This is a genomic window from Nocardia sp. NPDC051052 (assembly GCF_044456045.1).
In the GTDB taxonomy this organism is placed as follows: Bacteria; Actinomycetota; Actinomycetes; order Mycobacteriales; family Mycobacteriaceae; genus Nocardia.
This window is the reverse complement of sequence record NZ_JBITFL010000013.1, coordinates 170,306-226,434: the sequence shown is the minus strand read 5'-3', so window position 1 is coordinate 226,434 and position 56,129 is coordinate 170,306. Positions and strand designations below refer to the sequence as shown.

Annotated in this window: 57 protein-coding genes and 1 pseudogene (2 of these 58 running past the window's edge); 31 read left to right on the top strand and 27 right to left on the bottom strand. The window is 66.2% G+C overall.

Features of this window, described 5'->3' with window-relative positions; all coding sequences use genetic code 11:
• A protein-coding gene (locus ACIBCN_RS35935; protein ID WP_396996318.1) for a PucR family transcriptional regulator crosses the window boundary here: on the bottom strand, positions 1-258 show its start. Its footprint begins 948 nt before the window's first position; 258 of the gene's 1,206 nt are visible here — the first part of the coding sequence; the start codon lies at positions 256-258; its stop codon lies off the left edge, out of view.
• A gap of 120 nt (positions 259-378) precedes the next feature.
• Entirely contained in the window at positions 379-531 is a 153-nt protein-coding gene (locus ACIBCN_RS35930; RefSeq protein WP_396996316.1) for a hypothetical protein, read from the bottom strand.
• A gap of 577 nt (positions 532-1,108) precedes the next feature.
• On the opposite strand from ACIBCN_RS35930, the gene ACIBCN_RS35925 reads away from it, so the two are divergent.
• Together ACIBCN_RS35925 and ACIBCN_RS35920 are read left to right on the top strand one after the other, a co-directional pair.
• Entirely contained in the window at positions 1,109-2,152 is a 1,044-nt protein-coding gene (locus tag ACIBCN_RS35925; RefSeq protein WP_396996314.1) for an LGFP repeat-containing protein, read from the top strand.
• Between the two features lie 31 nt (positions 2,153-2,183).
• Positions 2,184-2,465, top strand: coding sequence for a hypothetical protein (locus ACIBCN_RS35920; protein WP_396996312.1), 282 nt, complete (start codon positions 2,184-2,186; stop codon positions 2,463-2,465).
• A gap of 68 nt (positions 2,466-2,533) precedes the next feature.
• Here ACIBCN_RS35920 and ACIBCN_RS35915 read toward each other — a convergent pair whose 3' ends face one another.
• Both ACIBCN_RS35915 and ACIBCN_RS35910 read right to left on the bottom strand, forming a co-directional pair.
• Positions 2,534-3,685 carry a hypothetical protein gene (locus ACIBCN_RS35915; RefSeq protein ID WP_396996310.1) on the bottom strand — a complete coding sequence of 384 codons (1,152 nt, stop codon included), beginning with the start codon at positions 3,683-3,685 and terminating at the stop codon, positions 2,534-2,536.
• Positions 3,686-3,758: 73 nt separating this feature from the next.
• A complete protein-coding gene (locus ACIBCN_RS35910; protein WP_396996308.1) occupies positions 3,759-5,282 on the bottom strand; it encodes a family 20 glycosylhydrolase in 1,524 nt (507 codons plus the stop codon).
• Positions 5,283-5,873: 591 nt separating this feature from the next.
• On the opposite strand from ACIBCN_RS35910, the gene ACIBCN_RS35905 reads away from it, so the two are divergent.
• Positions 5,874-7,553 (top strand): lytic transglycosylase domain-containing protein, encoded by a 1,680-nt coding sequence (locus ACIBCN_RS35905; RefSeq protein ID WP_396996306.1) that lies wholly within the window; start codon positions 5,874-5,876, stop codon positions 7,551-7,553.
• Between the two features lie 322 nt (positions 7,554-7,875).
• On the opposite strand, the gene ACIBCN_RS35900 is transcribed toward ACIBCN_RS35905, so the two are convergent.
• The 5 genes from ACIBCN_RS35900 to ACIBCN_RS35880 form a co-directional block, all read right to left on the bottom strand.
• Positions 7,876-8,712: an SMP-30/gluconolactonase/LRE family protein gene (locus ACIBCN_RS35900; RefSeq protein ID WP_396996304.1), complete on the bottom strand. Its 837-nt coding sequence runs from the start codon at positions 8,710-8,712 to the stop codon at positions 7,876-7,878.
• Positions 8,713-8,778: 66 nt separating this feature from the next.
• Positions 8,779-9,525 (bottom strand): DUF1460 domain-containing protein, encoded by a 747-nt coding sequence (locus ACIBCN_RS35895; RefSeq protein WP_396996359.1) that lies wholly within the window; start codon positions 9,523-9,525, stop codon positions 8,779-8,781.
• A 414-nt stretch (positions 9,526-9,939) separates the two neighbouring features.
• Entirely contained in the window at positions 9,940-10,209 is a 270-nt protein-coding gene (locus tag ACIBCN_RS35890) for a hypothetical protein (RefSeq protein WP_396996302.1), read from the bottom strand.
• Positions 10,206-11,762, bottom strand: coding sequence for a M1 family metallopeptidase (locus tag ACIBCN_RS35885; protein ID WP_396996300.1), 1,557 nt, complete (start codon positions 11,760-11,762; stop codon positions 10,206-10,208). The genes ACIBCN_RS35890 and ACIBCN_RS35885 overlap by 4 nt, the downstream gene beginning before the upstream one ends.
• A gap of 196 nt (positions 11,763-11,958) precedes the next feature.
• Positions 11,959-12,555, bottom strand: a complete 597-nt coding sequence (locus tag ACIBCN_RS35880; RefSeq protein ID WP_396996298.1) for a hypothetical protein — start codon at positions 12,553-12,555, stop codon at positions 11,959-11,961.
• On the opposite strand from ACIBCN_RS35880, the gene ACIBCN_RS35875 reads away from it, so the two are divergent.
• Positions 12,554-12,952, top strand: a complete 399-nt coding sequence (locus ACIBCN_RS35875; RefSeq protein ID WP_396996296.1) for a hypothetical protein — start codon at positions 12,554-12,556, stop codon at positions 12,950-12,952. The genes ACIBCN_RS35880 and ACIBCN_RS35875 overlap by 2 nt on opposite strands.
• Before the next feature lie 425 nt (positions 12,953-13,377).
• On the opposite strand, the gene ACIBCN_RS35870 is transcribed toward ACIBCN_RS35875, so the two are convergent.
• Complete coding sequence (locus tag ACIBCN_RS35870; RefSeq protein WP_396996294.1) at positions 13,378-14,229, bottom strand: ParB/RepB/Spo0J family partition protein; 852 nt, start codon at positions 14,227-14,229, stop codon at positions 13,378-13,380.
• Between the two features lie 1,053 nt (positions 14,230-15,282).
• On the opposite strand from ACIBCN_RS35870, the gene ACIBCN_RS35865 reads away from it, so the two are divergent.
• Positions 15,283-15,867: a hypothetical protein gene (locus ACIBCN_RS35865; protein WP_396996292.1), complete on the top strand. Its 585-nt coding sequence runs from the start codon at positions 15,283-15,285 to the stop codon at positions 15,865-15,867.
• Here ACIBCN_RS35865 and ACIBCN_RS35860 read toward each other — a convergent pair.
• A complete protein-coding gene (locus ACIBCN_RS35860) occupies positions 15,861-16,007 on the bottom strand; it encodes a DUF1059 domain-containing protein (protein ID WP_396996290.1) in 147 nt (48 codons plus the stop codon). The two genes, ACIBCN_RS35865 and ACIBCN_RS35860, sit on opposite strands and share 7 nt — an antisense overlap.
• Positions 16,008-16,206: 199 nt before the next feature.
• Between ACIBCN_RS35860 and ACIBCN_RS35855 the strand changes: the two genes are divergently transcribed.
• From ACIBCN_RS35855 to ACIBCN_RS35845, 3 genes are all read left to right on the top strand, one after another.
• Complete coding sequence (locus ACIBCN_RS35855) at positions 16,207-17,457, top strand: alpha/beta hydrolase family protein (RefSeq protein WP_396996288.1); 1,251 nt, start codon at positions 16,207-16,209, stop codon at positions 17,455-17,457.
• 63 nt (positions 17,458-17,520) lie between these two features.
• Positions 17,521-18,063: a YaeQ family protein gene (locus tag ACIBCN_RS35850; RefSeq protein WP_396996286.1), complete on the top strand. Its 543-nt coding sequence runs from the start codon at positions 17,521-17,523 to the stop codon at positions 18,061-18,063.
• Positions 18,064-18,079: 16 nt separating this feature from the next.
• Positions 18,080-18,322, top strand: a complete 243-nt coding sequence (locus tag ACIBCN_RS35845; RefSeq protein WP_396996284.1) for a hypothetical protein — start codon at positions 18,080-18,082, stop codon at positions 18,320-18,322.
• 49 nt (positions 18,323-18,371) lie between these two features.
• On the opposite strand, the pseudogene ACIBCN_RS35840 reads toward ACIBCN_RS35845, so the two are convergent.
• A pseudogene (locus tag ACIBCN_RS35840) lies at positions 18,372-19,753 on the bottom strand (FAD-binding protein).
• 49 nt (positions 19,754-19,802) lie between these two features.
• Positions 19,803-21,305 carry a hypothetical protein gene (locus ACIBCN_RS35835; protein WP_396996282.1) on the bottom strand — a complete coding sequence of 501 codons (1,503 nt, stop codon included), beginning with the start codon at positions 21,303-21,305 and terminating at the stop codon, positions 19,803-19,805.
• A 393-nt stretch (positions 21,306-21,698) separates the two neighbouring features.
• Between ACIBCN_RS35835 and ACIBCN_RS35830 the strand changes: the two genes are divergently transcribed.
• Positions 21,699-22,634 (top strand): hypothetical protein, encoded by a 936-nt coding sequence (locus ACIBCN_RS35830; protein ID WP_396996280.1) that lies wholly within the window; start codon positions 21,699-21,701, stop codon positions 22,632-22,634.
• 46 nt (positions 22,635-22,680) lie between these two features.
• On the opposite strand, the gene ACIBCN_RS35825 is transcribed toward ACIBCN_RS35830, so the two are convergent.
• Positions 22,681-23,235 (bottom strand): hypothetical protein, encoded by a 555-nt coding sequence (locus tag ACIBCN_RS35825; RefSeq protein WP_396996278.1) that lies wholly within the window; start codon positions 23,233-23,235, stop codon positions 22,681-22,683.
• 231 nt (positions 23,236-23,466) lie between these two features.
• On the opposite strand from ACIBCN_RS35825, the gene ACIBCN_RS35820 reads away from it, so the two are divergent.
• The 3 genes from ACIBCN_RS35820 to ACIBCN_RS35810 are packed head-to-tail and all read left to right on the top strand — an operon-like array spanning position 23,467 to position 24,822.
• Complete coding sequence (locus ACIBCN_RS35820) at positions 23,467-23,865, top strand: DUF4440 domain-containing protein (RefSeq protein WP_396996276.1); 399 nt, start codon at positions 23,467-23,469, stop codon at positions 23,863-23,865.
• Positions 23,866-23,881: 16 nt separating this feature from the next.
• Positions 23,882-24,241 carry a hypothetical protein gene (locus tag ACIBCN_RS35815; RefSeq protein ID WP_396996274.1) on the top strand — a complete coding sequence of 120 codons (360 nt, stop codon included), beginning with the start codon at positions 23,882-23,884 and terminating at the stop codon, positions 24,239-24,241.
• Positions 24,241-24,822 (top strand): carboxymuconolactone decarboxylase family protein, encoded by a 582-nt coding sequence (locus ACIBCN_RS35810; protein WP_396996272.1) that lies wholly within the window; start codon positions 24,241-24,243, stop codon positions 24,820-24,822. The genes ACIBCN_RS35815 and ACIBCN_RS35810 overlap by 1 nt, the downstream gene beginning before the upstream one ends.
• Before the next feature lie 8 nt (positions 24,823-24,830).
• On the opposite strand, the gene ACIBCN_RS35805 is transcribed toward ACIBCN_RS35810, so the two are convergent.
• The gene (locus ACIBCN_RS35805) at positions 24,831-25,505 is read right to left on the bottom strand and encodes a pyridoxamine 5'-phosphate oxidase family protein (RefSeq protein WP_396996270.1); all 675 of its coding nucleotides are present in this window, start codon (positions 25,503-25,505) and stop codon (positions 24,831-24,833) included.
• Positions 25,498-26,580: an NAD(P)H-dependent flavin oxidoreductase gene (locus ACIBCN_RS35800; RefSeq protein ID WP_396996268.1), complete on the bottom strand. Its 1,083-nt coding sequence runs from the start codon at positions 26,578-26,580 to the stop codon at positions 25,498-25,500. The genes ACIBCN_RS35805 and ACIBCN_RS35800 overlap by 8 nt, the downstream gene beginning before the upstream one ends.
• 103 nt (positions 26,581-26,683) lie before the next feature.
• Between ACIBCN_RS35800 and ACIBCN_RS35795 the strand changes: the two genes are divergently transcribed.
• Positions 26,684-27,535, top strand: a complete 852-nt coding sequence (locus ACIBCN_RS35795; RefSeq protein WP_396996266.1) for a LysR family transcriptional regulator — start codon at positions 26,684-26,686, stop codon at positions 27,533-27,535.
• A gap of 6 nt (positions 27,536-27,541) precedes the next feature.
• On the opposite strand, the gene ACIBCN_RS35790 is transcribed toward ACIBCN_RS35795, so the two are convergent.
• Positions 27,542-28,237 (bottom strand): TetR/AcrR family transcriptional regulator, encoded by a 696-nt coding sequence (locus ACIBCN_RS35790; protein ID WP_396996264.1) that lies wholly within the window; start codon positions 28,235-28,237, stop codon positions 27,542-27,544.
• Between the two features lie 118 nt (positions 28,238-28,355).
• On the opposite strand from ACIBCN_RS35790, the gene ACIBCN_RS35785 reads away from it, so the two are divergent.
• From ACIBCN_RS35785 to ACIBCN_RS35760, 6 genes are all read left to right on the top strand, one after another.
• The gene (locus tag ACIBCN_RS35785; protein WP_396996262.1) at positions 28,356-28,793 is read left to right on the top strand and encodes a hypothetical protein; all 438 of its coding nucleotides are present in this window, start codon (positions 28,356-28,358) and stop codon (positions 28,791-28,793) included.
• Positions 28,794-28,908: 115 nt separating this feature from the next.
• A complete protein-coding gene (locus ACIBCN_RS35780) occupies positions 28,909-29,802 on the top strand; it encodes an NADP-dependent oxidoreductase (protein ID WP_396996260.1) in 894 nt (297 codons plus the stop codon).
• A 145-nt stretch (positions 29,803-29,947) separates the two neighbouring features.
• The gene (locus tag ACIBCN_RS35775; protein ID WP_396996258.1) at positions 29,948-30,631 is read left to right on the top strand and encodes a hypothetical protein; all 684 of its coding nucleotides are present in this window, start codon (positions 29,948-29,950) and stop codon (positions 30,629-30,631) included.
• A 149-nt stretch (positions 30,632-30,780) separates the two neighbouring features.
• Positions 30,781-31,263: a hypothetical protein gene (locus tag ACIBCN_RS35770; protein WP_396996256.1), complete on the top strand. Its 483-nt coding sequence runs from the start codon at positions 30,781-30,783 to the stop codon at positions 31,261-31,263.
• A gap of 217 nt (positions 31,264-31,480) precedes the next feature.
• Positions 31,481-32,707: a hypothetical protein gene (locus tag ACIBCN_RS35765; RefSeq protein WP_396996254.1), complete on the top strand. Its 1,227-nt coding sequence runs from the start codon at positions 31,481-31,483 to the stop codon at positions 32,705-32,707.
• A 308-nt stretch (positions 32,708-33,015) separates the two neighbouring features.
• On the top strand, positions 33,016-34,638 hold the full coding sequence (locus ACIBCN_RS35760; RefSeq protein ID WP_396996252.1) for a flavin monoamine oxidase family protein: 1,623 nt from the start codon (positions 33,016-33,018) through the stop codon (positions 34,636-34,638).
• Between the two features lie 8 nt (positions 34,639-34,646).
• Here the strand turns inward: ACIBCN_RS35760 and ACIBCN_RS35755 are convergent, their stop codons facing one another.
• A complete protein-coding gene (locus ACIBCN_RS35755) occupies positions 34,647-35,891 on the bottom strand; it encodes an FAD-dependent monooxygenase (protein WP_396996250.1) in 1,245 nt (414 codons plus the stop codon).
• A gap of 63 nt (positions 35,892-35,954) precedes the next feature.
• Positions 35,955-36,566 carry a GNAT family N-acetyltransferase gene (locus ACIBCN_RS35750; RefSeq protein WP_396996248.1) on the bottom strand — a complete coding sequence of 204 codons (612 nt, stop codon included), beginning with the start codon at positions 36,564-36,566 and terminating at the stop codon, positions 35,955-35,957.
• A gap of 209 nt (positions 36,567-36,775) precedes the next feature.
• Between ACIBCN_RS35750 and ACIBCN_RS35745 the strand changes: the two genes are divergently transcribed.
• Entirely contained in the window at positions 36,776-37,240 is a 465-nt protein-coding gene (locus ACIBCN_RS35745) for a DoxX family protein (protein WP_396996246.1), read from the top strand.
• A 4-nt stretch (positions 37,241-37,244) separates the two neighbouring features.
• On the opposite strand, the gene ACIBCN_RS35740 is transcribed toward ACIBCN_RS35745, so the two are convergent.
• Positions 37,245-38,306, bottom strand: coding sequence for a threonine aldolase family protein (locus tag ACIBCN_RS35740; RefSeq protein ID WP_396996358.1), 1,062 nt, complete (start codon positions 38,304-38,306; stop codon positions 37,245-37,247).
• Between the two features lie 134 nt (positions 38,307-38,440).
• Between ACIBCN_RS35740 and ACIBCN_RS35735 the strand changes: the two genes are divergently transcribed.
• The gene (locus ACIBCN_RS35735) at positions 38,441-38,776 is read left to right on the top strand and encodes an Lsr2 family protein (protein WP_396996244.1); all 336 of its coding nucleotides are present in this window, start codon (positions 38,441-38,443) and stop codon (positions 38,774-38,776) included.
• Between the two features lie 69 nt (positions 38,777-38,845).
• On the opposite strand, the gene ACIBCN_RS35730 is transcribed toward ACIBCN_RS35735, so the two are convergent.
• Both ACIBCN_RS35730 and ACIBCN_RS35725 read right to left on the bottom strand, forming a co-directional pair.
• Complete coding sequence (locus tag ACIBCN_RS35730) at positions 38,846-39,178, bottom strand: hypothetical protein (RefSeq protein ID WP_396996242.1); 333 nt, start codon at positions 39,176-39,178, stop codon at positions 38,846-38,848.
• Between the two features lie 147 nt (positions 39,179-39,325).
• A complete protein-coding gene (locus tag ACIBCN_RS35725; RefSeq protein WP_396996240.1) occupies positions 39,326-40,033 on the bottom strand; it encodes a LuxR C-terminal-related transcriptional regulator in 708 nt (235 codons plus the stop codon).
• 241 nt (positions 40,034-40,274) lie between these two features.
• Between ACIBCN_RS35725 and ACIBCN_RS35720 the strand changes: the two genes are divergently transcribed.
• The 6 genes from ACIBCN_RS35720 to ACIBCN_RS35695 all read left to right on the top strand — a co-directional run bounded on the left by ACIBCN_RS35720 (position 40,275) and on the right by ACIBCN_RS35695 (position 46,989).
• Positions 40,275-40,415, top strand: coding sequence for a hypothetical protein (locus ACIBCN_RS35720; protein WP_396996238.1), 141 nt, complete (start codon positions 40,275-40,277; stop codon positions 40,413-40,415).
• Positions 40,408-41,247 (top strand): DUF692 family multinuclear iron-containing protein, encoded by an 840-nt coding sequence (locus ACIBCN_RS35715; protein WP_396996236.1) that lies wholly within the window; start codon positions 40,408-40,410, stop codon positions 41,245-41,247. The genes ACIBCN_RS35720 and ACIBCN_RS35715 overlap by 8 nt, the downstream gene beginning before the upstream one ends.
• Positions 41,244-41,996 (top strand): hypothetical protein, encoded by a 753-nt coding sequence (locus tag ACIBCN_RS35710; RefSeq protein WP_396996234.1) that lies wholly within the window; start codon positions 41,244-41,246, stop codon positions 41,994-41,996. The genes ACIBCN_RS35715 and ACIBCN_RS35710 overlap by 4 nt, the downstream gene beginning before the upstream one ends.
• Entirely contained in the window at positions 41,996-43,852 is a 1,857-nt protein-coding gene (locus ACIBCN_RS35705) for a glycosyltransferase (protein WP_396996232.1), read from the top strand. Before ACIBCN_RS35710 ends, ACIBCN_RS35705 begins: the two co-directional genes overlap by 1 nt.
• Before the next feature lie 95 nt (positions 43,853-43,947).
• Complete coding sequence (locus ACIBCN_RS35700) at positions 43,948-44,778, top strand: LLM class F420-dependent oxidoreductase (RefSeq protein ID WP_396996230.1); 831 nt, start codon at positions 43,948-43,950, stop codon at positions 44,776-44,778.
• A 159-nt stretch (positions 44,779-44,937) separates the two neighbouring features.
• Positions 44,938-46,989, top strand: coding sequence for a phosphocholine-specific phospholipase C (locus tag ACIBCN_RS35695; RefSeq protein ID WP_396996228.1), 2,052 nt, complete (start codon positions 44,938-44,940; stop codon positions 46,987-46,989).
• Here the strand turns inward: ACIBCN_RS35695 and ACIBCN_RS35690 are convergent.
• Entirely contained in the window at positions 46,979-48,382 is a 1,404-nt protein-coding gene (locus tag ACIBCN_RS35690) for an amidase (protein WP_396996226.1), read from the bottom strand. The genes ACIBCN_RS35695 and ACIBCN_RS35690 overlap by 11 nt on opposite strands.
• Positions 48,383-48,499: 117 nt before the next feature.
• Positions 48,500-48,694, bottom strand: coding sequence for a hypothetical protein (locus tag ACIBCN_RS35685; protein WP_396996224.1), 195 nt, complete (start codon positions 48,692-48,694; stop codon positions 48,500-48,502).
• Between the two features lie 174 nt (positions 48,695-48,868).
• On the opposite strand from ACIBCN_RS35685, the gene ACIBCN_RS35680 reads away from it, so the two are divergent.
• On the top strand, positions 48,869-49,687 hold the full coding sequence (locus ACIBCN_RS35680) for an SDR family oxidoreductase (RefSeq protein ID WP_396996222.1): 819 nt from the start codon (positions 48,869-48,871) through the stop codon (positions 49,685-49,687).
• Between the two features lie 68 nt (positions 49,688-49,755).
• Here the strand turns inward: ACIBCN_RS35680 and ACIBCN_RS35675 are convergent, their stop codons facing one another.
• Complete coding sequence (locus ACIBCN_RS35675; RefSeq protein WP_107655522.1) at positions 49,756-49,959, bottom strand: cold-shock protein; 204 nt, start codon at positions 49,957-49,959, stop codon at positions 49,756-49,758.
• Positions 49,960-50,242: 283 nt separating this feature from the next.
• Between ACIBCN_RS35675 and murJ the strand changes: the two genes are divergently transcribed.
• Positions 50,243-51,937, top strand: coding sequence for a murein biosynthesis integral membrane protein MurJ (murJ, locus tag ACIBCN_RS35670; protein ID WP_396996220.1), 1,695 nt, complete (start codon positions 50,243-50,245; stop codon positions 51,935-51,937).
• A 407-nt stretch (positions 51,938-52,344) separates the two neighbouring features.
• Positions 52,345-53,574, top strand: a complete 1,230-nt coding sequence (locus tag ACIBCN_RS35665) for a DCC1-like thiol-disulfide oxidoreductase family protein (RefSeq protein ID WP_396996218.1) — start codon at positions 52,345-52,347, stop codon at positions 53,572-53,574.
• Positions 53,575-53,829: 255 nt separating this feature from the next.
• Here the strand turns inward: ACIBCN_RS35665 and ACIBCN_RS35660 are convergent, their stop codons facing one another.
• Positions 53,830-54,714, bottom strand: coding sequence for an SDR family NAD(P)-dependent oxidoreductase (locus tag ACIBCN_RS35660; RefSeq protein ID WP_396996216.1), 885 nt, complete (start codon positions 54,712-54,714; stop codon positions 53,830-53,832).
• A 105-nt stretch (positions 54,715-54,819) separates the two neighbouring features.
• The gene (locus ACIBCN_RS35655) at positions 54,820-56,019 is read right to left on the bottom strand and encodes an MFS transporter (RefSeq protein WP_396996214.1); all 1,200 of its coding nucleotides are present in this window, start codon (positions 56,017-56,019) and stop codon (positions 54,820-54,822) included.
• Positions 56,020-56,092: 73 nt separating this feature from the next.
• Here ACIBCN_RS35655 and ACIBCN_RS35650 point away from each other — a divergent pair, with 73 nt between their 5' ends.
• A protein-coding gene (locus ACIBCN_RS35650; protein WP_396996212.1) for a DeoR/GlpR family DNA-binding transcription regulator crosses the window boundary here: on the top strand, positions 56,093-56,129 show its 5' end (the start). The gene runs 722 nt beyond the window's last position; the window shows 37 of its 759 coding nt (coding positions 1-37); its start codon is at positions 56,093-56,095; its stop codon lies beyond the right edge, outside the window.

Here is a 56,129-nt window from a genome sequence, read left to right as displayed (position 1 = left end):
CGCGCGCTCGACCAGCGGACGGGTAGCTTCCTCGGTCGGCTCGCTGCTGTCGAGCCAGAACTGGAAGAACAACCGCACATTCAGCTCCGCGGCCGGCACGAAGTCCGCGTCGACCAGTGAGCTGGGCACCCCGTCGTAGACCGGAGATTGCGTCGAGAAGCCATCGACCAACGCGAGAGCGTCCGACAGCAATCGCTCGATCGTGGCGGCCCGACGAGTCGTGTGATCGAACGCGGCAACGGTGCCTGCTGTGGTCACGGCAACTCCCGACGACGATGTTTGGTACCGCCCGTCGATGCCCGATTCCATGAACCTGGTACCGAAGGTAACGCGAATCTAGCAGACCGTCTCAGCCACCGATAGGATCCACCGATACCGCTATCGGTCGCCGCGGTCGTCGTCGCCGCGACACCCGCGCAGGGTGGGGTCCGGGCCGTTCTGCCTGAAGGAGTCCTCGCTCCAGAAGCTGACGGCGCCCCAGACCGCGATCGCGCCGATCGCCAGCGCGACGAGGGTAACCAGTACATCCATCGAAAGTCACACTCCCCGTACCGGAATCGAGCGCCGCACGGGTGATAGCTCGAAACAATTGTGGAAATTCGCGTCATTGCGTGGTCTAGCCATGCAGCCATGCTCGCCGCCGGCGGGCGGCAGGGGTATCCGCCGAACATCCGACAGCGCCCGGTCGGTGATCGATCGCCCGGTCGCAACCCTGCAGTAGCTGGCCCACCCGGGTTCGATCCGAGATTTCCGGCGCAGCTGCCCACCCACTGCCGATTTCCAGCGAAAAGCCACGTTTGATCGCCGCAGATCCGGGGAATTGCCCGCCTGTAGCTGATCGACCGTGCCTGTTCGCGGCGGTGATCGACTGCGAAACAGGAGCGCAACGCTGATATCGCCAACAGACAGTCCGAGTTCGACCAGGACGAGATGACAGCCAGACTCAGCCATTACCCGGGGCAGCCACGCCGGGAGTTTCAGGCAAGCGCGACCCCTTTCACCGATCACGTCCAGGCCGAAGGCAGCAAGGACCGAATCGCCGCGCCGTAAGCGGTGAACTGGCCGCGCTATGTCGGCTCGCGCATCGCACTGACGAATCGAGGAGACCATGCCTGAAATGTTGGATACCCATCGAGGAAAGACCCGGCGTCGCACGTCACTCACCGTCGGCGCGGTGGCTCTGCTCGCTTCCGGGCTGCTGGCCACAGCGCCGTCCGCGGTGGCCGATCCGTCGGCCGAGGCGACCAATGCGATCGACGCGCACTATGCCGACTTCGGCGGGTCGGGGTCGTTCCTCGGCGCGCCGCTCGGACCGGCCACCGACGTCGCCGGTGGCGCCGAACGCGCCTACCAGGGCGGCGTTATCTATTTCTCGCCCAATACCGGCGCCAAAGCCGTGTACGGCGAGATCCTGGTGAAGTACAAGTCCCTCGGCGGACCGAGCGGACCGCTGAGCTTTCCCACCAACGATGAGACCGGCGCGGGCGATTCCGTCGGCCGCTTCAACGATTTCGCCGAGCCCGGCGGGGCCGCGATCTATTGGAAGCCGGAAACGGGTGCGTGGACGATCAAGGGCAAGGTACTCGACGCTTGGCGTGAAAGTGGCGGTATCACCGGGCCTTTCGGCTACCCGCGCTCGGATATGACCGTCGACAACGGTGTCGCGACGGCCAACTTCGAGGGCCCCGGCGGCACCGAGATCAAGTGGTCCGACAGCGACGGCCTAGCGACGCAACCGCCTGAGCTAGCCGCGACCCTACCGGGATTCCGTGCGAACTCCCCCGATGTCGCGGCGCCGAATCCGGTGCCGAACCCCGGCGTCGACGCGACCAATGACTCCGGCAACTCCGGAATCAACAGGTGGTGGGGCATCCCCATCGGTTTGGCCATCACGGCCGTCGTCGGTGGGCTGCTCGGCATGCTCGGTCGTCGACGGTCGGATCCGACCCCGACGACAACGCGTACGACCCGGGCGCCGGTCGCCCCCAGCGCACGCACCACGACGGCGACCACGACGGGCGATCGACAAGGGTTCGTGCCGCCGCGCACTGACGCCACCGCTGCGGCCGGTGCCGGTGCTGCCCAGCGTGGCGCGGGGAATGTCGCCGGTGCACACGAGATGCACCGCGACGCACCGCGCACTCGCGGCTGACCAGCACAATCGACCACGGAAAGGAACGACAATGGAATGGCTGTTGGGCGTACTAGGTGGGCTGGTCGGCGGGAACATGGCCGGCGCGGGTAAGGGTTTCGGTCTGGCCGGAAATAGTGCGGCGGGCGCGGTCGGTGGCGGCGTCACCGGCGCGATCATTCAGGCGGCAACCGGCTCGGGCCTCGATCTCGGGCAGGTCATCGGTCAGGTCGCGGGCGGTGGTGTGGTCGGCGCGGTGCTGACCGCGGTGCTGGCGATGTTCGCGAAGAATCGCGGGACGGCCGACCGGCGCGAGACCGTCGATCACCGCTGACCCCTTGTAACACAAACATTCCCGGCGGTGCGTCCGTTTCCTAGGACGCACCGCCGGGACGTGTTGCGCTAGTTGTCGCGCAGACTCGACTGCAGCCGGTCGAACTCCTGCTTCGTCATTTCCTCCGGCGACCGCTCCGGCAGCTGCCGCGATTCGACGCCGACCGGGCCGACGTTCCCACCGTCGAATACCACTGAGGCCCAATTGTTCTGGGCTTGCAGCGAGGTGTAGTTGCGGTCGTTGTTCACGCTGGTCCGAACGGCACCGGACTGGATCGAGCCGTTGCAGTTCCAGTCGATCGGCTGGTCCGCCGAGCCCGCGGTCTTCCTGCGGGTGTTATCCGGGCAGAAGTACACGGTCTTCCACCCCGCTGCCACCGCCCCGAGTCCCTGGCGCTCCTGCAGCGAATTCTCGTTCAACGCGGGAGGATTCACGTTCGAGTAACCGAAGTTCGCACTGCCGTCGGTCTTCGGTACACCCGAGAACTGGAAGCTGTAGTTCATCACGCTGAGGTAGTTCGGCTTGTAGTTGACGTGGTCGGTGCCACCGTGCTTCAGGCCGAGGTTGTGCCCCAGCTCGTGGATGAACGTGCCGACATTGCCGTCGTCGCCGGGATTCCAGTTGCACTGGGGTCCGAGTGCGACGACGAAGGTGTCCGCCGGGATGCCCAGCGAAATGCCGCTGCTGCACCCGTTGTCGTAGGAGTCCGCCCAGATCATGTAGTGGAAGATATGGGAGCGGGCGGAGGCGAAGTTGGTTCGCTTGATCGCCGCGACCTGATCGTCCACCGGGGACAAATTGCTGTCATAGGGCACCTGATTGCCGCCGCCGAGATCATATTTGGTGCCTCTGGCGTTGCCCGCGTCCAGATGAATATTGATCCCGTTGCGGCCGTCCGGATTGGTCACCGGGGCGGCGGCGAATACCCCGGTGACCCGATCGAGCGCAGCGGTGGTCGGCAGGCGCCCGTTCATGTAGTCCATCTCGACGAACAGGTCCTTGTGCTTCGGGTCCGCGCCCATCTTGGGTAGATCCACGTCGATCTTCCCGTCGCCGTCGGCGTCGTACCCGTTGGTCTCCCATACGTCGGCCAATCCGTCACCGTCGCTGTCGACCAGGGCGGCCTCCGGTTGAGCTACGGCGGTCACCGGGGTCAGGAAAGCCCCCAGCCCGGTTAGTAGCGCGAAGGTGGCGATAAGAGTTTTTCGGTAAGGCGACACCTCGGACTCCTTCCGGATCGTATAGGGGACGATCCTGCTATTTCGAATGAACTTTGCGATGGCACAGCGCCGACTATTTCCAGTCGACCTGCGGGGAGCGATAGAAATTGATGCCCTGCGCGGCCCAGATCGGGCCCTGCTTGGCCAGGCGCACCCGATACTTGTCCCAGTTGTGCGTCGCGGCCGGTGACCAGCCGATTTCGGCGATCCCCGCCAGCCGGGGGAAGGCCATGTACTCGATATCGGCGCTGGTCCGCAGGGTCTCCGACCACAGCGGGGCCTCGACACCGGCGAGCTGGTTCTCCGAGACACCCTGCAGGAAGGTGGCCGGGTCCCAGTTGTAGGAATCCTGCACCTCGACATAGCCCGCCCAGTGCAGGCCGAGCGGTGAATCCTTGTTGTACTGCATATCCAGGTACGCCTTGTTGGCCGGCGACATCAGGATCTTGTTGCCGCGCTTGGCCGCGGCCGCGACATCGGCATTCGTGTTGGCGGTATCCCAGTACTGCGGGATGGCCGACGTGGGCGGGTTGGTGACGACGATGTTGTGCCAGCCGGTGGCCTTCTTGTCGTAGGTGGCCAGCATCGGCGTCACCTTGTCGTAGAAGGTCTTGTAGTCGGCAGCCGAGGTGGAATGTGCCTCGTCACCGCCGATGTCGATGTACTTGCCCGGGGTGATCGCCGACAGCTCGCGGATGACGTCCTCGACGAACTTGTAGGTGGTCGGGCTCGCGATGCACAGCGAGCTGTAGCCCACCTCGATGTCGGTGCGCGGCGGCACCGGCTTGCCGTCACAGTTCAACTCGCCGTAGGACGCCTGCGCGGCGTTGGTGTGGCCGGGCATGTCGACCTCGGGAATCACCGTGATGTGCCGGGAGGCAGCGTATTTCACGATGTCGGTGTACTGCGCCTGGGTGTAGTAGCCACCTGGGTCACCGCCCACCGCGGTCTGCCCGCCGATCTCGGCCAGCTTCGGCCAGCTCTTGATCTCGATGCGCCAGCCCTGATCGTCGGTCAGGTGCAGGTGCAGGGTGTTGACCTTGTACTGGGCGATCTGGTCGATGTAGCGCTTGACCTGATCGGGCTTGAAGAAGTGGCGGGCCACGTCGAGCATCGCGCCGCGCTGACGGAAGCGCGGGTAGTCGACCACCTTGCCGCCGGACACCAGCCAATCCTGGTGCTGCACCGTCGTTTTGTTGATCGCCGCGGGGAACAGCTGGCGCAGCGACTGCACGCCGCCGAACAATCCGTCGGTGGTGTTCGCCTTCAGGGTGATTCCGGACTTGGCGACGGTGAGCTGGTAGCCCTGGTCGCCGACGCGGTTGCCCGCGTCGCCGAGTTCCAGCGTGATGCCGGGCTTGGCCAGGTCATAGCGCTCCACCACCGGCAGCGGAAAGCCCGTGGCGGGCCGGAGCAGCCCACCCAGGTACTCTCCGACGTCCTTGGCCTGGTGCTCGGCGCGGATCACGCTGGCGGCGGTCAACTTGAAGTTCGCCCCGGCGTCGGACTTGGCCTCGACGGGGATGGGCACGATATCGGTGACCGCGCGCTCGGTGGATTGTTGGTTGTCGGCTGCGTTACCGGTCAAACCGGGCATGACAAGCGTGGTGAGAGCCACGGCTGCGCCGAATGCAAAGGGGTATAGAAGCTTTCGCATAGCGTACCTCCGGTACAACTTTAGGGGGCATCCAGAAGTATGGATCAGCGTGCGAGATATGAGTGGGGACCTTCTCAACTGGGGATATGCACGAATTACCGATCACCGATCCGTGGCGGAACAAGAACACTCCGAATTCCCCACTTCTACTGGGGATCTCCGCGCGGCTCGTTCATGCCATGCTTGCGCCGGTTGCTCGGGACACGGCGGTCAGCAGGCTGCCCGTTGACTGAGACATCCGCTTGTCCAACAGGTCTCATGAGATATCCACTTGCACAACAGCTCTCATGCCCGCTGAGGTACGTCGTACCGCAGCGAGCAACGGGAAATAGATGTCGCGTGGACGATTCGTGGGCCCGGTATGGATTTTCTCGCCCGACGGAGACTTCCGTCGGTGAGGGGTATCGAAAATGGTGGCGGTACCGCGCAAGTGGCCGTCGACGTCGACGAATGATTGGTAAGCCGATGCGAATATCCGGTCCGATTACCGCATCCGCGCTCGTATTTGCCGGGCTGCTGATTTCCGGTTCCGTGGCAAGCAAAGTGCCCGAGGGTGTGCTGGCCTCCGCGATGTCACCCACCGGCCGGGTGAATTCGACGGCCGATCTATCGGTGAGCGTGCTGCCGACATCGACCGGATCGCTTCGGCTGCAAGCAGATCCGCCGCAGGATCCCGGGCCGGATGCCACGGTCCCGATCCACGACGTCGCCCTGCCCAACGTGCCGACCCGCGGCATTCCGGAGATCGCGCTCGCCGCCTACCGCAACGCCGAACTGTCGCTGCAGGCCTCGACACCCAACTGCGGCATGCCGTGGCACCTGCTGGCCGGCATCGGCAAGATCGAATCCAACCACGCGGGCAACGGGCGCACCGAACCCGACGGCACCACCCGCGGCATCATCTACGGCCCGGCGCTGGACGGCACGCTGCCCGGCAACGAGGTCATCAAGGCCGCCGAAGGCGGCTACGTGCGCGCCGTCGGACCCATGCAGTTCCTCCCCGGCACCTGGACCCTCTACGCCGCGGATGGCAACGGCGACAACAAATCCGACCCCAACAACATCTTCGACGCCGTCCTCGGCGCGGGCAAATACCTCTGCTCCGGCAACCTGGACATGCGCGATCCGAAGCAGGAGACCCGCGCGGTCCTGCGATACAACAATTCGCTCGACTACGCGTCGAAGGTACTCAGCTGGTCCAACGCCTACAAAACCGGCGGCGCGCCACCCCAGGGCGAACTGGCCCCCATCCCCGACACCCTTCCTGGCGGCGGCATGCCGGACGGTGCAGGCTCGAGCATGAGCGCAGGCGAAACAGCGGTTATCGCGGATCCCGCCACTGCGCCGGACACCCCCGCCCCGGACACGACAACAGATCCAAACCCCACCCCTACGACGGACGCGCTCCCGTCCGACCCCCAAAACCCCACGGGCACTCTGGTACTCAAAATCCAGGTGATGATCAACATCCCCGGCCGCGCACCGATCCCCTGCGGCGTCTTCTGCCCGTCACCGCTGCCGAACACGCCCACCCTCCCACAAACCACACCACTCCCCACCCCTACCACGACAACGACAACGACAACGACGCCTACACCAACCCCGACAACCACACCCACCCCGGCAACCACCACCGTCGCGCCGACAACCACCACGTCGCCGACAACCGCTCAGATCACGCCCACCCCATCGACACCACCGCAGGCCAACAACCAACAGCCCGCCGCACCGGCCCCCACCACCACCGAACAGAAGCCATCCCAAACCCCCACCGCAACACCAGCACCCAAGCCAGCAACACCAACCACAACCACTCCACCGAAGCCCCCCGCCCTGACCCCGCAAGCCCAACCCACCAGCCAGCAGCCAGCAGCACCCCCCGCCACCCCCGCGCCCAAACAACCGGCCATGCCAACACCAACCACCCCGGCATCCAACCAACAACCACCCGCACCTGCACCTGCACCCAAGCAACAACCCGCCCCCGCCCCAGCTCCGGCTCCGGCTCCAGCTCCGGCTCCCAAGCAACAACCGACCACAACAGTTCCTGCAACCCCCGCACCAAAGCAGCAACCCGCGACACAGGCCCCAGCTCCGGCCCCCAAGCCGCAACCAGCCACCCCAGCTCCTAACCCGAAGCCGCCCGCACCAGCACCAGCAAAACCAACCGCAACCACCCAACCCCCCGTACCACCCGCTCTACACCCGTGAGCAGCACCGCCCCCCACCCGTGGCCGCGCCCGCCCCTGACCCCACCGCATCAAAATCCGCACTGTCTCTAGGGATCCGCACCCACTACGGGCCCCTATACCCAGTGCGGATCCCGAGAAAGAGTGCGGCAGTTCCACACTCCGTCCCCGAAGCCGCAACCCGCGACACACAGGCCCCGGCTCCGGCCTCCAAGCCGCAACCAGCCACCCCTGCCCCCAACCAAAGCGCCCACACCATCACGATCCCAACAAACTGAGCCGTACAGCCGATCGGCGATCACCCAGCCGAAGTGGCAGGCGCACTGGGTATTTCGGGTGTCAGGTCAAGGCCTGCCGGCACCCGGCGCGGGTGCCGGGAAAGCCACTATCTGGCCGGTGGGGTCCGAGGGCTCGGGAACGCCCCAATTCTGGGCGACGACATAGAGTTTCGGGTCTTCGCCGCGGCTGAGGATGCAGGCGAATGCGCCGCGGTCGAGTTCTACTGTGGCCAATATTTTTCCGCCTTCGGCGACTCGCACGCAATGGCGGTTGCCCACGTCGGCGTACCAGACCGCGCCTTCGGTGTCGACGCAGATCCCGTCCGGATGATCGCCGGGTGTCTGTGCCCACACGCGGCGGTTGGCGAGCCCTCCGTCGGATTCGATGTCGTATGCGGTGAGCTGGTTGGCGTAGGACTCGGCGACGATCAGGGTCGCGCCGTCCGCGGTGATCGCCATCCCGTTCGGGAAGGCGAGACCGTCGGCGACCTGCCGGACGCTGCCGTCCGGCGTGACGAGCGCGATCGGGCCCGGCGTGAATTCGCCACCGGGAAAGTCGAAGCCGATGCTGTTGATGTAGGCGTTGCCGCGATTGTCGACGACGATGTCGTTCCACGGCTTGTCCGACACGGCGGATAGGTCGCCGTGCGTAACGAGCGACCCGTCGGCCTCGCGCCGCAGCAGCCTGCGTTGCGCGGAATCCACGACCAGCAGTCGCCCGTCCGGCAGAAAGTCGATGCACATCGGGAACGACGAGATCTTGACGATCACCTCGGGCCGGTGGTCCGCGCCGAGCGCGATCACCTGGTTGGCTCCCCAATCGGAGAACCAGAGTCGGCCGTCGTGCCAGCGCGGGGACTCACCGAACACGATTCCTTCCAGCAGAATTTCGGGCTTGGTCACGTCGCGATGTCCTTCTGTAGTCGGTACAGAATCTGACGTGGCGAGCCGCGAAAACTCATCGGCCGGTTATTGCGAGCGGTACACCACGATGCCCGGCACCGACCGGACATAGTCGGCGAAGGGCGAGTCGACCACCTTGTTGTTCTCCGCCAGGGAGGACGCATTGCGGAAAACAGGACCGCTCGGCGTCATCACGAAGATTCCGACGTGTGTCACGTCCAACCCCGCTTGACCGGTGTATGCACCGATGTAATCGCCCGTCCGGAGTCCGCCGATGACACCGTTACCCACGGCATCGCTGGGAATGAAGGTGATATTGCGATCCACCACCGGCAGCCCCGGAAGGTACGTTCCGCCATCCGCCTTGGCGTTGAGATGCCTGGCAACGGTTACCGCGGCAGTACTCAGCGCGCCGGTGACATCGGTCGCCGCGATTCGCGGCGTATTCACCCAGTCGCTGAAGAAGTGCTTGCGCTGCGAGAAATCGACGCGCCCACCGGCATACCGCGTGTCGATCAGGTTCGCGTCGAATTGACCGCGATCGGCGGACCGGCTCAGCGCTTCGACATAGTCGAGATAGGTGAAACAATCCACCCGGCGAAAGTCGATGACGAGTTGTTCCCGCTGCGTCGCGGACCCGACGAGCATGTCGGCACCATACGGCGTGCCGAGAAACTGCCGCGACAACAGCTCGATCAATTCGCCCTTGCTCTGCCCCGCGGGCGCACCGGCCCGCAACGCCAGCAACGCGTCGATCTTGCCCGCGGTGACGCCATCGACGTCCACCGGCTCGGCGAGCGCCGCAGGCACCATCGACGCCGTGCCACCGGCGAGCACCAGCAGGACGAGCAGTAGTCGGGCCAAGATGCGCAAGGAGCCTCCAACACGGTGCACGGTCACTCGAAGAACAACCCCCACGGTAGCCCGGCGGTCAACCCCGACGTGCCTGGCGAAAATAGCGGACCGATCCTGTCCGCTAGGGGTGTGCAGGTGGACGCGACCGGATCAGAAGGCAGCAGATTTGTCCAAGCCGCATGCCGCCGACTCCGGTGATGATGGCAACGCACCGGTTGACCAGCGAACGCGTGCAACGACGCACTGTTTCCGGTCTGAGCTGGGGTGAGAAGCGCCGCGGGTGGAGGGGATCAGCGGCGCTTCTCGGCGGCGACAACCCCGCACACGACAATGGGCCGCTGCGCGAAACACGCAGCGGCCCATCGAATATCGTCACGCCATTAGATACGATGGCTTCTTCTTGAAGACACCTTTGATGCCGACCGGAGTCACCATCTCGGCCCCTTGCCCACTCTGCGGCGCATAGTTGATCGGGCCGCACACCTCTCCCCGCGCACACTGGGCCGTATCACCGGCAGGCGAGGAGACCTGATCATCCGGAACCGCGTGCAGCGCGGCCACTATGAACGGCGCGATGGTGGCCGCCGTGACGAAGGTCCGTATCGACCGCGGCAGTGCCTGTATCGAAGGGACGGGCGTCATTTCCGGTCTCCGCGGCCGAACGGCCACGCGTCGGTGTTCGGCGCCTCAGGCGCTTCCTGCATGCCCTGACTGCTGAGGCTGCCCGGGTACAGGTATTCGCTGGCGGGCCGCCTCTTGCCGTTCAGCCACGCGTCGAAGAAGCCGTCCAGCTTCTTGGTGGTGCGGGACTGCACGAACTGACGGAACTCGGGGATCGACGCGTTGCCGTGCTTGTGTCCCTGCGCGAAATCTTTGACGGCGGTGAAGAATACGTCGTCACCGATGTAGCGGCGCAGTGCGTGCAGGAACAGCGGGCCACGGGTGTAGACGGTGGTGAATTCGTTGCCCTTGCCGGGGTTGTAGAGCGGTGTCGCCCAGACGTTCTGCTGATCGGCACTGGCGAGGGCCCGGCGATAGATCGCGTCGGCGTTCTGGTGATTGACCCGTTCCGGGTACAGGATGTCGGCGGTGTAGCTGGCGAAGCACTCGTTCAAGCAGACATCGCGCCAATCCTTGACCGACACCGAATCACCCCACCACTGATGGGCGTTCTCGTGGATCAGCGTGTTCAGATCCGTCCACGGCGCGTAGATCGGCCGGGTCTGGGTCTCCAGCGAGAACTGCAGGTCGGTATCCACGTAGATGCCGCCGCCTGCTTCGTGCGGATACGGGCCGTACAGCTGCTCTTCGAAGGCGAGCACGCTGGGCAGCTTCTTTTCCAGATCCTTCTTCTGCTGGGCATTACCCGGCGCGAAGAAACTCTCCAGCGGCGTATTGCCGACCTTCTGATTCAGCCGGGTGAACTTGTCGATCGCGATCGTCGACAGGTATCCGATGATCGGATCCTTGGCCTCCCAGGTGACGGTGTGCTTGCCCGTCCCGGCGGCCACGTCCGAGGTGCGGATTCCGTTCGACGCCACATCCCAGCCGGTGGGCACGGTGGCTTTCACGGTCAAGGTGACCTTGTCCAGCGGAGTGTCGTTGAGCGGGTACCACGTTGTCGCCGAATGCGGTTCGCCCGCCGCGAAGGCGCCACCGGACGGCGAATAGGTCCAGCCGTTGCCGTTGGTGTCGGGAACCGTGCCCGCGTAGTCGACGATGACCGTAAACGGTTGTCCCAGCGGCAATGCCGCCTTCGGGGTCACCACGAGTTCGTGCTCCCCGGTCCTCTTGAACTGCGCGGGCTGACCGTTGACGGCGACGGAACCGACTGCGGGACCGGCATAGTCGAGGTTGAACGCCGACAGGTTCTGGGTGGCGTTGGCCGTGATGGTGGCCTTGCCCTTGAGGTTGTGCGACGACGGGGTGTAGTCGACGGCGACGTCGTAGTGGATCGCGTCGTAACCGCCGTTGCCGTCCTTCGGGTAGTACGGGTCACCGAGACCGTCCGAGCCCGGCGTCGGATCGGCAGCGCTCGCGGCCGCACCGTTCGGCGAATCCGGCGGCGGCGCGGCCACCGCGGCAACGCCGGCCGACAGACTCAACGCGAGAGCCAACGCGGACACCGCGACCGGCCGCGCCCTCAGCGCGGCGGGGATCGGCGTGCCTTTGTCTGACCACTTGTGAATTCGCATGGTGCACAACCTCTTTAGTAGGCGATCCGGTGAGCGAGCGGTCGCGCGAACGTGTCGTTGCTCGATCGGATCTGTCATCGACTGCAGCAAATGCCACCGCGGCAATCTGCAGGTTCTGCCGGGTTGGGGCCTGGCCGCTCACTCGGAGCAACCAGGCCTATCCCCCGTAAAGCGAGGTGCCGCTGGGCGGCAACGTTCAGCGACCGCTCCAGCCGCCGAGCACGCGTCCGGTGTTGTTGGCGTCGATGAACACGACCCACTGCACGGGTTGCTTGCCTTGCGTGGCAGCGCCTTTGACCGCGACCTGATATGCGGGGACCGCCACGCTGGGCGCCTTCGAGTTCTTGGCGGCCAGCTTCGGGTCGTACCACGTGGCGGTCGTCGCGGAGACGGCGAACTTGTCGCGCGGCTGCTTGGTCAGCTCGGCGAGCGCACGCAATGCGGTGGCCGCCACCCCGGCGGGCGGTGTCTTGGCCCCGGCCGGGTACTTACCTTTCGCCTGCTGTGACAAGGCGCCGCTGGCCGAGATGAGCGAGCCGTCGGCGGCCAGTTTCTGCGCCACCGTCGCGCCGAAGACCGGCACCGAGTCGATCTCCTGGCGCAGCCGGACCGTGGCGCCCTGGTCGGCCGGTGCCTTCTGGTCGGCCGGGGCCACCGAGTCGACGACGAGGTTGCCGACCGACCCCGCACCGAAGACCTGCTGGACGGTCTGCGCCTGAGCCTGGGCGATGGCCGGAGCCTCAGCCTGCGTGCCCGGCGGGATCGGCAGCGGGTTCTTGAAGATCACCTGCATGACGATTCCGTCGGGATCGGTGAAGACATTCCTCGGCAAGGTGGGGAGCTCGAAAATGCCCGGCTTGGTGGTCGTCGGCGGGGTGGTGATCGTCGGTACCGACGTGGTGGTCGGCGACGGTGCGGTGGTGGGCGACAACGTCGTCGGATCGGTCGACGGTGCCGGCGTGGTCGTCGGTGCCGAGGTCGTCGGGTCGGTCGTCGTCGGCAAGAACGTCGTGGCTTCGGTCGACGTCGTGGCGTCGGTCGTCGGCGTTGATTCGGTCGTCGGCGCCGAGGTCGTCGGCGCGGACGTCGAAGGGGTGGTCGGCGTGGGGGTTGACGAGGGCTGGGCGAGCGCACCGGAGCTGGTCGTGAAAACCGTTGCCGCTAAAACGAACACCACGGTAGCGGTGTAGCGCGCCGCCCTTCGATGTGGGTAATTCATATCCAAGTAGAACCACACCACGGGCGTTATTTTCGACTGGGGACGTACTGGGGAGTTTGTATTACGACTTAATTAACTTTCCCCGCAGGGTAATTCGGCGAAGTGTCCCTTATTTGCGGTCCGGTGGCAGCACTTTCGGCGCAAGTGCGACGAAATATCAAGCCACCTAGCCGGTCCGGCAGCCCGATGGCGCCGCGGCACGGCGGTGTCCTCCGACGGACCTTCGGTGCCGCGATCGACTCTGCACCGCGGCGCAACGTCGGCTCCGTGCCGAATAGCGCAGGCGCCACAGGCGGGTACGCGGTGGGTCGCGGCACCGAAGGCTCGCCGACGCGCAACCTGCGGACAAATTTCGATTCGCAAGTCACGCACCGTATCGCGAGGTAAAATGCACGGTCATTTACTGTGTAGTCGATCGCCGATTCGGGTGGCGAAGTCCTGCCAGTTGGCCGCGTTCTGCCTGGCCATATCGAGCACGAGATTCAAACAATGTTCCGGGATGCGATCGGCCAGATCGAGTGACTGCGTCGGCGTACGCGGGCTGGCGTCGAGCCAGCGCAATACCGTGCGCCCGGTTTCGGTGAGACGCAGCGACGGGTCGCGGCGCAGGCTCTGCAATACCGAGGAGGGGCAAACCCGCTCCGGCGGTGCCGGATCGGGCGCGAGCGGCGTGCCATCGGTGCCGTCGCAGGGCTTCTTCCGGCGTTGGTGTTCGACGTCCGGGCGGCGCACTCGGCGCATCCGGCCGTCGCGCCCTAATCGGTGCCTCGTCTGGGGAACCTCCCCAGACGACTGCCTGCGCACCGCACCGACCGTCTTGTGGTCCAGCCCAGCGACTTCGGCCACCTTGCGGTCCGACCACAGCGGGTACATCCGCATGATGCGCAGCGAGGCGGCTTTGCGATCGAGAATCGACAGTGGCAGGCCGTGCGCGATGTTGGCCTGTACTGCGAGAACGAAGGCCTCTTCCTCGGTGCCGTCGAAGAATTGCGCCCGGATGACGTTGTCCCCCTTCAATTTCGCGGCCTTCAGACGGTGTACACCGTCGATCAGCCGCATGGTTTCTCGATGCACCAGGATCGGCGGCAGTTCCGCCTCCGTCGTCGCTAGCACCTGCGTATGCGCCGAGTCCTCAGCGCGCACGCGCAGTGCGCCACTGATGTCTATCGACTCGATAGGAATCTCGATGACTACGTCGGCAACTCCGACTCTCGCATCGTCGTCCACGTTCAACCTGTGTTCACTCACGGCGGTACTCCTGCGTCGAAGCCGAGATCATTCCGTAGCACACTTCGCCCCGCGTCCAGTACCGATCCGAACCACCACAACAAGCGGGACGAATCGATGCGGTAGGCACGGCGCTGTGCCGGGTCAGCGGTGACTAACTAGCGCGGACAGCAATATTTCACATTGGCAGAGTTCCGGCAACGATACGGTGTCGAAACGACCCTGCATTCGCAATCTGCGGATCGCCAGCGTGATTCGCCGGCGTTATTTGTGAATGGTGTTAACCCGAAGATCCCCACTCCACCTTTCGGAAACATTTCGGAAACTACCAGTTCCAGCCCGAAACCGCAGTCAGCGTGGATACGCTTAAGAGTTGGACTTGTCCGTCGGCCGCGACGGCGTTGACGGACATGGTTGTACGCCACAATATATGGCGGTACAAAGCTCCCGAGCGCGCGGCGATCACCCTGAGCACCGCGACAACAATAATCCCGAACCATTCGGCTCGAGACACAACAAAACGACGGTATTCCGACCGAATGGAATAACCGCTCGACCTACACCACGTGCCGCAGGCACACCCATTGCGTGTTCGTGTTCAAGTCCCCTCTCGCACACGAAGAACAAGGCGGGTTGCGCCCTGTTCCAAACGATTTCATCCGAGGAATTTTTCTGCCCGAACATCCCTCAGTTCCGACCCATCCTATCATCGGACCTCCCGCTGAGCAGCGCGAAGAACGAAAAACCCCGGCTCCGTTCGCCTTCCGAGAGTCCATACAGGAGAACATGTTTCGATGTTATCCGTAGGCGACACCGAAGAACTTATCGAGTGTCCAGTCGACGACATCTCGGTGGTTTCAAACGGGCACTGCCGGGGAGCACGGAATCGGCGTCCTTGTGACACCCGGCTTCGCTGGCCTGATCGGACAGGCGGCGGGGGCGTGATCTTACGTAGTACCCCACCCTGAGTTCGGCGCCCTCGCGATGCGGAATCACCCCTAGCACTGCGGTATTGGCGGCAAATAGCCCTGCGGCGTGATGCTCGGCCCGGTCGCCGGTTCCTATGGTCGGGACATGCTCAACGTCGAACCCGATGCAGTTGCTCACGACGCACCTCGCGGCGTCACCAGGCCGTGGCGGCGCGGCGCACTCGCCCTCACCGTGGCGGCGGTCGCCACCGCAGGCCTCCTCGGCGCGGCGACCGGCAGCGCGGGCGCCGCACCTGCCGGAGGCTGCCTGTGGGCGGGCACAAGTTATGCGCAAGGCACGGCCGTCGTCGCCGGTGGCCGCGCTTTCACCTGTGCGACAGACCAACTCGGCGCACCTCGTTGGCAGCGGGGCGACGACGTCCGCACACCGAGCACCGTCGTCAATCCCGGCGCCACCACCGCGCCCGCGGGCATCTTCAGTGCCGGAGCGCAGCAGCCGGGCACCGAGTACAACGACTACTGCGTGGGCACCCAACTCGTCGACGGCAGCGAGTCGGTGTACGAGGTGGTCTCCGACGCGAACGGCGCCCTGCGCTGGAAGGCGGCCGGACCGATCTCCCAGTGGAACTTCACCCCCGGCACCGGCCCGGTACCGACCACCCGCTCGGCCAGCCTGTGCCTGCCCGACCAGGTGATCTGGCCGGAACCGGCCCGATCGCCGAATCAGTAAGCGATGAACAAGATCTCGTCGCGCGAGTACTCGTGACCCGGATGATTCTCGGCCAGGTGGGCCGTTGTCTTCTCGACAAGATCGTCCTCGTCGATGCCGACGATGGCTTCTCCGCAGGGGCAGTTCAGGTTTCGCTTCATCAGGTGTCCTTCCCTCTCGTTCGACAGTCTAAGCGGACGGGCAACTGGACCCTGAGCATCCCGGTCCATCCGGACTGGCCCCCTGGGGGTAGTCCCCTACGCATCCCGGGGTACCCGGAGTAGTCCGCCTGGCTGACGCGCTCGCCATGGAACCTTTGCCATCATGACGTCGAGCCGAACGTCGAGGAGGACCACCGAAGTGATCACATTGCGCAGCTGCGCGCTGACGCTGACCGCTGCCATGGCCGCGACCGTCCTGCTCACCGCGTGCGGGCAGGACGCGCCCGAGCCGACCAGCACGACGCCGGCAAGGATCACCCTGCCGCCGCTGAGCGGGCGCTACCCGGTCGGCACGACCGACCTGCATCTGGTCGACACACGACAGGACCCATGGCATCCGGCCGACAAGCGGGAGCTGATGGTCACCGTGACCTACCCCGTGCAACGCACCGGTGAACGCGCCGCCTGGATGTCGCCGGGCGTGGCGGCCGCCGTAGACCAGCTCGCGGCCAGTTCGCCCGAGAACGGCCTGAAACCCGGCACGATCGACTGGGCAGGCACCAAACGCCAGGCGAGCATCTCGACGGAGGTGGACCGCACCGGCGGTGCCTGGCCGGTCGTGCTGTTCTCGCACGGCTTCGGGGTGGAACGCGAACTCAATTCGGTCCGCACCGACGACCTGGCCAGTCACGGCTACGTCGTCGTGTCCATCTCCCATACCTACGACGCGAGCGTGGTCGAGTTCCCCGGCGGGCGCGTGGTCACCAGCGATGCCCGCCCGGATCCGGCGTACCTCGCGACATCGGTCGATGCCCGCGTCGCCGACGCCAGGTTCGTGCTCGACCAGCTGACCCGCTTGAACAAGGGCGAAAACCCGGATGCCGAAAATCGCACGCTCCCCACGGGATTGCCGGGCACGCTGGACCTGTCGAAGGTCGGTATGTTCGGCCATTCGCTGGGCGGCTACGCGGCGGGCGAGACGATGTATCAGGACCAGCGCATCGGCGCGGGCATCAATCTCGACGGCGGCATGAGCGTCGGCAAGGTCGGCGAGGTCGTGCGGCACGGCGTGGACCGTCCGTTCATGCTGGTGGGCGCCGACGGCGTGAACCCGGAGACGGGACGCGAGTTCGAGCACTCCCACGTGGACGACCTCGACCCGAGCTGGCACCAGTTCTGGACCAATCAGCATGCCTGGAAGCGGGACCTGCACTTCGACGGCGCCGCCCACATGAGCTTCACCGATCTCCAGGTCGCGGTGCCGCAGTGTGCCAGCCTGCTGACCGAGCAGACGCGGCAACGCGCGGTCGGCACGATCCACCCGGCCCGCTCGGTGAGCGCACAGCAGGACTACATCGCCGCGTTCTTCGACCTGCACCTGAAACACCTCGCCACCGACCTGTTCGACGGGAACAATCCGCGCTACCCGGATACCAGGTTCATCCCCTGACGCGGGCCGCGCGGCAACGCGCGCGCAGGACCACCGGCGAGGTTCACCTAAGCTGCTGGTCTTATGGCCCTTCCCGCGACACTGCACAACTTCGCCGTCCAACTGGCCGATGTCGACCGCGACGTGTACCAGGACCTGGAGTTGCGGATCGCGCGCCACCCGTCCGAGACCGCCGAGTTCATGGTGACCCGCCTGCTGGCCTACTGCCTCGAATATCAGGAGGGCATCGCGTTCAGCGAGGGCGGTATCTCGTCCACCGACGAGCCCGCCGTCTTGGTCCGGGACCTGACCGGACGACTCACCGCCTGGATCGAGGTCGGCGCACCCGACGCCGACCGCCTGCACCGCGGCAGCAAGCTGGCCGGACGCGCCGCCATCTACACCCATCGCGATCCGGCCAAGGTGCTGGCACAGCTCGCGGGCAAGCGCATCCATCGCGTCGAGGCCATCCCGCTCTACAGCTTCGATCGCGACTTCATCGACGCCGCCGTCGCCGCGATCGACCGCCGCAACACCGCAACCCTGTCGATCACCGAACGCTCGCTGTACCTGGATCTCAACGGCACGAACCTGAGTGCGGCGGTCGAGGAGCACGCGCTCGGCTAGGTCCGGAATTCGGGAGATGACGGCGGCGGACCTTGCTACCCTCACCACTCATCTCATCAACGTGGAGGATCTCTTGAACCGTCCCATGCTGAATGTTGTTGCCGCCGGAGCTATCTCTCTGGCGATCGCCCTACAGCCCGCGGTCGCTGCGGCCGCGCCCGCGAGCAACGCCGCGACGCAGGTCACCGCCCCGTTCGACCCGATTTGCCCGCTCTGCTTCATCCGTGAATTCCTCGAGAGCGGTTCGGGGCACCCGTAATTCACCCGGCCGGGCGAGCGGTATGCGTTCCGCTCGCCCGGCTGAGGGGTCAACGACTGACGGCGAACTCGTCGCTGACCAGCCGCAGCCGCCGGGCCAAGTCGGAGACGAATATCCGCTCCGGATCGGCGGCATCGCGAATCCGGCGCCACTCGTCGAGCCGCGGGTACATCGCGCGGACCATGTCCGGCGTCGTCCGCGAATCCTTGGCGAAGTACAGGCGTCCGCCCGCGGCCAGCACGCGCTGATCGAGTTCAGCGCAGAATTCGCCGAGCCCGGGTTTGAGCGGGAAGTCCAGGCTGAGCATGAAACCGGGGTGCGGCCAGGACAGCGGCGCCTGGTTGCCAGAGCCCATGCGCTTGAACACATTCAGGAACGACCGGTGCCCCGAGTGCGCGATCGCCCGTACCGCGTCGGCGAGCTGCTCCTCGGCCCCGAACGGCATCGAGAACTGGTACTGCATGAAACCACGGCGACCGTAGGCGCGGTTCCATTCCCCGAGCAGATCCAGTGGGTGATAGAACTGCGTCAGGTTCTGGATCCGGCCGCGCGCTTGCCGCGGATACACCCGATAGACGCCTCGGCGGCGATCCGGGAGGTGACATTGTTGACCATGCCGTTCGGAAAGATATCGGGCACGGTAAACAGCTGCGGCGCATCGAATTTCAGTGGATCCCGGCGTAATTTGATCGGCAGCTGGTCGAGGGTGGCCAGCGACCCGCGACTGAACGCCGCGCGACCCACCTTCGCGCCGGTACTGATCGTGTCGGGCACCGACATCGAGTACTCGTAGCCCTGGTCCGAACCGCCGGTCAGCAGCGCCATCGTTTCGTCGAGATTGTTGGTGCGATCGTTGTCCACCACGAAATACGCGGTCTCGGTGTGCTTCATCCGCACCCGAGCACGAACGATGATGCCGGTCAACCCCATTCCGCCGACCGTGGCCCAGAAGAGTTGCGCGTCAGCACCTTCCGGCGTGATCGTGCGCACCGATCCGTCTGCGGTCAGCAGCTCCATCGACAACACGTGATTGCCGAAACTACCGTGCGAATGATGGTTCTTGCCATGGATATCGGAGGCGATCGCCCCACCGACCGTCACCTGCCGAGTGCCCGGCAATACCGGAACCCACAGACCGGACGGCAGCACCGCCCGCAGCAGCACATCGAGACTGACACCCGCGTCGACGTCGACCACACCGCTGTCCGGATCGATGCTGTGCACGCGGTCGAACACCGTCATATCGACGACGAGCCCGCCGCCGTTCTGCGCCGGATCGCCGTAACTGCGGCCGAGGCCGCGCGCGACAACTCCGCGCGGCCCCGCCTCCCGAACGCTCTTCGCCACCAGATCGATGTCCGGCGTGGACAACAACCGCGCGACAGTCGACGCTGTCCGGCTCCAGCCGGTCAGTGGACGTTGATCAATCACCGAGCCCCCATCTCCGAAATTCACCAAGCCACCGTAGACCGACTGTTGCTCACCTCGCCAGAAAGGCCAGCATGTCCCGGCGGAGTTCGGCGTTGGGCTCGCATGCCGCGGCCGCCGTGATCCAGTCACGCGTCGCGGCCGGGCGCGACTGCTCCGGCCAGGCGTCGAGGATGTCGAGGGCGGTCCTGCGGCATCCGGTGACCCGGTTGGCGAGGGCGACCGGCAGCAATCGCGCACCGAAGCCGGGGTATTCGCGCACATTCGCCACGATGGTCCGCAGCACCATATCCGGCTGGAAACCCCTTCCGAGACCGAGTGATTCGGACGGGCCTGACGCCAACTCCGCGAGCGGAAGGAGTTCCTCGGCGAGATCGACGACCCGCTCGACGGAGACCGCATCGGCATGCCGCATCGCCCACTGCCAGATGTAGGCGTTGCCGTGGTCGATGCGCAAGCGCGCGAGGGCATGGGGCAACGCCTCCACACCGAGTCGTCCCGCACAGGACAGCGCCACCGCGAACGCGATGGACTGCGGCCCGCCGGTGTCGGCGACTTCGCCGCGGGACACGAGTTCACGCAGCACCACATCGTGCCACCGCGGTTGCGCGATCAAGGCCGTATACCGGGCGCGAAGCCGCGCTGGCTCGCCGTCGGGCCAGTCGACATCGTCGTCGAAGACCAACCGTTCGAGGGTGATCGCCGCGTCCAGTAGATCGAGCGCCGGTTCGGCCAGCATGACGAGTTCGGCGAAGCGGTGCATGGCGGGTATCGCGTCTTCGTAGTCGTGCATGTCTTCCGCGGGGCCGCCGTTCGCGAGGGCTTTCAGGATGCCCGCCGCGCCGGCGAGCAGGGTGTCGTCGACATCGGGTTCCAGTAGTGCTTCGTAGAGACCGCCGGTGGTGGCGGCGAGGTGGGCCAGGTACTCGTTCATCACGCCGTTGCGAAAACCGCTGCGCAGCAACCACGCTTTGATGTCCGGGTCGGGGCAGCCTTTCAGGCGTTCGACCGCGTGAATGCGTCCCCAGCCGTCGAGGCGCTGCGCGAGCGCGAAAACCGCACGCTGCCTGTCGGGTTGGGTGTTCATCAGCGCGACGACGGCGAAGAGCGCGAATTCGTCGAGCGTCCCCAGCAGTTGCAGCAGTTCGCGGTCCCGTTCGTCGCCGCTCACGCCGAGCAGCACGATGCCGAGTTTGGCTACCTCGCGCCGGGTGGCCCGCTCCGCGACGAATCTTGCTGCCGTACGGAGCTTTTCGCGCGGTACCGGACGGGATCGCAATTCGCCGACCAGATCGTCGGCGACCCGAACGGCTTGCGCCCCGGCGAGGACCTCGAGCAAGTACGCCGGATCGTCGAGGTGCCGCAGGATTCGGTCGGCCAGTTCGGCGACCGGCTGGGATCCCGCGCCGAAGTGGTGGGTGCTGACGCCGTCGTAGACGACGCTGGGCAAAATGAATTCGCCTGTCTTGCGCGGTTCTTCGTCCGGAAGCGGATACCCGTCGTGCGGCCAGGGGCCGGGACCGTGCAGGGCGGCGAGAGAGAGTGCGTGGGCCACGAAGGTGGCCTCGCGGGGGCTCAACAGCCCGGGCGCAGAACGCCCTTTCCGTCAGTGATCATGGCTACGAGGATGGCAGCTCGTCCGCCAGGATGCAAACGCACGATTTCAATAATTCACCGGATAATGCTTTCAATTATCCCCACTTCCACTGGGGAGATCCCCACTATGTCTTTCATGTCACTATTCAAACAGTTGTTCAGAAATGGCGGCGTACCCCGCAGCCGTCGACTGGGACATCCTCTCGTGCAACAGTTCTCGGTTTTCGTTCGGCTATCCCCTGCGGCGACCGCTCACGGCGAGCAATGGGAAAGTCCCCAGCGCCGGCGGTAACGGGCTCGTCTGACTGTTCAGCGCCCCACCCCAGCACATTCTGTCCGAAGTGAGACCCGCATGAACCGCAAACGTCTTTTACCCATAGTCACCGCATGCTTAGTCCTGTCGCTAGGGCCCGGCTCCATAGCGGTAGCGGCCCCGGCCGCCGATCCCGTGGCGGCGCCCTTCTGTTACGAGGAACCTTCCACCCCGACGGCCGATATCAGCGACCTCAAAGCGCGCTTCAACCGCTCGAACTGGATGCCGACCCTGCAGGCCATGTATCAGCGGCGCTGGCCGAGCGGGCAGAAATTGGCGATCGCCCAGGCCAAGGATCAGTACTGGAATCAGTTCGTGGAAACGGGCAGTTTCGAGGCATTCGCCGAGTCGATGATGGTGGCGATCCACGAGGAAACGCACATGTGGGACCTCGACGGGTCCCGCACCGAGTGGGACAAGTACACCGCGTCGTGGATCAACGCCACGCAGCAGATGACGAACATCCCGCTGTACTCCGGTTTTCCGCGCAAGGAAATCCTGCCGTTGATCAAGGACAACCTCAGCGACGACATGGACGGCATCTACCTGCGCGATCAGGAGCAGGGCGACTATCACCTGCAAGGCGTGACCGCGGAATTGAACGCCGGTCTGATGGGCCTGCCCGCGGTCACCGTGGTGCAGGAGTACATCAAGGGCATCGGCGCGAGCAATGCCAGGGATATCGCCGCGACCAATCTCCGGTACCTGCTGCTCTATTTGCGCGTGGCCAAGGCTAAGCACCCCGACTACTGGGCCAAGATCAAGAACGAGCCCAAGCTGCGCGACCTGGTGCTGACCCAATTCCTGCGTACCGCTTACTGGTTGGAGAAGTCCGCACCGTACTCCGGCAAGCTGGGTGGCCCGAATGCCGACAAGATCACCGAGAAGAACTACGCACCGGAGAATATCTCCATTGTCGAGGAGTTCACCGGACGCAAAGTTCGGACGGACGCCCAAAAGAACTGCACTGCTTGATATTCGGTAGCCGAGCGGGATTGCCGTCCGCCGACGGCGATCCCGCTCAGAGCTGTCTGACGACCGCGCCCTTTTCGTCGAGGATCGCGATAGAGGGCGTGCCGTCCATCGCGACGCGCAACTGAATTCGCGGCCGTCCCTGCGGATCACACAGCGTCAGACCGGTCCCGTTCTCGGTGTCGGCGAACAGTTGCACGCCCAGTGGATGTTTCGCGTCATCGATCGGCGTCGCCGGATCTCCGATATGCGTCATGGTCAGTGCGGCACCGCCGACTTTGTCCTGCCAACTGGTCTGCAGATGAATGGCGTCGCCGTTGGGATAGTCCAGCGAGACCAGTGCACCGTCGCTGCTCGCCACGATGCCGCCCTTCTCGTCGCCGTTCTCGTCGTTGAAGACCAGGGCCGTGACGTCGTCCGGGCCGCCCCGCGTCTGCGCGGGATACGTCTTGCCGCCGAGGATGATCGGCGGTTTCCGCGTCGCCAGCAGGAACCGCTGCTTGCCGCGCCGATCGACCACCGTGAACGATCCCTCAACGGTCGACGTGTCCGCACCCGTCTCGGTGATTCGTCCGGCGGCCACCCCGACCCCGACACCAGCCACGGCCGCCACGGTACCGGCTATCACCGCACGTCGGTTGGTCACGCCATTCTTTGCTTCGTCTCCCACCACCTCGATGATCCTATTGGCGGACCGCCTATTTCGCCCGGATACGGAGTCTTCGGCTACGACCGCCGCCGCGCACCGGACCAAACTCGTCGCCGACAGCGGCCGCATGCTGGATATGATCTTCGGTACGGGCCGACCACGCTGACCGAGATCGAGATTGCCGCTATGCCTGCACACCCCGACCTGGCCGATGTGGTCGAGGCCCTGCACTCGGACCTGGCCGAATGGATGGGCTCGAACGCGCCACCCAAGGTATTCGACCGGTTCGCCAACGCGCTGCACGACGAGTTCTCCTCGGTCACCACGGTCGGGCAGATCATCGACCGCGACACGCTGCTGGCCGGTGTGTGGTCGGCCCGAAACGCGCAGCCGGGATTTACCATCGAGATCGCCGACATCGAGGAAATCGCGCAGAGCGGCAGCCTGCTCACCGTGCGCTTCACCGCCGAGAATCAGCAGGGCGACACCCGAAGCCGTCGCCTGGTCACCGCGATTTTGCTCAACACCGACCACGGATACCTGTGGCGCTGGCTACACGAAACCGCCACTCCCCCAGCAGAATAGCCATCCGGAGACGAACATGACCGAGGACACACCAAACCCGTTGAAGCGGGGCATATCCGACCTGGAGGACAGGAAACTAGCTGCACACCGCGCGTTGGTGGACCGTGTTCAGCATGGGCAGGGCACGGCGACCGCGGAGCAGCGCGCCAGCGCTTTCCGCAACGTGGGCCTTCCCCCGCCTCTTCAGGGACTGATCGACAAGGTCGTCGCGCAGCCGACCCGGCTCACCGACGCGGATTTCGCGGCGGCCGAGGCGGCGGGCTTCAGCGAGGATCAGTTGTTCGAGTTGGTGGTGTCCGCTGCGGTCGGCCGGTCCGCCCGGTTGTACGACGCGGGGTTGGCGGCCTTGGCCGAAGCGGTCGGCGAGGTCAGCTGATGCGTCTCGACATCCTGAACAACGGATACCGTCCCGGGACCAAGGTGCTGTTCACGCTCATCCGGGTGTTCTCCGGGCATCCCCTACCGGACGCGGCGAAGTTGGTCTTCTATCGGCCCGACTTCTACGGTTCCTTCGCGAAGAAGTTCACCCACGAAGCGATGCGGGGACCTGCTGACTGGTCGGTGGGCGATCGAGAGTTGATGGCGGCGTTTGTATCCAAGGTCAACGACTGCGCGTTCTGCGTCGGCGCACACACCGCTACCGCAGGCCGGGCCTATCGGGACGAGGCGAAGGTCCGAGCCGTGCTGGCCGACGTGGATTCGGCGCCCGTCGAGGAGGGTCTGCGGGCAACACTGCGGATGCTCGCCAAGCTGACCCGGACCGGAACCGTGGACGCCGGGGACATGCGAGAGGTGCTGTCCACGGGCGTCACACCCCAACAGATCAAGGACGCCTTAGCCGTCTGCGCGGCATTCAACACAACCAACCACCTCGCCGATGCCTTCGACTTCGAACTCCCCAGCCCCGCAGGCTTCGCGGCTGGCGCCAAGTTCCTACTCAAGCGCGGCTACCGGTAGGGATGAGCTCATGAGGACAACCCCTGCATGCTGATAATCTGTTGTTCGAGTTCGTGATTGCGTCGACGCAGCCGCTCGATCTCGTCGGTGAGCGGTGCGCGGGCCAGGCGCAGTGATTCGGCCAAGCGTTCGCTGCTGTATTTGACCGGAATGTTTTTGAGGCAGTTGCGATCCAGGGCTTCGACGTGGATGCGCAACGCTCGGTCGCAGCGGGTACGCACGACGCCCTCCGGTGTGCGGAGCAAACGGTCGATGAGTTCGGGATCGTCGGAGCGCTCGATGATTTCGGCGCGGCCGAACACTTTCACCCGCGTGCGAGTGGGGTAGTCGACGAAAAACAAGGCGACACGGTCGTCACGGTCGAGATTGCCCAGGGTGACGAACTGCTGGTTTCCGGAGTAGTCGCCGAGCGCGATCGTCGACGGGTTCAGTACGTGCACGAAACCCGGGGGCCCGCCGCGATGCTGGAGATAGGGCCAGCCCGAAGGGGTCACGGTGGCGATGAAGAACGAGTCGGTCGAGCGGATTAATGCCGCGGTCGGACCGTCGAGTTCCTCTGGCACGCCCATGTTTTCGCCGTCGGCCCGTTGCTGGCCGTACCAGTTGATGCTTCCGGTGGCGCGCTGACGGGCGGCGCTGGCGTCGGAGAACGCGATCGCGCCGTAGCGGGTGGTCCTATTCACGGGCGGCCCGATGCGAGGTCAGGGTCAGGTCGGAATGTGATGGCGTGCAGCGCAGCTCGGCGATCTGTGCACCGAGTCGAGCGATGACAACAGCTGCTGGTTCGGTGCCCGCATGGCGGTATCCGGTTCCGGCCCAGAGGTTCAGGGTGTCCGGATCGGCCGCGGCAGCCTTGCGCAGCGCCGCAGTGAGGGTGTTGACGTACGGATAGGCGGCGGGGGCGGCGGCGGAGAACTCGTCGACGAAAGAATTGCGCAGCGCGCGGGCCGGGCGGCCGGAAAACGCACGGGTGAGCACGGTTTCGGTGAACCGAGGGTCCGCCAGGGCATCTTTGTGTGCGGGCTTGGTCCCGGCTTCCGGTGTGCGCAGCAGCAATGTGCCTACCTGCACGGCGTCCGCCCCGAGGGCCAGCAGCGGGACCGCACGGTCGGCGGTGGCGATGCCGCCGCTGGCGATCAACGGCAGCTCGGTCACCGCGCGCACCTGTTCCAGGAGCTGATCCAGCGACAGCTCGCCCGGAGTGTCGGCGATGTGGAAGGTGCCCCGATGCCCGCCGGCCTCGGGGCCCTGCACACACAGCGCGTCGACGCCGGCAGCGGCGGCGAGTCGCGCCTCGGCCACCGTCGTGACGGTGCTGACAACGCAGATGTCGTGCCGGTGCAGCCGGGCGATCACCTCGACGGTGGGCGCACCGAAGGTGAACGACACCACGGGCACCGACTCGTCGATCGCCAGCGCGATCTTGGCATCGAAATCGTCGTCGCTGTAAGGGATTTCATGAGGCAGGTGGGCCCCGAACCGGGCGGCGCGCTCGGCGAGCAACGCACGATACGCATCGAGCGACGACACATCCACCGAGATCGACTCGGGCACGAACACATTGAGGCCGAACGGCGCGTCGGTACGCTGCCGCAGCTCGGCGATGTCGCGGCCGACCTTCGCCGCGGCGGCGTAGCCGGTGGCCAGGAACCCGAACCCGCCGGCGGCGCCCACCGCGGCCACCAGTTCCGGGGTCGAGGGTCCACCAGCCATCGGAGCGCCGACCACGGGGACGGTCAAGGATCGGAAATCGAACATCGCTGCTCACTTCCTGAGGTGAAGCGGAGGGGACCCCACTAACGCTACGAGCCGCAGAATCGGCCGTAAAATGCTCACTCAGCATGCGGTATACGCTGAGACTATGGACTTGCAGTTGCGTCACCTCACCGCGTTCGTCACGTTGTGCGAGGAGGGCACCTATACGCGCGCCGCGGCCCGTCTGCACATCGCTCAACCGTCGCTGACCCGCACGATTCAAGACCTGGAACGGATCCTCGAATGCGATCTGGTCACGCGCCCCTCGCGCAGGCTCGAACTCACCGCCAACGGTTCACTGTTCTTGGAACGCAGCCGCAACATCCTGACCGAGGTGAACGAGCTGCAAGCGGAGATGCGCACGCGCAGCGAGGTCCGCGTCGGCTTCGCGTGGCTGCTGCCCAGTGACTGGTTCGCCGCCACCCGCGCGCGCTACGACGAACTCGGTGGCCAGATCACCTTGCACCGCAACGACAATCCCGCCGCGGCGCTGCATGAGGGCACCATCGATATCGCGATCGCCCGCAACTCCACGCAGCCCACCGCCGCCATCACCTGGCGTCGAATCGGCACCGAGCAGCGGGTACTCGCGGTGTCCGCGCGCTCGGAGTTGGCGCACGCGGACGGGCTACGCTGGGCCGACCTCGCCCAGCACCCCCTGGTCGTCAACACCCAGTCGGGCACGACCACGCCGGACTGCTGGCCCGACCCCGACCCCACTCGGGAGATCGTCACCTGCGGCAACTTCGACGAATGGATCGAACTAGTCGCCGCCGACCGCGGCATCGGCGCGGTGCCCGACATCGCCACCCACCGCGCACCGCACCCCGATGTGGTCTACCGCGAACTGCCCGATATCCCCGCTTCCACGCTCTATCTCGGCTGGCGGCGCACGCCGCCACCCCCACGTTCGGTCCGGCGTTTCCTCGATGCCGCGCTGGCCGAGGCCCGCCCCTGAGCCGGGCTACAAGGTGCCCGATGCCTGCTCGGCAAGTCGCTGGTTCGCACGGACTCTCGACTGTTCGATGCGACTGCGTTCGTCACCCATGCCGACGAGCAGGTCCACGGTGGCGGGGCCGAGGATGTCGGTGACGGCCTGTCCCGCGCCGCCGAGATAGCCGGTGATTTCAAGGAGCACCACGCCGTGCATCAAACTCCACAACCGTCCCGCGACATCGGCGACCGGATCCGCGCGGATGCGCCCCGCCTCGACCATCTGCTCGACGACGTGCAACATCTGATTAAAAGATGTCGTGCCGGAGGCGAATTCGGCGGGTGCGGTCGAAGTGCTCAGGTTTCGTGCCGCCGGGCGCGTGGTCTGCGGCGAGACCAGGCCGAACATCAGCCGGTAGCGCTGCGGATTGGCAAGGGCGTAGCTGTAATACGCAGCGCCTGCGACGAAGAAGTCGGCGACCGGATCGTCGGTGTCGGGCACGGCCAATACGGCACCGAAGCGGGCGAACGCCTCCGCCGCGACCGCCTCCAGCAGTTCGTTCATGCCCCCGAAATACGTGTACACGGCCATCGTCGACACCCCGATTTCCGCGGCGACCGTGCGTGCCCGCAACCCTTCCGGCCCCACCTGCTCCAATAGCTGGATGCTTGCCTCGATCAGCTGCGCGCGCCTGTTCGGCGCGGGCTGGCCCGATTCCGCGTTCACTCTTGTCCCTGCTCCATAACGGCGTTATTCTACGGGCATAACACTGTTATGAATCTGGGGTGACATGCGCAATCGATGGTCGACGCCGGTCCCGCCTCAGCACGGACGAGGTCAGGATGTGGATCCCGCGGCGATACTTTCGCCGGAGGCGCTGCTGGCCGCGATCTCCGGCCACCTCGACTCGGCGGCACCACTGGTCGGATGGGCACGGGCACTCGGCAACCTGCACGCGGCCCTGATACCGGACCCGCGGCGGCGCCCGAACGACTTCGACGCGGCCGACGACCGCGCCGCAATCGCGCGAACCGTCGCCGCGATCGACGCGTGGGCGGCGTCGCACGTTCGACGAAACCCCAACGCACGCAACAGTACCCACTCTCTGGGTGAAGTCCTCAGCCAGGTCGCCTGCGCCTACGCCCATGCCAGGTGGACGGTCCTGCACCCCGCCGATCAACAGGCACAGCACGCGGCCTGGATGCACCTCGGCGAGGCCCGGGAGGGCTACGCCCGGCTGGTCGCGGACCTCAGCACCGACGATCAGCCGGCCAGCGCCTGATGTGCGGCGCCGGAGAGCGGCGATCGGTCCGGGCGGCTCAGCTACCGCTTGATGCTATCAAGTGTGAAAAACTACCGGTTGTTAAACACTAACGGTTAGTGCTATGTTCGACCGCATGAAGAGAGTGAGCTTCGCCGAGTTCGGCGGCCCGGAAGTGCTGCAACTCCTAGACGCCGAGGAGCCGCACGCGGGCCCCGGTCAGATACGCGTCGCCGTGCGGGCGGCGGGCGTGAACCCGGTCGACTGGCGGGTCCGGGAAGGCCAGATCCTGCAGGCCCACCCGATCGAGTTGCCCGCGGGAGTAGGGATCGACGCCGCCGGCGTGGTCGACGAAGTCGGCGCGGGCGTCGACGGGATCTCCGTCGGCGACAACGTGTTCGGCGAAGGCTCGAGCACCTATGCCGAGTTCGCCGTGCTGTCGGCCTGGGCCAGGATGCCCGAGGGGCTGACGTTCGAAGAGGCCGCCGGATATCCGTCCGTGGTGGAGACCGCGCTACGCGTGCTCCGCGAGGTCGGCGTCCAGCCCGGGCAAACACTGCTGGTCAGCGGCGCCTCCGGCGGGGTCGGATCGGCGGTGCTGCAGATCGCCCGCGACCGCGGCATCGCGGTGATCGGCACGGCGGGGGCCGCGAACCAGGACTATCTGCGCAGCCTGGGAGCCGTCGCCACCACGTACGGCGCGGGCTGGGTCGAGCGGGTGCGGCAGCTCGGGCCCGTGGACGCGGCGCTCGACTTGGCGGGCTCTGGCGTCATCCGCGAACTCGTCGAGCTCACCGGGGATCCGGCGAAGGTGCTCTCCATCGCCGATCTCGATGCGCCGGATCTCGGGGTCCGGTTCTCCGGAGTGGCCGGGAGCGTGCCGGACGCGCTCGCCGAGGCCGCCGACCTCATCGCACGGGGCAGGCTGCACATCCCGGTCGAGAAGTCGTACCCGCTCACCGAGGCCGCGGCGGCGCACATCGACAGCCATACCGGTCACACGCGCGGGCGCCGCGTCATGGTGATCTGAGCGTTTCCCGCACGCGCCCTGGCAAGCCGAATTCCGCGGCGGCGGTGGGCTTCGCGGCACAAACCAGGCCCGTGCCAGTGCGGGCGCGGAGTTCGCTGTCACCCGGGCCCATCCGCCGCTCACCGCGACCCTGCATGATGGGCGGATGCTTCCCACCGACCACCTGGCCCAGGCAGAGCGTCGTCCAGCCGTGATCGATACGCCCCTCGGCACGCTCGGGTTCTCCGTCGCGCTGGGCCCGGACGCGCTACCCGCCAAGCCGGATACCTTGTGGTGCTTGCCGAATGGGACGTATCTGCACCGGTGGCGGCATCGCACCGCGACGGTCGACCTGCTGATCGGCAGCGTCGACGAACCGGCCTGGGACGGTGGCGCGCCGGTTCCGATCTGGGCCGGAATCTGGCAGGTGCAGGCGCGCGGCAGGGTGCCGGGACTGGTCGTCTCGGCCGAACTGACCGACCTTCCCGCCGATGCGTACGGCGGGCAGGACTCGGGCGAATGCCTCGCGGCCGTGAGCGTGGAGAACGAGGACTTCATGGTGTCCATCGGCGGGCCGGATGCCGAACTACTCGCCATGCAGGCCGCGGACGGCAGGCTGATGCCGACCAGCTGGGCGCGACCACTGCGAGCCGCCACCGAATACGGTGTGCGCTACATGGATCCGGCGCGAATCGCCTGGCATCTACCCGGCCTGGCCACCACGGAAGTCGCCCGCCTCTGCATCGCCACCGCCTGGTGCCCCCGCGACGACGACCGTCCCGCGGCCTGGTTCGCCGTCGACATTCCCCTCGACACCGCCTACCACCACCTCATCACCGATCCCGCCTGACCGGAACGCGCACGTGACCACCGTTGGAGGCTGATGCGAGATACCTTCGCCAGGTGATCGAGAATGATTTGCTTCGCCGCTGGGAAGAACGTTGGCCGGCAGGGCCACCGATTGCTAATTGTTTGCGGGGGGACTATCCGGATCGGTGGGTGCGTTTTCACAGTTTGCCGGGGTCCAAGCGTTATCCCGACACCGAGGACGAGTATGCGGTGGTGCTGGATCGGTACAACACGGTGTTGGATGAACTCTTCGGTGGCGAAGTCGTTTACGTCATCACGGTGGACTGGTCCGATACTCCGCTGCCGGCATCGCAGCCGCACCCGGCGGCGCGCTGGCACCCTGGCGGCGCCGAGTACTGGACAACCTTCTGCACAGAACCCGATCCCGAGTACCTCACCTACACACACTTGTTTGTCAGCCAGATCCCTTGGGAGCGTGGCTGCCTCGACGAACTGCTGCGCGCCGTCGCAGACGACCTCACGGCCAACGTGCTACTCACCGACACCGGGCTACAGCGGCTCTACCATCCCTACGACGGTGGCGCCGACGCCATTCTGACCTCGACGGAGGAACGCGATCGGCTGCGCTCCCGGCATGCCGCATGGCTGTCCTCGCATCCGCAAGGGCTCTGAAGCCCGCGCCCGTTGGGGATCGCCGCCTTGTGGCGTCGACCGTGCGGCCCTAACCTGACTGGCACTCGGTAGTCTCTGCCAATCGGAAGGAAATCGGATGAAGAGGTCGCGGTCGGCGATTGCCAGTGCACCGGTGGCTGTTGCCATAGCGTTGACCGCGATGACTGTCGTGGGTGTGCCCGCGACAGCGGCGCCGGGCGATAGTAATAGCGTTGGGATGGAACGGATTCCGACCGCCGAGTGCATTAATCGGTCGATCCCGCTCGGTCCGGAGGAAGCGCGGTTGGGCAGGCCGGAACCGGCTGAGTTGATCGAGGGCGGTGGCTTCACCGACCTCGTGCAGTCGTTCGTCTCGGAACTGTGTGCGACGGCGGACTACTCGTCGGCGGTCGCGCTGGCCACCACCGACGCGAAACAACTGTGGCGTCACGCGGTGGACCGCGCCCAGGGCAGGCAGGCGAGCGGCTCGTTATCGGCGAGCGACGATCGGCCGCTGTACTGGGCTCGCCTGGCCGAAGTGGCCGCGGTGCAGCAATGGCAGCCGTTGTTCGGATTGTCAGCACAGCAACGCGCCGACATCGTCGGGGCGATCGACCGAACGGGTCGCGGCCAGGATGCCGTCGCCTACTCGACGCCCCGCTCGACCACCCGGCACGTCCTGATCACCGGCTTCGACCCCTACAAGCTGGACTCCGAGATCAGAAACGGAAACCCGTCCGGCGCGACAGCCTTGGCGTTGAACGGCAAAACCATCGAAACCGCCCAGGGCCGTGTCGAATTCGCCACCGCGATGTTCCCGGTCCGCTGGCGCGACTTCGGCAACGGAGTCGTCGAACAGACCTTGCGGCCGTTCCTGACCGACGGCGCCGACCAGGTGGACATGTTCGCCACGCTCAGCGTCGGCAGCCCAGGGGAATTCGACCTCGAGCAGACCAACGGGGCCTGGCGCGGCGGGAAGGCCGACAACGAATCCGTCTGCTACCTGGGTAGCGTGCCCAATACCGCCGCCGCAGGTCCGGAGCCGCAGTGGACCCGATCGACCTTGCCACTGCCCGAAATGGCCGCCGTTCCCGGACAGTTCCCGGTCAAGGTGCGCACCTCGGTGGACACCGCACTACTGCCCTTCTTCCCCGCGCTGCCCGTCATCACCGATTGCCGCGTTCCCGCCATACCGGGCGTCCCCATGCCCGACGGGCCGCCGCCGGACTCGACCGCGTGGGCAGGTGGCGGTGGCAGCTACCTCTCCAACGAAAGTGCCTATCGGGCAACACTATTGCGCGACGTCGCGGGTGCCGGTCTGCCCGGCGGGCATATTCACACCCCGGTACTGGAGGGTCTCCCCGAGGCCGGAGTGACCGGCCCGGAGTTCGAGGGCAACCGCGATGCGATCATCACCCAACTCACCGGCCTGCTACTGACCGCCGCGGACGCGACCAGAACCTGAATCTCGTCGCGGCCACCGGCGTTCACCCCGAGCAGACCAACCGAACCCGAGCACGAATCGCCCGCACCACCGGCCGGTGCACCGAGTTCTCCAGTGCGCTTCGAGAATTCGGGTACCGTCGGCGGCCGTCGTGGCGAAATGGGGCCCCTCGCCCCTCGTTTCGGGAGGTTCGGGAGATTTCAGACAGCAGAGTTTCTCGGCGCCGCCTGCTCGGCACCCTGGCCGCGGGAGCCGTCGCCTCCGGTGCGATCGCGGCGACCGGGTGTGCGCCCGGCACCACCGACGATCGCTCCGGCGACCGCAGCGAGGTGCTCGCCCGGGAGCTGCTCGGGGTCGACGAGAACGGCGCCGACGTCACGCTGGACTACCTGAAGGTCCTGATCGATACCGGTTTGCCCGCCGCGAACGCGCGCAAGAAGGTCATTGTCGTCGGGGCCGGTCCGGCCGGGTTGAGCGCCGCGAACCTGCTCGCCGACGCCGGACATCAGGTCACCGTGGTGGAGGCCAACGGGAGTCGAACGGGCGGGCGGGTCAAGACGTTTCGCGGCGTCTTCACCGATCCCGCCCTCTATGCCGAGGCCGGGGCGATGCGGTTGTCCAGCGTGCACCCGATGGCGCTGGCACTGGCGGACAAGCTCGGCGTGCGGCGCAGGCCGTTCTACAGCTCCGACGTGCTCGCGGACACTCGCACACCGCCGACGCCCCCGGTCTGCTACCGCTCCCGCACCGGCGAGGAGTGGTCCAACGGGCCGAAGCGACAGTACGTTCCGCCGCCCGCCGCCGGGCGCGGCCTGATCAAGGTCAACGGAATCACCGTCACCCGTGGCGAATACGCCGCGAACCCCGGCACGGTCCATGCGGGCTTCGGCTGCGACCTCGCGACGTCGAGCAGCGCGCTCCTCGATACCGCGCTGCGCAAAGCCGAAGTGCTGCAGAGCAAGTCGATCGAGCGCCAGGTCGAGGGCTGGGCCGAGTTGCTGGCCACCTACGAAAACGAGTCCCTGCGCGGCTATCTCATGGAGCAGGGGTGGCCCAAGGAGCGCATCGAGGCTGTCGGCACCCTGGAGAACGTCACCGCCCGGCTACGGCACAGCGTCATCTTTCCGCTCGTCGACCACACCCTGATCCCGGCCGACGCCACCTACTGGGAGCTGGCCGGCGGCATGGCCTCGCTCACCGATGCCATGGCCGCGCGACTCGGCCCGGCCATCCTGATGGGCAAGCGAATGACCCGGCTGGAACAGACCGACCACAGCGTGCGGATCTGGACCACCGGGGAAACCGGCGACGAAGGTTCCGACGGTCAACCGACCGGACCGGCCGAATCGTTCGACGCCGACTACGCGGTCGTGGCCATCCCGCTCACCGCGGCCAGGTTTTGCACCTTCGATCCGCCACTGTCCTACGACAAGCGGCGCGCCATCATCGAACTGCACCACGACGCGGCGACAAAAGTGTTGCTGGAGTTCAAGAGTCGCTTCTGGGAGCAAGGACCAACCGGATTCCGCGGCGGCCGCTGCGTCACCGATGCCCCGAACCGCTGCCTCTATTTCCCCTCGCACGTCGAGGATTCCGACGGCGGCGTAGTGCTCGCCTCCTACACCTTCGCCGACGACGCCATGCGCTGGGACTCCCTCACCGACGGCGAACGCGTCCACTTCGCCCTGGCCGGCATGCGCGAATTGTTCGGCGAGCGAGTCGATTCCGAATTCACCGGCGTCGGCATCACGCAGAGCTGGGTGCGCGCCCGCTACGCCCTCGGCGAAGCCGCCATGCCGACCCCCGGCCAGCTACACGACCACCACGTCGCGACCCGATCCATCGAAGGCCGAGTACATTTCGCCGGCGATCACACCAGCCTCAACACCGCATGGATCGAGGGCGCCCTGGAAAGCGGAGTCCGCGCCGCGGTCGAGGTCCATCGGCGCTGACGCGTGGATCAGCGGACGGCGGCGCTCGAATAGTCCGGCAGCGGATACTCGGCTTGCGCGCCGATGAGGCGAGTGAGCAAGGCCCGCAACGGAGCCAACGGTCGCGACACCAGCACCCGCATGACGATGAGCGCGAAGGCGACGCCGCGGCGGGTCTCGGGATGACGCATTCGCACCGAAACCTCGGTACCCTTCTGCGCTTCGGTCACCAGCGGCCGCAGCAGTTCCTCGTAGCGACCGAACGCGCGCGCCGAATCGGTTGGCGTCTCGGCGATTTCACCGGCGATCAGGTACGCGCCGATGAGGGCGAGCGCGGTGCCCATGCCGGTCATCGGCGATCCGCAGTAGGCGGCGTCGCCGAGCAGTACCACTCGCCCCCGCGACCAGCTCGGCATCCGGACCCGAGACACCTCGTCGAAGTAGAAGTCCGGCGCCTCGGCCATGGTGTCCAGAATCGCCGGGACCACCCAGCCGTGTCCGGTCAGCCGATCGCGGATCAGCCGCTGCTGCGCCGCGGTGTCCCCGCGCAGCGCGTCGTCGGCGGGGGTGCGGGTGGAGATGATCGCCATCGAGGTCGCCGGGTCCGCGTCGGGCCGCACCGCGACAGTGCTGCCCGGCACGGGATATACCCCGACCCAACCGGTTTCCAGCATGGTCCGCGGTGGCGTGGGGATGGTGAAGAAGCCGATGTAGGCGCCGAGGTATTCGGTGAACTGCTCGTGCGGACCGAATACTTGTGCACGCGTGGCCGAATGCAGTCCGTCCGCACCGATCACGACATCGAACTCCGCCTGGGCGCCGGAGGCGAAACGTACCCGCACCGTGTCGGCGTCTTGGGTCAAGTCAACGGCCCAGTCACCGTAGCGGTAGTCGAGCGCACCGGATTCCGTAGAGAGCGCGGCGATTTCGTCGAGCAACACCTGGTTGAGGTCGCCACGGGTGATCTCGATCTCGGCGACGATCCCCGCTCCCCCGAACATCTCCGCGGGCATCCTGGCCAGCTGGCGACCGCGGTCGTCGATGAACACCATGCCGCGCTCGTCGAGCTGACGACGCCGGATGCCCGGCAGCAGACCCATCCGTTCGGCCACCTTGCGGCTCGGCCCGCGCAGGTCGACGGCTTGGCCGCCGGGACGCGGCGCTGGCGCCCGTTCGACGACGGTGGTGTCGATGCCCGCGCGCAGCAATTGCAGCGCGACCGCGTTACCCGCGATACCGCCGCCGCAGACCAGTACCCGAATCGATCCGGACATAGTGCCCCTCCCCATGCGACGCCCCTCAGTCAAGACAGTGTTTCACGGAACAGCGAATTCACCTCAGCTGATGTCGACGGCACCGAGATCGCGCGGGTCGGGCTCGGGCTGACGCACACTCTCGCCGCGCCATTCCTGTTCCACCATCGCGTAGATCAGGGTGTCGCCCCACTCGCCCTTGAACCACAGGTCTTGGAGGTGGACCGCTTCGCGGCGCATGCCTAGGCGTTCGAGCACGCGCGCCGACGCGTGGTTGCGTGGATCCAGGTTTGCGGTGATGCGGTGCAGCGACAGTCCGTCGAAGCCCAACCGTAGCAACGCGCGGGCCGCCTCGGTCGCGTAGCCGTGGCCCGCGACATCGGGCGAGAACACGTATCCGATTTCGCCGGTGCGATTTTCGGCGTCCCGCCAGAACAGCACGACGTCGCCGAGCAACCGCCCGGTCGCCTTCTCCTCGACGCACAAATTGAGCCCCTGACCCACCTCGGTCAGTTCGGTTCTCGACCACACCCCCGCGATGCGCTCGGCGACCTGCTCGCGCGACATGGGTTCGTACGGCAGATAGCGGCACACGTCCGGTTGCGATTTGTAGGCGAACATGGCGTCGATGTCCGCCGGAGTCGCGGGGCGGAGCAGGAGTCGCTCGGTCGTGATCGGCAGGTCCGGATGCAGCACGATTTCCGACTATAGCGGCCGCCGTTACCGGCAGGTCGCCCGCAAAATTGGGGTGCCGTACGGCGGCGATTCAAGTGGGGAGACCGCGGAGTACGTATTGCTCTCGTCGCCAGTTGCTGAACAATTCACGGCTGCGGATCGTAGTGATGGATACGGGTGGCGGTTGGCGATCATCCGAACTTCCCGGATTCGAGGTTGTCATGCATCTGTTGTCTTCCGAAGGAAATGCCGGGCCCGCCCCCGGTGGCCGCGGTGCGGTGGTGCTCGGTCTGTTCCGTGTTCTCGTCGGCCTCTCCTTCACCATCCACGGCCTTTCCGGACTGTTCGCCTGGCCGGTGGCACCGTACGGTGGCCATGTCGCGGCGTTCGGCAGCTGGCCGAGCTGGTGGGCCTCGGTGATCGAGCTGGTCGCGGGCGGGTTCGTGGCGCTCGGCATCGGCACCAGGATCGCCGCGCTGCTCTGCTCGGGCTCGATGGCGTACGCGTTCCTGTTCGTGCATTTGAAGTCCGGCATTTTGCCGATCCAGAATGGCGGCGAGGCCGCCGTCCTGTTCTGCTGGTCGTTCTTCCTCGTCGCCATTCTCGGCCCTGGCGCGTTCGCACTGGACGCCCTGTTACCCAGCCGCGCACAGCGGCGCTCCGCCCCGGCAGACGCAGCGCCCACTCGGCGCTGACCGGTCAGGCCCGGCTCATCTCGTCCGCGATCGCCTCGGCGAATTCGTCGATATCGTCCTCGGTGGTGTCGAATGCACACATCCAGCGGACCTCGCCGGTGTGCTCGTCCCAGAGGTAGAAGCGAAACCGCTTCTGCAACCGCTCGGTCACCGGGCGGGGCAGGATCGCGAAGACCGCGTTGGCCTGGACCGGACGCACCACCCGCACACCATCGATGCCGCGCACGACGGCGTCGAGCCGCTGGGCCATGGCGTTGGCGTGCGCGGCGCTACGCAACCAGAGATCACCACCGAGCAGCGCCTCGAACTGCACCGAGACGAAACGCATCTTCGAGGCCAGCTGCATCGACATCTTGCGCAGGTAGCGCAGGTCACGGACCGCATCCGGGTTGAGCACGACGACGCACTCGCCGAGCAGCAGACCATTCTTGGTGCCACCGAACGACAGCACATCCACCCCGGCGTCCGTGCTGAACTCGCGCAACGGCACGCCCAGCGATGCCGCCGCGTTCGCCAGCCGGGAACCGTCGACGTGCACCAGCATGCCGCGCTCGTGGGCGTGCTCGCAGATCGCGCGGACCTCGTCGGCGGTGTACACGGTGCCGAGTTCGGTGCTCTGCGTGATCGACACGGCCAGCGGCTGGGCACGGTGCTCGTCGCCCCACCCGTAGGCCTGGCGGTCGATCAGCTCGGGGGTCAGCTTGCCGTCCGGGGTCGGTACGGTGTGGATCTTTATTCCGGCGAGCTTCTCCGGCGCACCGCACTCGTCCGCGGTGATATGCGCGGATTCGGCCGCGATCACCGCACCCCAGCGCGGCAGCAGCGCCTGCAACGCGACGACATTCGCGCCGGTGCCGTTGAAGACCGGATAGGCCGTGGCGCGCTCGCCGAAGTGCCGTGCGAAGACGTGCTGGAGATGGGCGGTGTAATCATCCCCGCCGTAGGCGATCTGGTGGCCGCCATTGGCCAGCGCCAGTGCGGCAAGCACCTCGAGGTGCACCCCGGCGTTGTTGTCGCTGGCGAATCCGCGCACGGATGGGTCATGCCTGCGGACGGCGTCGGTCATCGGAGTGTCGGTCACAGATCCGGTCCTATCCAGTTCGATTGTTCGGACTCGCGCACCGCGAAGTCCGCGCGTTTGTTCCGAAGGTCTACGATTGTCGCTTCTACACATTCGAGCATCTACGAAGGGGAAACTCCATGGCACGCAAGGTCGTTGTGACACTGGTCGACGACTATGACGGCAAGTCCCAGGCCGAAGAAACAGTGCACTTCACCTTGGATGGCGTGGCCTACGAGATGGATCTGTCGGCATTGAACGCCAAGCAACTCCGCGGCATTTTCGCGGAGTGGACCGCGACCGCCCGCAAGGTGGGTCGCGCGCCGCGCGGCACGAGCACTCGCTCGCAGCCGACGGCCGGGCGGGAGCAGACCGGTGTCATCCGTGAATGGGCACGCCAGAAGGGTATTGACGTATCGAGCCGCGGGCGGATTTCGGCCGAGGTGGTGGACGCCTACAAGAAGGCGAGCATGTAACCCCACACCGAACGCCGAGTCGGGCTCGGCCGTGCAGACCTGGATCTGCCCTGCCGAGCCCGCGGTTTTCTAGCGCAGTCGACCGTTCACCGATCGGGTAATTCGCCGGATTCGTTCGCGCGCAAGCAATTCGGTCATTTCGGTGAGCGAGTCGGCCAAGAGCGGGTGCAGTTCGGCGCGGGCCTGCGCGACGGCGGCCTGGATTACATTCGGCGACACCGTGGGGAATTCCCCACCCAGTCGCTGAGCGGTCGTCCGACTGGCCGTCATCGACTTCACCCACTGCCATACCAGATCCGGTGCGAGCTTGCCCGACTCCCCATCCAGGCTGGGGGCGGCCGTAATCGACCCGTATTCCGAACGTTTGCGCGCCGAGCGCACATCGGTCTTATCGCTACTCATCGGCATGCACAACTCCAGAGACGGCACCAATATGCAGCGAGCCGCGCTTCGGGACCCGACGAAAGTAGTTGAACTCTACACCGAAATACCTACCGCAGACGCGGATGTCGGTCGAACAACCGACAGGCGGTCGCGGCAGCCGAGTACTCATCCCAGGCCCGCGTCCTTGGCGCGGACGATCGCGTTGGCGCGATCGGCGACACCGAGTTTGCTGAAGATGCGGGAGAGGTAGTTGCTGATGGTCTTCGGCGCCAGCCGCAATTCGGTCGCGATCGCGGCATTCGGCAGCCCCGCGGCAACCAGGGTGAGCACGTCGAATTCCCGGGTGGTCAATTCCGGAAACGGGCGGGCGTGCTGGGCGGGACCGGCCAGCATGGTGGCGAGCCTGCCGCCGATGTGCGGGCTGAGCACCACCCACCCGGCGGAGACCGCGCAGATCGCGCGCAGGATGTCGTCGCGGTCCGCGGCATTGCGCAGGTAGCCGCCCGCCCCGGCCCGGATCGCGGCGAACACCGACTCGTCGTCCTCGGCGACGCTGAACACCAGCACCGCGACGCCCGGCGCGGAGCGGGTCAATTCGCTGATGACGGCACCGCTTTCGGGTTGTCGCCATTGGCCGAGGATCAGCACATCCGGCCGGTTCAGCACCGCCTCGCGCAACGCGCCGTCGGTGCTCGTCTCGGCGACGACGGTGATCCAGTCGACGGAGCCGAGCAGCGCCCGCAGCCCGGCCCGGACCACCGCGTGGTCGTCGGCGAGCACCACGGTCAACGGACACGTTCCGGTCAGCGACGCACCGATACCGTCGATGACCGAAAGGTCCGGCCCGAAGCGTCGCTGGTTGACCGCGGTCATCGAACCCCCTCGCACCGTCCTGGTTTCGCTCCCGCCGGTTTCGCGACGGCTTCCCCGATGAGAATGCGCTGACCAGCTCCGCACCGGAAGATTCCGGACCGCTGACCGAACCTGCGCCGAGCCGCTCGGCTGCCCAGCCGTCCGGGAAAAGTTCCCGGTCGGCCCGGGATCGTACGCCCTGTCCGATGGCCATAGCCCCCGCACATGCTGGCTGCTGGAAACCTGACGAAAGGTGAGAACAATGCCGGTAGCAGCAGAACTCATGGATCCCTATCTCTTCGAGCGCGTAGAGCTCGTGGCGGACGAGGGTGCCACCGAGAACCGCATCATGGGTGTGCTCCCCTGCTGCAGCTGCGGTGGCTGCTGCATGTGCTATGCGTGAGTTCGACCTCGGCCGCCTGCCGGCACTCGGCGTAGGTCTCGGATATCGCAGGGAACTGGACGCCGCGATCATGGCGAACCAGGAGTCGATCGACTGCCTCGAGATCATCAGCGAGAACTTCCTCGATACGCCGGTGGGCGGCCCACTCGAACAGCTCCGCGACCGATTCGCGTTGGTACCGCACGGAATCGAGATGTCGATCGGCACCGACGGGCCGCTCGACACCGGCTACCTCGACGACCTCGCGCACCTGGTCGCCCGGGTAGCCGCGCCGTGGTGCAGCGACCACCTGTCGTTCACCCGGGCGGGCGGCGTCTCGATCGGCCAGCTGACGCCGCTGATGCGCACGCGCGCACTCGCCGACGACATCGCGGGCAAGGCGCGCCAGGTGCAGGAGCGGGTCGGAACACCGTTCCTGCTGGAAAACATCACCTACCACCTGGACTTCCCGGCCGAGCTGTCCGAGGCCGAGTTCATCACGCGGGTGGTCGAACAGGCGGGCTGCGGACTGCTGCTCGACCTCGCCAACGTCTTCATCAACGCGACGAACCACGGGTACGACCCGATCGAGTTCCTGAATTCGATTCCGCTCGAACGGGTGGTACAGCTGCACCTGGCGGGCGGGGTCTGGTCGGAAGGCACACTGCTGGACTCACATTCGGCACCCGTGCCCGCCGAGGTGTGGGAATTGCTCGGCTATGTTGCCAACCGGACACCGGCGTTGCGATGCGTCATCCTCGAACGCGATCAGGAGTTCCCGGACGACTTCGACGAACTCACCGCCGACCTGCGCCGCGCCAGAGAGTCCCTCGGTGCGGTAGTGCGCCCATGAGCGGCAGCGGTTTTCAGCGCGCGCTGGCGGAACTACTCACCGCCGGGGCGGCGCGGGTCATGCTGGACGAGCGGCCGGGCGAGCTCGCCGCTCGGTTCGGGCTCACCCCGGCCGAGCTCGAGCTGCTGGTCGCCGCCGATCGCCGGCAGCTCGACATCAATGTCCGTTCGGTGACCAACAAGCGGTTGGACATGCTGGCGCGATGCCTGCCCGCGACCCTGTCGGCGGCGCCGCATCAGCACGAGCTGCTCGGCGACTTCGTCCGTCGTCATCCGCCGGTGCATGTCGACGGCCAGCAAAACCACAGGCGCGTATTGGCCGAGGGGACAAGGTTTCTCGACTATCTGATGACCAGCGGGCGGCAGCACATGGCCGACCTCGCCAGGTACGAGGTGCTGCGCTTGGAGTTGCTGTACGACCCGGCGGCCACCCTCGCCGCCGAACACGCGGCGACCGTGCCGGACGGATCGGATCTCGGCGCGCACGTGCGGCTCGCCGAATTCGACAGCGATGTGGTCACCCAGCACAACGAGTGGCTGCGCACCGACGTTCTCCCCCAAGGCATCTCGGGAAAACCCGTTCGCATCGCCTTGGCCAAGGTCGCCGGACGCAACGCCTTGGCCTGCTACCGCCTCGGCGAGCAGGCCTATCGCGTCCTGCGATCCGGCCCGCCGTTTCCGCCCGAGGCCGAGACGGTGCTGCGGTTCGCCGGGCAGGAACGGCTACTCGACGGGAACAGGGCGGGCTGATGCGCATCTGCGCCGTAATGAAATACCCGCCGATCCAAGGCGGCGTGAGTGCGCACTGCTACTGGCTGGCGCGCGCACTTGCCGAACGCGGCCACCAGGTGGACGTAGTGACCAATGCCGACGAGGTCGAGGACGACTATCGAATCTCGCTCGACGACACCGACCTTCAGCGACTGGAGTCGACTTTCGCCAATGGCGGTGCGGTGCGGGTGATCTCGACCGGGCGGTGGGAGCGCGCCCGCGCGTACATCCCGACCGCGAATCCGTTCGCGACCAAGCTCGCCGCGCTGGCCACGGAGGAAATCCGGTTGCACGGGGCGGATCTCGTGTTCTCGGCGTATCTGGAGCCCTACGGGTTGAGCGCGCATCTGGCCGCGTCATGGACCGGCGTTCCGCATGTCGTCCAGCACGCGGGCAGCGATCGGACGCGGCTGCTCGATCACCCGGAGCTGGGCCAGGCCTACCGGGAGGTGCTGCGGCGGGCGGATCTTGTTGTCGGCGACCGGAATCTGACCGGACTGGGGATTCCGCTCGACAGAATCGCACCTATCCCGCGGGCTTCGCTGCCGCCGGAATTCACGCCGGATGGCCCGGTAGCCGACCTGTCGGCACTCGTCGCGCAGCTGAGTGCGTCACCGTGGGTACGCAACACCGCGCCGCTCGATCCCGAGGCCGCCACGATCGGCGTCTACGGCAAACTCGGTGTCACCAAAGGGTCCTACGACCTGGTCAAAGCGCTCGCACGGTTACGTAAGCGCGGCTCGAGGTTCAATTTTGTGGTCATGTCAGGGGGCACCGAACGCCAGCGGTTCCTCAGCGCGGTAGACGAACTCGGCCTCGCCGAGGTGACGTGGACCCTCCCCTTCCTGCCGCATTGGCGAGTTCCCGAGATATTGCGGGCCTGCACGGCGGTATGCGGTCTGGAGCGGGATTTCCCGGTGGAGGTACACCGGCCAGGACTCCCGATGGAGCTGCTCAGCAGCGGCACCTGCGCGATCCTGTCCGCGGAAGTTGTTCGCACACAACCCTACTGGCCGGAGCTGCGCGACAACGCGCGAGTAGTCGAGGATCCGCGCGATATCGACGGCCTGGCAGCGGTTCTCGCTGAAGTGATCGAGGACCCGGTAGCCGCGATCGAATTCGGGCGGCAGAGCGCCAAGCGGCTTCCGGTGGCGGGCAACGATGAGCTCGGCGGCACATACGAGGCGATGTTCGAAGCCGTTCTACCTGGCAAACCCGTCCAGACAGCCGACGATGCGGTACTTCCGTTGCTGCGCAAGCACATGCCGTCGACCATGCGGCTGCTCGATGGCCGGGTCGAGCAGCTGCTGGAGCGCGCCGCGCCCGTGCGCGTGCAGGATTTCGCGGCGCAGCTGGCCGCGGCGATCGACGAGAACAACGCGGACCTGGGTCATCCCCTCGACACCCTCCGCGACGTCGTCCGCTTCGAGCGGCACCGCCTGTGGCTCGCGGCCGACACCGACCACGCCGCGGTCAAGCCCGCCTTCGCTCGGTCGTCGAACGCACGACGTGATCCCGACTTCGGTCGCCTACGGCCGGTACGTAGCGCACTACTCCGGATCGATGAGTTCGATCTCGACGTAGACGCCCTGACGACCCGCGGCGAGATCGTCCCCGGCACGCGGCGCCCCTACGCGTTCCACAAACGCCCGAGCCTCAAAGGCCGCGTTTTCCGACTGACCGCTGCGACCCGTGACCTGCTGGAACTGTGCGACGGCAGCAGCACTGTCGACGAGCTCGCCCATCTCGCTGAGCACGCACATGGTGCGACGCCGACCGCCGTCCGTGAACGACTGCGCCAATTCGCCGTCGATCAAGTCATACAGTTGCGCTGAGGCGTACCTCCCGAGCCGCCGTCAAGGATTCCGTCTGTCCCGCAATGCACATCAGTGCGGAATATCCGGCGGCAGATCGTCGGTTGGTTCAGCACATGCAGATCGGTATCAACACCTTCGTCACCGACGAAGGCATCAGCGGCCCGAAGCTCGGCATGGCACTGGAGGAGCGGGGGTTCGAGTCGCTGCTGCTGGCCGAGCATTCGCACATCCCCGCGAGCCGGGATACCCCCTACCCCGGCGGCGGTGACCTGCCGCGCATCTACTACCGCGCGGAGGATCCGTACGTCACCCTCGCCGCCGTCGCGGCCGTCACCCGGACGTTGATCGTCGGCACCGGTGTCACCCTGCTGATCCAGCGTGACGTCTTCCACACCGCCAAGCAGGCCGCGACGCTGGACCGAATCTCGAACGGCCGCTTGCTGTTCGGTGTCGGTGCGGGCTGGAATCGCGAAGAGATGGCCAATCACGGCACCGACCCGCGCACCCGCGGCGCGCTGCTCGACGAGCAGATCGCGGCCATCCGCGAGATCTGGACCAAGGATCTTGCCGAATATCATGGCCGCTTCGTCGATTTCGACCCCGTCTACGCGTGGCCCAAGCCCGTTCAGCGGCCGCATCCGCCGATCTTCGTCGGTGGCGGCGCGGCCGCGGCGCAGCGCGCGATCCGGCACGGTGTCGGCTGGATTCCCCTCGCCGTGGCCGACCCCGCCGCGATACCGGCCCAGCTGGCCCTGCTCGACGGGCACGACCTGCCGGTTTCGGTGGTCGGCGCCGGGCCCGACCCGGCCATCCTCGACGCCTACGCCGCGGCGGGGGTGCAGCGCCTCACCCTCTCGCTGCCGACACTCCCCGAATCGGAGACCCTCGCCACACTCGACGAGTTCGCGAAAATCGCCGATAGCTACCTGTTTGTCCCCGATTAACCGGGATTTTGCCTGTACCGCTTGGCTCCCGCCAGTTCCGTTCCCAGTTACGGCATGTTCACAGCCCAGTTGCCTCCGACCCACACCATCGCAGTGGTTATAGCAAGCGAACATTCTCTACTCTGCACGTCAGCTACATGTCGTATCGAGAGGAATGCTGTGCCCCACATAGGTTCGGGTTTTCCAAGGCGGCGATTCATCGGTGGGGCGCTCGGCGCGGCGGCGCTGGGTGGTGGGCTGCAAATGTTGCCCGCCGGGATGGCCGAGTCCCTCGCGGCGCCCAGCCGCAAAGGGACGTTGAGTGATGTCGAACATGTGGTGATCCTGATGCAGGAGAACCGTTCCTTCGACCACTACTTCGGCACGATGCGCGGGGTACGCGGGCTCGCCGACGCGAGCGCGGTAATCAAGGCGGACGGCCGCGATGTCTACTACCAGCCGGATCCGGGACGGTCCGACGGCGGCTACCTGTTGCCGTTCCACGTCGACACCAAGGTGGTCGACGGCCAGGATCTCGGCGATCTGCCGCACGGCTGGGACGATCAGCATCGCGCGGTGCGCGGCGGGTGGAGCGACGGCTGGACCGCGGCGAAAGGCGAGATGGCCATGGGCTATTTCACCGAGGCCGACATCCCGTTCCATCACGCGCTCGCCGACGCGTTCACCGTCTGCGACCACTACTACTGTTCGGTGCTCGGGCCGACCACACCCAACCGGCTCTACCACTGGACCGGAACCATCGATGCCGCTGGACAATACGGCGGCCCGGCGATCAGCAATCCGGCCGACTACAAGCCCGTCTACCGCTGGACCACCTATCCGGAACGATTGCAGGACAAGGGGATCAGCTGGAAGGTCTACGCCAACGACGAGGTGGGTGACGACGGCGCTCACCCGTTCGTCGGCGACTACGGCGACAATCCGCTGTGGCTGTTCGACGCCTACCACGACCCGAAGAACACCGAACTCGCCTCGCGGGCAAAGGTATTCGGTGCCGACCACTGGAAGCCCGACTCCGGCCAGGGCAAGAATGTCGACCACGTACTCGCCGACTTCATCGCCGACTGTTCCGGTAACCGACTCCCCCGGGTGTCCTGGGTGGTGGCTCCCTACGGGTACTCCGAACACCCGGCCGCCCGCCCGGTCGACGGTGCCGCCTACACCCAGGCCGTGCTGAAGGCGTTGTGGGGCAATCAGAACCTGTGGAACTCGACCGCCCTGCTGATCAACTTCGACGAGAACGACGGCTTCTTCGACCACGTGCCGCCGCCGATGGCGCCACCTGGTACGCCGGGCGAATACGTGAACGGGCAGCCCATCGGTCTCGGCCCCCGCGTGCCGATGCTGGTGATCTCGCCGTGGAGTCGCGGCGGCTGGGTGAACTCGCAGGTGCACGACCACACTTCGGTGATCCGCTTCCTGGAGAAGTGGACCGGCGTCGCCGAACCCAACATCTCCGCCTGGCGCCGCTCCATCTGCGGCGACCTGACCGGCTGCTTCGATTTCGGCAAGTCGACCACCTCGGTGCCGGTGCTGCCGGACGCCAATGCCCTTCGGGCAGAAGCCGATGCGACCCAGCGCACGCTGCCGAAACCCGCTCCGCCCGCCGCGGGTAGCCAGCGGCCACCGGAACAGGAATCCGGCACCAGGCCCGCCCGCCCGGTGCCGTATGCCCCCGTGGCGAACGCGACCCTGGCCGCAGGTGGGGCCCTGACCACCACATTCCGCAACACCGGCGCCGCCGACCTGCAATTGGCCGCATATCGTAACGATGGCCGGACCGACGGACCGTGGCGCTACGACGTGAAGTCGGGGGCGACGGTCACCGATACCTGGAGCGTGCAGAGCTATCCCGACAAGAAATACGGCATCGCCATTCACGGCGCCAATCGTTTCCTCTGGCGGATGACCGGAACCTCGACCTCACCGCTCGAGGTGACCGCCGCCTACTCCACCGACAACAAACTGCAGTTGTCGATGACGAACAAGGGCACAGCACCCGCCGTCGTCACGGTAAAAGCCAACAGCTACCGCACCGACGGACCATGGACCTACAAGATCGCGCCCGGCAAGACCACCACCGACACCTGGAATGCCCTCAGCTACGGCAAAGGCTGGTACGACCTGTCACTGACCGTCGACATCGACCCGGCCTACCAGCGCCACTTCCGCGGCCACATCGAGAACGGCCAGCCGAGCGTCACCGGCTGACCGGCGGATCAGGCCAGGGCGCCTGCGCTGGTCGGGCCTGCTCGAAGGCGGCGGCCAGCTGGAGCAGCCGGACGTCGTCGAAGCGCCGGCCGATGAATTGGACGCCGATCGCGGTGCCGTCGGCGGCCTGGCCGCAGTTCATCGAGATGGCTGGATGTCCGCCCGCGTTGAACGGGACGGTGAACCCGATGTGCCGGAACGGCAGGGTCGGGTCACCGTCCGGCGCGGTCTGTTCCACCGGCCACGCGGTGATCGGGGAGGTCGGTGAGACGAGGAAGTCGACCGTGTCGAGCCTGCGGTCGGCGGCGACGGACATCGCGTCGAACTGCGAGTAGCCATCGAACACTGCTGCACCGGTTAGTGTTTCGGCCCCGGCGATCCAGTCGTGGATGTACGGCAAGATCTTCTCGGCGCGTGCTGCCGGCAATGCTCGAACCTCCGACCAGAACCGGACTCGCCAGAAATCGTTCAACCCGGAGAGCATCTCGTCGGTCATGATCGGCTCGACCTTTTCGACCTGCGCGCCAAGGGATTCCAGCAGTTCGGCGACGCCACTCACCGCGGCGCCGACCACGGGCTCCACCGGCCACCCGGTACCCGCCTCGGTCAGCAGACCGATCCGGACGCCCGCGAGCACGAGCGGCCTTGCCGCGGCGGTCCACTCGGTGGGCAGTTCGGGGGCGGCGGTGTGATCGCGCCGATCCGGTACCGCCGCAACCGATGTCGCGAGCGCGGCGTCGGCCACCGTCCTGGTGAGCGGTCCGATGGTGCGGCCGAGGTACGGCGGGACGACCGGAATGCGCCCGAAAGTCGGCTTGAAACCGACCACGCCGCACCAGGCCGCGGGCAGCCGGATCGACCCGCCGATATCGGAGCCGTAGTGGATCGGCCCATATCCTGCCGCGGCCGCCGCGCCCGCGCCGGAGCTCGAACCGCCCGGATTACGCGCGAGATTCCATGGATTGCGGGTAATGCCATGGAAACTCGACAGGCCGCTGGACGACATCCCGTAGTCGGGCATCGTGGTCTTGCCGACCAGGATGCCCGCCGCCTCGCGGATCCGGTCGGCGGTGGGACTGTTCGCCACCGCCGGGGTGAGCTCTGTGGCGGCGGTGCCGAGCGGTGTCGGGCAGCCCGCGGTGGCGATGTTCTCTTTCACGGTGAGCGGGATGCCGTCGAGCGCGCCCGCCGGTTCCCCACGCCGCCAGCGATCGGCGCTTGCCGCCGCCTCGACGCGTGCTTGGTCGGCATAGCGGGTGTAGAGGGCGTTGACGTGCGGTTCCCACTGCTCGATCCGGGTCAGCACCGCGTCGATGACCTCGACCGGCGAGAGGGTCCGATCACGGTAGCCCGCCAGCAGGGCGGTGGCAGGTAGGTCGGCGGGGTCGGTCATGCGGACTCCTCTCGCGCGCTACCGTCCCCGCGTGTGGACGCCGAGACACCCAGCGAGACAGCCACCGGGACAACGAGATTCTTCCACTCCGGCGGGCCTGCCGCAGGTCGGCGTTCGTCAGTGACGATGCGCCGAGTCGTACCACTGGTGTGGCACGGACCAATCCCAGCAGTCCGCGGGCGGCCGGTCGACCGGGTTTTCGCGCTCCCATTCGACGTAGCAGCGGGCAGATCCGCCGACGCACCCGCCGCACAGGATCAGGCCGCGCAGCACGTGGCGCCACAGCGGATGGAGTGAGACGCGTCGCCGCATTGCGACCTCCTCGGCGGGGAAAGCGGGTCTGAGCAGGGGCATAGCCTCAGGTCACGGACGATACCGGCGCGTCGCGCGGCGCGGACGAGAATGGTGTGGACTGGCTCACACAGCGGGAAAGTCGCACGCCACAGCGCTTGCTTGGAGCGCACTCCAAGTGACTACCGTGATCGCATGAGCAAAATTTGGTTCATCACCGGCGTTTCCCGAGGATTCGGGCGCGAATGGGCACTCGCCGCACTGGAGCGCGGCGACAGTGTCGCAGGCACGGCGCGCGACCTGAGCACGCTCGACGACCTGGTCGCCAAGTACCCCAGCACTTTTCAGCCGATCCGGCTGGACGTCACCGATCGGGCGGGCGACTTCGCCGCGGTACAGCAGGCGGTCGAACGGTTCGGGCGGCTCGACGTGGTCATCAACAACGCGGGCTACGGGCAGTTCGGCATGATCGAGGAACTCACCGAGGACGAACTGCGCGCGCAATTCGAGACCAACGTATTCGGCGCATTGTGGGTTACCCAGGCCGCGCTGCCCATCCTGCGCGAGCAAGGCAGCGGCCACATCATCCAGGTCTCCAGCATCGGCGGCATCTCCGCGTTCCCGAATCTGGGCGCCTATCACGCGTCGAAGTGGGCGCTGGAGGGGTTCACGCAGTCGCTCGCGCAGGAAGTCGCGACGTTCGGTGTGCACGTGACGCTGGTCGAGCCCGGCGGCTACGGCACCGACTGGGCGGGCCCGTCGTCGAAGCACGCCACCCCGAACCCTGCGTACGACCCCGCCAGAGAAGCACGGAACGAGCAGCGCAAGGAGATGCGCAGCGGTGATCCGGCCGCTACCGGCGACGCGATTCTGGCCGTGGTCGACGCGGACGAGCCGCCGTTGCGCATCTTCCTCGGCGAGATACCGCTGACGATCGCCACCAGGGACTACGAGTCCCGGCTGGAGCTGTGGCGCAAGTGGCAGCCGATCTCCGCTGCCGCACAGGGGAATTGACGGTTCCGCATCCGGCAACGCAAAAGCCCCGCACCCAAAGGGTGCGGGGCTCTTTTACGCTATGTCGATCAGATAGCGCGGACGTCCTGAGCCTGCGGCCCCTTCTGTCCCTGTCCGACCTCGAACTCCACGCGCTGTCCTTCTTCAAGGGACTTGAATCCCGAGCCGGACACGGCGGAGTAGTGAACGAACACGTCAGCGCCGCCACCATCTTGTGCGATAAAGCCGAAGCCCTTTTCGCTGTTGAACCACTTCACACTGCCTTGAGCCATTACTTTTACTTCTTCTTTTCTGTAGATGAGCCAAACGAATCACGTCGATAAGCTTGATCTCACTGGACTACCATGTCACGGATCGGTGGCAATCCCTACGAAATATCCCAATATGTGAGCTAACCAACACTCCCGCCGTGTCCCCCCGCGCTGTCGGCACCCGCCTCGGCTCGCGCCCGATCATGGCGCACACCAACGTTTTACAGCACGCTGGCATCATGAATCGAGACTGTCCGAGGGGGGCGAGCGTCCGAGCTGCCGCCCGCTGAAGCGAGCGAGGACGATGACCGACTACGGCAATTTACCCACGCAGCCCCTGCCACTCGGGACGAACTGGCAGCCACGGGACCTCCCGGAAACACCCCGGCTCGAGGGGGTACAGCCGCGCGAACGGCGCTCCTCCGGCAGTGCCCTCGCACGGGTCGGCGGCCACGTCGCGCTGGCCGGTGTGGTGAGCCGGCTGACCGGGTTCACCCGCACGATCCTGCTGGCGGCCTTGCTCGGCACCGCGGCGGTCGGTGATGCCTATACCGGGGCGAACAGTCTGCCGAACATGGTCTACGAGTTGCTGCTCGGCAGCGTGTTCGCCAGTGCCGTGGTGCCGCTGCTGACGAGGGCAAGGCGGCGCGGGCGCAAGCACTCTCGGGAATTCACTCAGCGGGTGATGGTGGCGTCAGTGCTCGTCCTCGGCGCGGTCACCGTAGTCGCCGTGCTCTGCGCACCGCTGATCGTGCGTTTCCTGGTAGGCGATTCCGATCAGCGGCAGCTCACCACCTGGTTCGCATATCTACTGCTGCCAGAGGTCTTCTTCTATGGTGTGACCGTCTTGCTGACGGCCGTGCTCAATGTTCGCGACAGCTTCGCCGCGGCCGCCTGGGCACCGGCGGTCAACAACGTGATCGTGTTGCTGACGTGCGGGATCTTTGTGCTGCTCCCCGGACCGGTCACGCTGACGCCGACCTCGATGACATCGGCACAGGTGCTCACGATCGGCATCGGCACCACCCTGGGGATCGCCGGGCAGGCGGTGTGGGTTGTTTTCGCGTTGCGTCGCAATGGGTTCCAGTGGAACTGGCGGGTTCGGCCCGTCCCGTACACCTGGCGGCCGGTGCGCGCGGGCATGCCCGTGCTCGGGTGGATTCTCACCTACGCCGCGATCAGTCAGGTCGGTGTCGTCGTGACGATGCGGGTCGCGTTCTCCCACAACGGGGTATCCGTCTACACCTTGGCCGACCTGTTGTTCCAAGTTCCGTACGGCATCCTCGCCGCCTCGCTGCTGACGGTGCTGATGCCGCGGATCTCCCGATCCGCCGCCGCGGACGATCAGGCCGCCGTGATCGCCGATCTCGGGCGCGGCGCACGGTATCTCACCGTCGCGCTCGTCCCGATGACCATGGCCATGGGTCTGCTCGGCCCGGTGCTGGCCGCCGTGGTGTTCACCGGTCGCGTCGACGCGCACGCGGCCGGATTGATCGGCACGGCCATCGCGTCGTCCGCGTTCGGCTTGGCACCGTTCGCGCTGGTGATGCTGCAGATGCGAGTCTTCTACGCGAACAACAACACTCGCACGCCGGCCCTCATCAACGTGGCCATGGTGGCCACGAAGGTCGCCGTGGTCGTCCTTTCCGTCAACGTCTTTCCCGACCGTGTCGTCGTGGTGATGCTCAGCGTGTCCGGCTCGCTGTCCTACGTGGTCGGCGCGATCATGGGACACGTGCTGCTGCGCCGCCGCCACGGCCTGCTCGGATTCTCCAGCGTCGCGGTGACATTCACGCGCGTCATCTGGGCCACCGCGACCGCGGGCTGGGCCTGCCTGGCGATCATGGCCGTCACGCGCCACACGGTGCCCGATCCACGCCTCGAGCATCTCGTCACCCTCGCCGCCGGTACCTTGATCGGCGTCACAGCATTCCTCTTGGCAGCCAAGGCAATCGGCATACCGGAGGTGCGCAACGCCCGCGCATTGCTAGCCGCTTGACCGAAGTTCGGCAGTTCCCGGCACATCTCCTTCCCGGCACATCTCCGCCATCACCGACCAGATCGGCTCAAGCCCGGACCGCCGCCGACCAGGGCGGAGGCAAGGGTGTCGCACTCTCCACCCCCGTTGTCCTGGCAAATCGCTATGGCCGATCGGGTCGGGAGGCTCGATGACCACAGCTGCGGTAGAGCTAGCACCACCCGAAAGAAGGGGGCTCGCCACATAGGAGCTACGGTCCGGAATTTCTTAACCTTGACATGCCTGTGGCGCGGTGGCCGCGCCTTGCATCAAAGGGGAGTTGAGTTGCCGATATCGGTTTCTTGTTGCGTGCTGGCCGACGCGGTGTTGCCCGAAGGCTTGGCGGCTATCGAGACGACGTCATTTGTCTCCGGGGGGACCCGGTGATAGTGACCAAGAAGGGCGTGATCATATTCATTGTCGCGACTTTCGGAGTTTCCTGGGCCTGGATGTTCTGCGCCGGACTGCTCTTGAATATTTCGCTGGTCAATCCGCTGGCACAGCTTCCGATAGGGTTGACGCCTGCCATCGTGGCGGTGATCGTACGCGCTTGGGTCACCAAGGAAGGCTTTCCCGACGCAGGGCTCGCACTTCGACTCCGGAAGGGATGGCCTTATTACCTGGCCGCTTGGCTGGGACCGCTGCTGTTTGCTGGGGTGGCTGTGGCCTCGGCCGCCGCGCTGGGGCTGTCGAGAGTGGACCTTGCCCCACTCGACAGTCTCCTTCCGGTTCAATCCCCAGGGGCGTCAGTACTCATCTGGATGATGATAATGATCCCTCTCACGCCTGTCTTCTGGGGCGAGGAGTTCGGTTGGACCAGCTACCTTCGGCCGCGTCTGTTCCCCGAACGGCCGTTGCTGTCGGCCGGAGCGACGGGAATCATTTGGGCAGTCTGGCACTATCCCCTTGCCTTTGTGGGATACATCCACTTCGGGAACATCTTCCTCGGCCTTCTGATATGGACGCTGTCGTTCTTGTGCCAAGAGATCATCTTGGCGTGGCTCTACCAGAGCAGCCGCAGTATCTGGACGGCGAGCCTGGCTCACGCCGGGAACAACCTGGTGCTTTTCCTATTTGTCGGTCAGCTACTGAAGGAGGCATCGGCCCTGGTTATCACGACATATGCCACGATTCCCCTAGCAGTAGTCGCGGCTTGGATCGTTTTCACCGGGCGCCTCACCAAGCCGCAATCCCAGAGAAATACCACCTGGCGTACCGGAGCTTTTGCGGCACCGGTCTTTCCGCGATCGCTGCTCGTATTCGACGGCGACTGCGCGTTTTGCACCAGCAGTGTCGACACCATCCGAGCCCGGATACGGCCGGACGTGGACTTCGAGCCCTGGCAGTGGCTCGAACTTTCCGAGCTCGGGCTGACCGAGGAACAGGTTGATCGGTCGGTCCAGTGGCTCAATGGCGAGGGCGGCCGGGCCTCGGGCGCCAAGGCGTTCGCGAAGGTACTTTTGCACGCTGCCTGGCCCTGGCGGATAGCAGGCATGATCATGCTGGTACCCCCGGTCAGCTGGCTGGCCGGCGCGGTCTACCGACTCATCGCCAACAACCGGCATCGGATGCCCGGCGGCACTCCCGCATGCGCCGTGCGCATCGCCAGAGGAGACTGAGGATGGATGGCGCGTTGTGCTGCATGCGCGTAAGGGTGGGTAGCGACTGCCCCGGCGATGACCATGTCGGAGCGTGTTGATACCGGTCTACAGTGCACGCACGGCTGCGGCCTGGGCGCGGATCTGTTGCGCCACAACGGGTTCGCGAGGAGCTGGCTGCGGTAGGCGCAGCGCGCAGGCGGGCTAGCAGTTCGGCCGCCAGTGCGGCGGCCCGCCCGCTACCACACGTTCGGCACAGACCTTCTCAAACAGTCTCTATAGACCGACCAGTTCGGCGCTTCGGAGCCACAGGCTGTGCTGGTAGTCGGTGTCGCGGCGAATGGCGACCGGCGGCAGCAGGTGTAAGCCGGGGGTGGAGGTAATGAACTGGCCTGTCGTGGATTCCAGTTTCGGGTCGATGCTCAGATCGATGCCGGTCCTTGCGCCCACCTCCGGTCGCCTGATGATTCGGGTGCGCGCCAGCGCCTTCATCGGGACGGCGAGGAGCCGGTCGTCGCTGATGAGGCCGGTGGCGTTGGCGCCGGGGCAGAAGCAGTTCACGGTGACGCCGCTGCCGTCGAGTCGCCGGGCGAGTTCCTGGGTGAACAGGATGTTCATCAGCTTGGACTGCCCGTAGGCGCGAAAGGAGCCGATCGGTCCGAAGCCGCGCGGCTCGCCGAGGTGGGCGAGGTCGGGGCGACCGCCGTTGCGGTGGGCCTCGGAGGCGGTGACGACGATCCGGGACGGTGCGGCGGCGATGAGTTGATCCAGCAGCAGGTTGGTCAGCAGGAACGGCCCGAGATGGTTTGTCGCCGTCATGGATTCGAAGCCGTCCACGGTCGTGCGCGCGAACAGCGCGTGGATGCCCGCGTTGTTGATGAGCACGTCGATGCCGGCGTAGCGGGTGCGGATCCGCTCGCCCGCGCGGCGGACCGAGGCGAGGTCGGACAGATCGCCGCTGATTATGTCGGGGCGGCCCTGTGCGCCAGGTTCGCGCTGGAGTTCGTCGGCGGTCGCCGCCGCCTTGGTTTCGTTGCGGGCCACCAGTGTCAGGCTCGCGCCACGACGGGCCAGCGCCCGCGCGATCTCCTTGCCGATGCCGTTGGTGGCGCCGGTGATGACGATCCGCTTGCCGGTGACGTCGATGTCGTTGCTGCCCATGGAAAATCAGCCCTTCATGATCCAGTGGCGACGACGCGGATGGTCGGCACGATCGTTGTGGCCAAGCGGGCATGAGTCACCACGAGTTACAGATAACAGCGATGGTCACGACCGTAGCGCACCGCGACCGTCCGCAGCGTCGGATTGCGCGACCGAAGCAGACTGTGGGCGTAGGACGTTGGCCGCACCCGCGGCGATGACACAAAACGCCACGGGCAGTATGAGGACGATGTTCAGTGGCGCCAGGTGAGTCAGCGGTCCGATGATGGCGGGACCGGCGAGCACGCCGAGGTAGCCGAGCCCGGCAACGCGAGCGACGTTGGCGCCCGCGGCATTTCGGTCCGCATGACCTGCGGCGCTGAACAGCTGCGGGACGCAGCCGGACAGCCCGGCGCCGAACACGGTCCAGCCGACCAGTGCCAGCGGGATCCACGGCGACAGTGCCGCCATCATCAGGCCGAGCGCCGCCAGCCCAGCTCCATAGCGGAGGATGGCGACCGGTCCGAAGCGGGTGGCGACGCGGTCGGCGAGCAACCTGCCAGCGGTCATGGCGGTGGCGAAAACGCCGTAGGCCAAGGCCGCGGTGGCGGCGGGTGCCGCGAGCACATCGCGCAGGTGCAGCGCGCTCCAGTCGTTGGCCACGCCTTCGCACAGCATCAGCAGCAGCGCGAGCCCGGCAAGCAACCAGATACGTCGCGGCGTCGCGCGCCGGGCGACCGGCGCGGAAACCGCTGCGGGGTGCGGCTTTTCGGGCCGCAGCAACGCGGGCGCGGCCAGCGCCGCGCCGACCAGACCCAGCAGTGCCGCCATGCCGAGTGCGGTCGCCGGGCTCCAACCCCAACTCTGCGTGCGCGCGCCGACGAGTGCCGCGAGCACACCGCCGAGCGAATAGGTGGCATGGAACGCGGACATCACCGACCGTCGGTACCCGTGCTCGACCTGGACCGCGTGCGCGTTCATCGCGACATCCTGACAGCCGTTGCCGAAGCCGAGCGCGAGCAGCGACACCCCGAGCGTCCAGATATTCGCGGATACACCGGGCAGTACGACGGCAGCCGCACACAACGCCGCGCTGACCGGAACGACAATCCGCGCGCCGAACCGATCGGCGAGCGGACCAACCAACCGCATACCGACGAAGCCTCCCGCACCGAGCAGCAGCAACAACCAGCCGAGCGTCGGATGACCGATCCCGACCCGGCGCTCGACGGCCGGGATGTGGACCACCCAGATCCCGATCAGAAAGCCGTTCAACGCGAAAAACACGAACGTGGCCAGTCGAGCGGCCCGCAACGAACTCTGCATGACTCGAACATATCGAACATGATCAATGTTCGAAACATTGACTTTCGAACACAATGAGTGTTCCATTGCAGGCGTGGCGAGCGTCGACCGACTGAAACTGATCACCGATG

Excerpts from the sequence above, each read along its gene's own strand:
- ACIBCN_RS35930 (WP_396996316.1), bottom strand. The coding sequence starts at position 531 with ATGGATGTACTGGTTACCCTCGTCGCGCTGGCGATCGGCGCGATCGCG.
- ACIBCN_RS35925 (WP_396996314.1), top strand. The coding sequence starts at position 1,109 with ATGCCTGAAATGTTGGATACCCATCGAGGAAAGACCCGGCGTCGCACG.
- ACIBCN_RS35920 (WP_396996312.1), top strand. The coding sequence starts at position 2,184 with ATGGAATGGCTGTTGGGCGTACTAGGTGGGCTGGTCGGCGGGAACATG.
- ACIBCN_RS35910 (WP_396996308.1), bottom strand. The coding sequence starts at position 5,282 with ATGCCCGGTTTGACCGGTAACGCAGCCGACAACCAACAATCCACCGAG.
- ACIBCN_RS35895 (WP_396996359.1), bottom strand. The coding sequence starts at position 9,525 with ATGGTGCCTGCGGCGCTCGCCGAGCCGGTGGACGTCGATGGCGTCACC.
- ACIBCN_RS35890 (WP_396996302.1), bottom strand. The coding sequence starts at position 10,209 with ATGACGCCCGTCCCTTCGATACAGGCACTGCCGCGGTCGATACGGACC.
- ACIBCN_RS35885 (WP_396996300.1), bottom strand. The coding sequence starts at position 11,762 with ATGCGAATTCACAAGTGGTCAGACAAAGGCACGCCGATCCCCGCCGCG.
- ACIBCN_RS35875 (WP_396996296.1), top strand. The coding sequence starts at position 12,554 with ATGACGATTCCGTCGGGATCGGTGAAGACATTCCTCGGCAAGGTGGGG.
- ACIBCN_RS35880 (WP_396996298.1), bottom strand. The coding sequence starts at position 12,555 with ATGCAGGTGATCTTCAAGAACCCGCTGCCGATCCCGCCGGGCACGCAG.
- ACIBCN_RS35865 (WP_396996292.1), top strand. The coding sequence starts at position 15,283 with ATGCTCAACGTCGAACCCGATGCAGTTGCTCACGACGCACCTCGCGGC.
- ACIBCN_RS35860 (WP_396996290.1), bottom strand. The coding sequence starts at position 16,007 with ATGAAGCGAAACCTGAACTGCCCCTGCGGAGAAGCCATCGTCGGCATC.
- ACIBCN_RS35850 (WP_396996286.1), top strand. The coding sequence starts at position 17,521 with ATGGCCCTTCCCGCGACACTGCACAACTTCGCCGTCCAACTGGCCGAT.
- ACIBCN_RS35845 (WP_396996284.1), top strand. The coding sequence starts at position 18,080 with ATGACGGCGGCGGACCTTGCTACCCTCACCACTCATCTCATCAACGTG.
- ACIBCN_RS35830 (WP_396996280.1), top strand. The coding sequence starts at position 21,699 with ATGAACCGCAAACGTCTTTTACCCATAGTCACCGCATGCTTAGTCCTG.
- ACIBCN_RS35820 (WP_396996276.1), top strand. The coding sequence starts at position 23,467 with ATGCCTGCACACCCCGACCTGGCCGATGTGGTCGAGGCCCTGCACTCG.
- ACIBCN_RS35815 (WP_396996274.1), top strand. The coding sequence starts at position 23,882 with ATGACCGAGGACACACCAAACCCGTTGAAGCGGGGCATATCCGACCTG.
- ACIBCN_RS35810 (WP_396996272.1), top strand. The coding sequence starts at position 24,241 with ATGCGTCTCGACATCCTGAACAACGGATACCGTCCCGGGACCAAGGTG.
- ACIBCN_RS35800 (WP_396996268.1), bottom strand. The coding sequence starts at position 26,580 with ATGTTCGATTTCCGATCCTTGACCGTCCCCGTGGTCGGCGCTCCGATG.
- ACIBCN_RS35795 (WP_396996266.1), top strand. The coding sequence starts at position 26,684 with ATGGACTTGCAGTTGCGTCACCTCACCGCGTTCGTCACGTTGTGCGAG.
- ACIBCN_RS35780 (WP_396996260.1), top strand. The coding sequence starts at position 28,909 with ATGAAGAGAGTGAGCTTCGCCGAGTTCGGCGGCCCGGAAGTGCTGCAA.
- ACIBCN_RS35775 (WP_396996258.1), top strand. The coding sequence starts at position 29,948 with ATGCTTCCCACCGACCACCTGGCCCAGGCAGAGCGTCGTCCAGCCGTG.
- ACIBCN_RS35765 (WP_396996254.1), top strand. The coding sequence starts at position 31,481 with ATGGAACGGATTCCGACCGCCGAGTGCATTAATCGGTCGATCCCGCTC.
- ACIBCN_RS35755 (WP_396996250.1), bottom strand. The coding sequence starts at position 35,891 with ATGTCCGGATCGATTCGGGTACTGGTCTGCGGCGGCGGTATCGCGGGT.
- ACIBCN_RS35740 (WP_396996358.1), bottom strand. The coding sequence starts at position 38,306 with ATGACCGACGCCGTCCGCAGGCATGACCCATCCGTGCGCGGATTCGCC.
- ACIBCN_RS35735 (WP_396996244.1), top strand. The coding sequence starts at position 38,441 with ATGGCACGCAAGGTCGTTGTGACACTGGTCGACGACTATGACGGCAAG.
- ACIBCN_RS35730 (WP_396996242.1), bottom strand. The coding sequence starts at position 39,178 with ATGAGTAGCGATAAGACCGATGTGCGCTCGGCGCGCAAACGTTCGGAA.
- ACIBCN_RS35725 (WP_396996240.1), bottom strand. The coding sequence starts at position 40,033 with ATGACCGCGGTCAACCAGCGACGCTTCGGGCCGGACCTTTCGGTCATC.
- ACIBCN_RS35720 (WP_396996238.1), top strand. The coding sequence starts at position 40,275 with ATGCCGGTAGCAGCAGAACTCATGGATCCCTATCTCTTCGAGCGCGTA.
- ACIBCN_RS35715 (WP_396996236.1), top strand. The coding sequence starts at position 40,408 with ATGCGTGAGTTCGACCTCGGCCGCCTGCCGGCACTCGGCGTAGGTCTC.
- ACIBCN_RS35710 (WP_396996234.1), top strand. The coding sequence starts at position 41,244 with ATGAGCGGCAGCGGTTTTCAGCGCGCGCTGGCGGAACTACTCACCGCC.
- ACIBCN_RS35705 (WP_396996232.1), top strand. The coding sequence starts at position 41,996 with ATGCGCATCTGCGCCGTAATGAAATACCCGCCGATCCAAGGCGGCGTG.
- ACIBCN_RS35700 (WP_396996230.1), top strand. The coding sequence starts at position 43,948 with ATGCAGATCGGTATCAACACCTTCGTCACCGACGAAGGCATCAGCGGC.
- ACIBCN_RS35690 (WP_396996226.1), bottom strand. The coding sequence starts at position 48,382 with ATGACCGACCCCGCCGACCTACCTGCCACCGCCCTGCTGGCGGGCTAC.
- ACIBCN_RS35685 (WP_396996224.1), bottom strand. The coding sequence starts at position 48,694 with ATGCGGCGACGCGTCTCACTCCATCCGCTGTGGCGCCACGTGCTGCGC.
- ACIBCN_RS35680 (WP_396996222.1), top strand. The coding sequence starts at position 48,869 with ATGAGCAAAATTTGGTTCATCACCGGCGTTTCCCGAGGATTCGGGCGC.
- ACIBCN_RS35675 (WP_107655522.1), bottom strand. The coding sequence starts at position 49,959 with ATGGCTCAAGGCAGTGTGAAGTGGTTCAACAGCGAAAAGGGCTTCGGC.
- murJ (WP_396996220.1), top strand. The coding sequence starts at position 50,243 with ATGACCGACTACGGCAATTTACCCACGCAGCCCCTGCCACTCGGGACG.
- ACIBCN_RS35660 (WP_396996216.1), bottom strand. The coding sequence starts at position 54,714 with ATGGGCAGCAACGACATCGACGTCACCGGCAAGCGGATCGTCATCACC.
- ACIBCN_RS35655 (WP_396996214.1), bottom strand. The coding sequence starts at position 56,019 with ATGCAGAGTTCGTTGCGGGCCGCTCGACTGGCCACGTTCGTGTTTTTC.